The 56015-nt window shown below is 66.4% G+C and carries 53 protein-coding genes (1 of these 53 running past the window's edge); 26 read left to right on the top strand and 27 right to left on the bottom strand.

Features of this window, described 5'->3' with window-relative positions; genetic code table 11:
* The 3 genes in view from ACH6CV_RS08120 to ACH6CV_RS08110 are tightly spaced (each overlapping or abutting the next) and all read left to right on the top strand, a layout consistent with a single transcriptional unit that may run on beyond the window.
* A protein-coding gene (locus ACH6CV_RS08120) for an NAD(P)H-hydrate dehydratase (protein ID WP_456357678.1) crosses the window boundary here: on the top strand, positions 1 to 1397 show its 3' portion. 106 nt of this gene lie to the left of the window's left edge; the window shows 1397 of its 1503 coding nt (coding positions 107–1503); its start codon lies off the left edge, out of view; its stop codon occupies positions 1395 to 1397.
* Positions 1387 to 1833, top strand: coding sequence for a hypothetical protein (locus ACH6CV_RS08115; protein ID WP_456357677.1), 447 nt, complete (start codon positions 1387 to 1389; stop codon positions 1831 to 1833). Before ACH6CV_RS08120 ends, ACH6CV_RS08115 begins: the two co-directional genes overlap by 11 nt.
* Entirely contained in the window at positions 1830 to 2477 is a 648-nt protein-coding gene (locus ACH6CV_RS08110; RefSeq protein ID WP_456357676.1) for an MBL fold metallo-hydrolase, read from the top strand. Before ACH6CV_RS08115 ends, ACH6CV_RS08110 begins: the two co-directional genes overlap by 4 nt.
* 45 nt (positions 2478 to 2522) lie before the next feature.
* Here the strand turns inward: ACH6CV_RS08110 and ACH6CV_RS08105 are convergent, their stop codons facing one another.
* Complete coding sequence (locus ACH6CV_RS08105) at positions 2523 to 2903, bottom strand: hypothetical protein (protein WP_456357675.1); 381 nt, start codon at positions 2901 to 2903, stop codon at positions 2523 to 2525.
* Between ACH6CV_RS08105 and ACH6CV_RS08100 the strand changes: the two genes are divergently transcribed.
* On the top strand, positions 2893 to 3291 hold the full coding sequence (locus ACH6CV_RS08100) for a hypothetical protein (protein WP_456357674.1): 399 nt from the start codon (positions 2893 to 2895) through the stop codon (positions 3289 to 3291). The genes ACH6CV_RS08105 and ACH6CV_RS08100 overlap by 11 nt on opposite strands.
* 287 nt (positions 3292 to 3578) lie before the next feature.
* Here ACH6CV_RS08100 and ACH6CV_RS08095 read toward each other — a convergent pair whose 3' ends face one another.
* The 10 genes from ACH6CV_RS08095 to ACH6CV_RS08050 all read right to left on the bottom strand — a co-directional run bounded on the left by ACH6CV_RS08095 (position 3579) and on the right by ACH6CV_RS08050 (position 15662).
* A complete protein-coding gene (locus ACH6CV_RS08095) occupies positions 3579 to 4643 on the bottom strand; it encodes a S1C family serine protease (protein WP_456357673.1) in 1065 nt (354 codons plus the stop codon).
* Positions 4644 to 4697: 54 nt separating this feature from the next.
* The gene (locus ACH6CV_RS08090; protein WP_456357672.1) at positions 4698 to 6122 is read right to left on the bottom strand and encodes an ATP-binding protein; all 1425 of its coding nucleotides are present in this window, start codon (positions 6120 to 6122) and stop codon (positions 4698 to 4700) included.
* Entirely contained in the window at positions 6119 to 6811 is a 693-nt protein-coding gene (locus tag ACH6CV_RS08085) for a response regulator (protein ID WP_456357671.1), read from the bottom strand. Before ACH6CV_RS08085 ends, ACH6CV_RS08090 begins: the two co-directional genes overlap by 4 nt.
* Complete coding sequence (locus ACH6CV_RS08080) at positions 6808 to 9156, bottom strand: endonuclease MutS2 (RefSeq protein WP_456357670.1); 2349 nt, start codon at positions 9154 to 9156, stop codon at positions 6808 to 6810. Before ACH6CV_RS08080 ends, ACH6CV_RS08085 begins: the two co-directional genes overlap by 4 nt.
* A gap of 6 nt (positions 9157 to 9162) precedes the next feature.
* Positions 9163 to 11295 (bottom strand): peptidase U32 family protein, encoded by a 2133-nt coding sequence (locus ACH6CV_RS08075; protein WP_456357669.1) that lies wholly within the window; start codon positions 11293 to 11295, stop codon positions 9163 to 9165.
* Positions 11295 to 11591, bottom strand: a complete 297-nt coding sequence (locus tag ACH6CV_RS08070; protein ID WP_456357668.1) for a cell division protein ZapA — start codon at positions 11589 to 11591, stop codon at positions 11295 to 11297. The genes ACH6CV_RS08075 and ACH6CV_RS08070 overlap by 1 nt, the downstream gene beginning before the upstream one ends.
* A 231-nt stretch (positions 11592 to 11822) precedes the next feature.
* Positions 11823 to 12824: an ABC transporter ATP-binding protein gene (locus ACH6CV_RS08065; protein WP_456357667.1), complete on the bottom strand. Its 1002-nt coding sequence runs from the start codon at positions 12822 to 12824 to the stop codon at positions 11823 to 11825.
* A gap of 4 nt (positions 12825 to 12828) precedes the next feature.
* The gene (locus tag ACH6CV_RS08060; RefSeq protein WP_456357666.1) at positions 12829 to 13626 is read right to left on the bottom strand and encodes an ABC transporter permease; all 798 of its coding nucleotides are present in this window, start codon (positions 13624 to 13626) and stop codon (positions 12829 to 12831) included.
* Positions 13623 to 14486 (bottom strand): ABC transporter permease, encoded by an 864-nt coding sequence (locus tag ACH6CV_RS08055; RefSeq protein WP_456357665.1) that lies wholly within the window; start codon positions 14484 to 14486, stop codon positions 13623 to 13625. The genes ACH6CV_RS08060 and ACH6CV_RS08055 overlap by 4 nt, the downstream gene beginning before the upstream one ends.
* Positions 14487 to 14564: 78 nt before the next feature.
* Entirely contained in the window at positions 14565 to 15662 is a 1098-nt protein-coding gene (locus ACH6CV_RS08050; RefSeq protein ID WP_456357664.1) for an ABC transporter substrate-binding protein, read from the bottom strand.
* A gap of 198 nt (positions 15663 to 15860) precedes the next feature.
* Between ACH6CV_RS08050 and ACH6CV_RS08045 the strand changes: the two genes are divergently transcribed.
* The 14 genes from ACH6CV_RS08045 to ACH6CV_RS07980 all read left to right on the top strand — a co-directional run bounded on the left by ACH6CV_RS08045 (position 15861) and on the right by ACH6CV_RS07980 (position 27433).
* Entirely contained in the window at positions 15861 to 17255 is a 1395-nt protein-coding gene (locus ACH6CV_RS08045; RefSeq protein WP_456357663.1) for an ethanolamine ammonia-lyase reactivating factor EutA, read from the top strand.
* Between the two features lie 26 nt (positions 17256 to 17281).
* Entirely contained in the window at positions 17282 to 18637 is a 1356-nt protein-coding gene (locus ACH6CV_RS08040) for an ethanolamine ammonia-lyase subunit EutB (RefSeq protein WP_456357662.1), read from the top strand.
* Positions 18638 to 18650: 13 nt separating this feature from the next.
* Positions 18651 to 19523 (top strand): ethanolamine ammonia-lyase subunit EutC, encoded by an 873-nt coding sequence (eutC, locus tag ACH6CV_RS08035; RefSeq protein WP_456357661.1) that lies wholly within the window; start codon positions 18651 to 18653, stop codon positions 19521 to 19523.
* Positions 19520 to 20176, top strand: a complete 657-nt coding sequence (eutL, locus tag ACH6CV_RS08030; RefSeq protein ID WP_456357660.1) for an ethanolamine utilization microcompartment protein EutL — start codon at positions 19520 to 19522, stop codon at positions 20174 to 20176. The genes eutC and eutL overlap by 4 nt, the downstream gene beginning before the upstream one ends.
* Before the next feature lie 2 nt (positions 20177 to 20178).
* Positions 20179 to 20730 (top strand): BMC domain-containing protein, encoded by a 552-nt coding sequence (locus ACH6CV_RS08025; RefSeq protein WP_456357659.1) that lies wholly within the window; start codon positions 20179 to 20181, stop codon positions 20728 to 20730.
* Positions 20731 to 22161, top strand: coding sequence for an acetaldehyde dehydrogenase (acetylating) (locus ACH6CV_RS08020; RefSeq protein ID WP_456357658.1), 1431 nt, complete (start codon positions 20731 to 20733; stop codon positions 22159 to 22161). It begins immediately after the preceding gene.
* 41 nt (positions 22162 to 22202) lie between these two features.
* Entirely contained in the window at positions 22203 to 22490 is a 288-nt protein-coding gene (locus tag ACH6CV_RS08015) for a BMC domain-containing protein (RefSeq protein WP_456357657.1), read from the top strand.
* Positions 22491 to 22505: 15 nt separating this feature from the next.
* Positions 22506 to 23219: a hypothetical protein gene (locus ACH6CV_RS08010; RefSeq protein WP_456357656.1), complete on the top strand. Its 714-nt coding sequence runs from the start codon at positions 22506 to 22508 to the stop codon at positions 23217 to 23219.
* 1 nt (position 23220) lies between these two features.
* Positions 23221 to 24096: a phosphate propanoyltransferase gene (pduL, locus tag ACH6CV_RS08005; protein WP_456357655.1), complete on the top strand. Its 876-nt coding sequence runs from the start codon at positions 23221 to 23223 to the stop codon at positions 24094 to 24096.
* Complete coding sequence (locus tag ACH6CV_RS08000) at positions 24093 to 25412, top strand: 4Fe-4S dicluster domain-containing protein (RefSeq protein ID WP_456357654.1); 1320 nt, start codon at positions 24093 to 24095, stop codon at positions 25410 to 25412. The genes pduL and ACH6CV_RS08000 overlap by 4 nt, the downstream gene beginning before the upstream one ends.
* Positions 25409 to 25954 (top strand): BMC domain-containing protein, encoded by a 546-nt coding sequence (locus tag ACH6CV_RS07995; RefSeq protein ID WP_456357653.1) that lies wholly within the window; start codon positions 25409 to 25411, stop codon positions 25952 to 25954. Before ACH6CV_RS08000 ends, ACH6CV_RS07995 begins: the two co-directional genes overlap by 4 nt.
* A 13-nt stretch (positions 25955 to 25967) precedes the next feature.
* Complete coding sequence (locus ACH6CV_RS07990; protein ID WP_456357652.1) at positions 25968 to 26696, top strand: glycerophosphodiester phosphodiesterase; 729 nt, start codon at positions 25968 to 25970, stop codon at positions 26694 to 26696.
* A 341-nt stretch (positions 26697 to 27037) separates the two neighbouring features.
* Positions 27038 to 27262 carry a helix-turn-helix domain-containing protein gene (locus ACH6CV_RS07985; protein WP_456357651.1) on the top strand — a complete coding sequence of 75 codons (225 nt, stop codon included), beginning with the start codon at positions 27038 to 27040 and terminating at the stop codon, positions 27260 to 27262.
* Positions 27263 to 27433 (top strand): hypothetical protein, encoded by a 171-nt coding sequence (locus tag ACH6CV_RS07980; protein WP_456357650.1) that lies wholly within the window; start codon positions 27263 to 27265, stop codon positions 27431 to 27433.
* A gap of 164 nt (positions 27434 to 27597) precedes the next feature.
* Here the strand turns inward: ACH6CV_RS07980 and ACH6CV_RS07975 are convergent, their stop codons facing one another.
* Both ACH6CV_RS07975 and ACH6CV_RS07970 read right to left on the bottom strand, forming a co-directional pair.
* The gene (locus tag ACH6CV_RS07975; protein ID WP_456357716.1) at positions 27598 to 27750 is read right to left on the bottom strand and encodes a ribbon-helix-helix domain-containing protein; all 153 of its coding nucleotides are present in this window, start codon (positions 27748 to 27750) and stop codon (positions 27598 to 27600) included.
* A gap of 183 nt (positions 27751 to 27933) precedes the next feature.
* Positions 27934 to 28983 (bottom strand): SPFH domain-containing protein, encoded by a 1050-nt coding sequence (locus ACH6CV_RS07970; RefSeq protein WP_456357649.1) that lies wholly within the window; start codon positions 28981 to 28983, stop codon positions 27934 to 27936.
* Between the two features lie 144 nt (positions 28984 to 29127).
* On the opposite strand from ACH6CV_RS07970, the gene ACH6CV_RS07965 reads away from it, so the two are divergent.
* Positions 29128 to 30363, top strand: coding sequence for a DUF6033 family protein (locus ACH6CV_RS07965; RefSeq protein WP_456357648.1), 1236 nt, complete (start codon positions 29128 to 29130; stop codon positions 30361 to 30363).
* Between the two features lie 96 nt (positions 30364 to 30459).
* Here ACH6CV_RS07965 and ACH6CV_RS07960 read toward each other — a convergent pair whose 3' ends face one another.
* Positions 30460 to 31611 (bottom strand): aldo/keto reductase, encoded by a 1152-nt coding sequence (locus ACH6CV_RS07960; protein WP_456357647.1) that lies wholly within the window; start codon positions 31609 to 31611, stop codon positions 30460 to 30462.
* Between the two features lie 303 nt (positions 31612 to 31914).
* Between ACH6CV_RS07960 and ACH6CV_RS07955 the strand changes: the two genes are divergently transcribed.
* On the top strand, positions 31915 to 33678 hold the full coding sequence (locus tag ACH6CV_RS07955) for a RecQ family ATP-dependent DNA helicase (protein ID WP_456357646.1): 1764 nt from the start codon (positions 31915 to 31917) through the stop codon (positions 33676 to 33678).
* Between the two features lie 269 nt (positions 33679 to 33947).
* Here the strand turns inward: ACH6CV_RS07955 and ftsY are convergent, their stop codons facing one another.
* The 8 genes from ftsY to ACH6CV_RS07915 all read right to left on the bottom strand — a co-directional run bounded on the left by ftsY (position 33948) and on the right by ACH6CV_RS07915 (position 46195).
* The gene (gene ftsY, locus ACH6CV_RS07950; protein WP_456357645.1) at positions 33948 to 34862 is read right to left on the bottom strand and encodes a signal recognition particle-docking protein FtsY; all 915 of its coding nucleotides are present in this window, start codon (positions 34860 to 34862) and stop codon (positions 33948 to 33950) included.
* Positions 34863 to 34865: 3 nt separating this feature from the next.
* Positions 34866 to 35618 (bottom strand): 5'/3'-nucleotidase SurE, encoded by a 753-nt coding sequence (gene surE, locus ACH6CV_RS07945; RefSeq protein WP_456357644.1) that lies wholly within the window; start codon positions 35616 to 35618, stop codon positions 34866 to 34868.
* Between the two features lie 106 nt (positions 35619 to 35724).
* Positions 35725 to 39291 (bottom strand): chromosome segregation protein SMC, encoded by a 3567-nt coding sequence (smc, locus tag ACH6CV_RS07940; protein ID WP_456357643.1) that lies wholly within the window; start codon positions 39289 to 39291, stop codon positions 35725 to 35727.
* Positions 39292 to 39570: 279 nt separating this feature from the next.
* Positions 39571 to 40305, bottom strand: coding sequence for a ribonuclease III (rnc, locus tag ACH6CV_RS07935; protein ID WP_456357642.1), 735 nt, complete (start codon positions 40303 to 40305; stop codon positions 39571 to 39573).
* Positions 40302 to 40535: an acyl carrier protein gene (gene acpP / locus ACH6CV_RS07930; RefSeq protein ID WP_456357641.1), complete on the bottom strand. Its 234-nt coding sequence runs from the start codon at positions 40533 to 40535 to the stop codon at positions 40302 to 40304. The genes rnc and acpP overlap by 4 nt, the downstream gene beginning before the upstream one ends.
* Before the next feature lie 13 nt (positions 40536 to 40548).
* Positions 40549 to 41568, bottom strand: coding sequence for a phosphate acyltransferase PlsX (gene plsX / locus ACH6CV_RS07925; protein ID WP_456357640.1), 1020 nt, complete (start codon positions 41566 to 41568; stop codon positions 40549 to 40551).
* Between the two features lie 227 nt (positions 41569 to 41795).
* Positions 41796 to 45182, bottom strand: a complete 3387-nt coding sequence (locus tag ACH6CV_RS07920) for a UvrD-helicase domain-containing protein (RefSeq protein ID WP_456357639.1) — start codon at positions 45180 to 45182, stop codon at positions 41796 to 41798.
* Between the two features lie 2 nt (positions 45183 to 45184).
* The gene (locus ACH6CV_RS07915) at positions 45185 to 46195 is read right to left on the bottom strand and encodes a carbohydrate kinase family protein (protein ID WP_456357638.1); all 1011 of its coding nucleotides are present in this window, start codon (positions 46193 to 46195) and stop codon (positions 45185 to 45187) included.
* Between the two features lie 341 nt (positions 46196 to 46536).
* Between ACH6CV_RS07915 and ACH6CV_RS07910 the strand changes: the two genes are divergently transcribed.
* The 6 genes from ACH6CV_RS07910 to ACH6CV_RS07885 are packed head-to-tail and all read left to right on the top strand — an operon-like array spanning position 46537 to position 50032.
* Positions 46537 to 47418 carry an ABC transporter ATP-binding protein gene (locus ACH6CV_RS07910; protein ID WP_456357637.1) on the top strand — a complete coding sequence of 294 codons (882 nt, stop codon included), beginning with the start codon at positions 46537 to 46539 and terminating at the stop codon, positions 47416 to 47418.
* The gene (locus ACH6CV_RS07905) at positions 47399 to 48178 is read left to right on the top strand and encodes an ABC transporter permease (RefSeq protein WP_456357636.1); all 780 of its coding nucleotides are present in this window, start codon (positions 47399 to 47401) and stop codon (positions 48176 to 48178) included. Before ACH6CV_RS07910 ends, ACH6CV_RS07905 begins: the two co-directional genes overlap by 20 nt.
* Before the next feature lie 14 nt (positions 48179 to 48192).
* Entirely contained in the window at positions 48193 to 48597 is a 405-nt protein-coding gene (locus tag ACH6CV_RS07900) for a hypothetical protein (RefSeq protein ID WP_456357635.1), read from the top strand.
* A gap of 59 nt (positions 48598 to 48656) precedes the next feature.
* Complete coding sequence (locus ACH6CV_RS07895; RefSeq protein ID WP_456357634.1) at positions 48657 to 49205, top strand: RNA polymerase sigma factor; 549 nt, start codon at positions 48657 to 48659, stop codon at positions 49203 to 49205.
* On the top strand, positions 49192 to 49467 hold the full coding sequence (locus ACH6CV_RS07890; protein ID WP_456357633.1) for a hypothetical protein: 276 nt from the start codon (positions 49192 to 49194) through the stop codon (positions 49465 to 49467). Before ACH6CV_RS07895 ends, ACH6CV_RS07890 begins: the two co-directional genes overlap by 14 nt.
* A 1-nt stretch (position 49468) precedes the next feature.
* Entirely contained in the window at positions 49469 to 50032 is a 564-nt protein-coding gene (locus ACH6CV_RS07885; protein ID WP_456357632.1) for a YIP1 family protein, read from the top strand.
* Positions 50033 to 50358: 326 nt separating this feature from the next.
* Here ACH6CV_RS07885 and ACH6CV_RS07880 read toward each other — a convergent pair whose 3' ends face one another.
* The 5 genes from ACH6CV_RS07880 to ACH6CV_RS07860 all read right to left on the bottom strand — a co-directional run bounded on the left by ACH6CV_RS07880 (position 50359) and on the right by ACH6CV_RS07860 (position 55941).
* Positions 50359 to 51777: an ABC transporter permease gene (locus ACH6CV_RS07880; RefSeq protein ID WP_456357631.1), complete on the bottom strand. Its 1419-nt coding sequence runs from the start codon at positions 51775 to 51777 to the stop codon at positions 50359 to 50361.
* Positions 51764 to 53656: a hypothetical protein gene (locus tag ACH6CV_RS07875; protein ID WP_456357630.1), complete on the bottom strand. Its 1893-nt coding sequence runs from the start codon at positions 53654 to 53656 to the stop codon at positions 51764 to 51766. Before ACH6CV_RS07875 ends, ACH6CV_RS07880 begins: the two co-directional genes overlap by 14 nt.
* A gap of 36 nt (positions 53657 to 53692) precedes the next feature.
* A complete protein-coding gene (locus ACH6CV_RS07870) occupies positions 53693 to 54487 on the bottom strand; it encodes an ABC transporter ATP-binding protein (protein WP_456357629.1) in 795 nt (264 codons plus the stop codon).
* A 619-nt stretch (positions 54488 to 55106) separates the two neighbouring features.
* Complete coding sequence (locus ACH6CV_RS07865; RefSeq protein WP_456357628.1) at positions 55107 to 55643, bottom strand: GNAT family N-acetyltransferase; 537 nt, start codon at positions 55641 to 55643, stop codon at positions 55107 to 55109.
* Positions 55644 to 55650: 7 nt separating this feature from the next.
* Complete coding sequence (locus ACH6CV_RS07860; RefSeq protein ID WP_456357627.1) at positions 55651 to 55941, bottom strand: hypothetical protein; 291 nt, start codon at positions 55939 to 55941, stop codon at positions 55651 to 55653.
* Between the last annotated feature and the right edge of the window lie 74 nt (positions 55942 to 56015).

Raw genomic sequence — 56015 nt, 5'->3', positions numbered from 1 at the left:
TCGTGCGCGTGCTGCATGGGATGGAGGGGGCCGCCGAGCGCATCGCCATCTTCGCGTGCGGGCCGGGCGGCAACGGCGGCGACGGCTTCGCCGCGGCGCGGCTGCACGCGCAGCACGGGGGCAAGGCGATCGTCGTGCCGCTGCGCCCGGAGGCAGCGCTGGCCGGCGACGCGCGCACCAATTGCGAGCTGGCGCGCACAACGCCCGGCGTGGCGTTCGCCGGCCTCGAGGATCTCGACCGGCTGCCGCCGCCGGCGGTATGGGTGGACGCCATGTTCGGCATCGGACTTAAGCGTCCGCTCGAGCCCGAATACCTGCCGCTGGTGCGGCGCATGGCCGAGGACGCGGCGCGCGGCGCGCGGGTGCTCGCGGTCGATGTGGCGTCGGGGCTTGACGCCGACACCGGGCGCGCGCTCGGCGAGGCGGTGCGCGCCACCGATACGGTGACCTTCGAGTGCCCCAAGGCCGGCCACCTGATGGAGGACGGGCTCGACCTGACCGGCCATCTGCACGTGGTGCCGATCGGCATCCCGGAGGCATTGCGCCCGCCGGACGCGCTGCTTCATCCTTCGATCGAGGACGTGCGCTCGCGGCTGAAACCGCGCGCGCGCAACAGCCACAAGGGCAGCTACGGCCACCTGCTGATCGTCGCGGGCAGCCGCGGCATGGCCGGCGCGGCGGCGCTGACGGCGCTGGGCGCGCTCAAAAGCGGCGCGGGGCTGGTGACCGTAGCCTGCCCCGAATCGATCGTGTCGGCGGTGCAGGCGGTCGCGCCCTGCGCCATGTGCCTGCCGCTGCCCGAACGGGACGGCGCGATCGGCGCTTTGGCGCTTGAGCCGCTCGAACGGGCGGTCGCGGGTGCGAACGCGCTGGCGGTCGGGCCGGGGCTGACGACGCGCGCCGCGCCGGCGGTGCTGCGATGTCTGCTCGAAAGCGGCCTGCCCGCCGCGGTGGACGCCGACGCGCTGAACCTGATGGCGCGGGATCGGTCGCTGATCGGGCTGCTCATGTCTCACCACGTGCTCACGCCCCACCCGCGCGAGGCCGAGCGGCTGCTGGGCACAAGGCCAAGTGGCCCGATCGAAGGGGCGGCGGCGCTGCGCGCGCTGGGCGCCACCGCGCTGTACAAGGGCGCCTCGTCGGTGATCGCGGGGGACGCGCTCTACATCCGGACCGACGGTACGCCCGGCATGGCAACGGGCGGCACCGGCGACGTACTGACCGGCATAATCGGCGCGCTGCTGGCGCAGGGCTACCCGCCGACCGAGGCGGCCTTCCTGGGCGCGGTGGCGCACGGCGCGGCGGGCGAGCGCGCGGCCGCCCGGCTGGGCGCCATGGCCATGACCGCGCGCGACCTGGCCGATCACCTGTACGAGGCCTGGGGCGATGCGCATTGAGCTGCGCGAACGGGCGAGGCGCTGCCTGATGCCGGAGGCGCTGCTCCGGGCCGACCGGGGCGAGGCGCTGTACGTGACCGACTGCGTCGATGCCGCGAGCGCGCTCGAAGCCGCCGGGTTCCGGACGATGCCGCGGGGCGCGCTGCTGGCGATCAGTCCCGGACGGGCGATGATTGAGGCATTGGAGCGGCAGTATCCGCCCCCGGACGACGCGCTGTACCGCCAGCTCGGGCGCCTGCGGGGGCGACCGGTGAGCGATGCCGAGCTTGCGCTGCTCGCGAGCGCGCTCAAGCGGCTGGAGATCGGCGGGCGCGCGGATCCGGACTTTGAAAGAAAGCTGCGCCAGACGGCGGCCGCTTGCCTGCGGACGGGAAACGGCGGCGCGCTGGCGTTATGCAGAAGCATTCAGATTGTATCCAAGGAGGAACCGATATGATCATTCGCTGGCTTGGGCATTCCTGTTTTCTGATTACTGCGCAAGATGGGCGCACATGGCTCTCTGACCCCTTCGACAGCACGGTGGGCTATCCGGTGCCGTGCGTGTCGGCCGACGTGGTCACCTGCAGCCACAAGCATTCCGACCACCACGCGACCGGCGCTCTGCCCGCGGGGTTCACGCTGGTCGACCAGCCGGGCGTACACCACGCGCGCGGGCTGGTGATCGAGGGGATCGCCAGCTTCCACGACGACCAGCTGGGCACGGTGCGGGGCGGCAACATCATCTATGTAACGGAGGTGGACGCGCTGCGCGTGGCGCACTTGGGCGACCTCGGACATCAACTGAGCAAGTCGCAGTTGGAAAAGCTGGGCGAGGTCGACCTGCTGCTTACGCCGGTGGGCGGATACTACACGATCGACGGCGAGGGCGCGGGGCAGCTTACCCGCGCGCTGAAGCCCCGCGTGGCGGTGCCGATGCACTACATGACGCGCGAATTGGACGCCGAGCGCTTCGCCGGGGTCAGCGATGAGCGGGGCTTTGTGGAGCAATTCGAGCATGCGTATCTGGATGGCGACGAGCTTAAGATCACCCGCGAGACAATCGGCGATTACCCGCAGGTGGTGGTGCTGACGCGCGGGTAGCGGCGCCAGTCCCCGCGGCGGACGCTCAGCGCGCTTTTTCGTATTTCACCGCAGCTTTTTCAGCGCTTCCACGTGCGGCGCGAACTGCTCGTCGAACAGCTTCTGCGCGGAATCCATCGCCTGCTGCGGGTTCTGCGCGCCGCCGCCGATCACGGGGTTGCCGCCCGGCGGCAGCGCGCAGCCGATGCTGTCCGCTACGCGCGAGGCATGGCTGAGCATGCCGGACGCGAAGTTGTAGTAAAGAATGGCCATCGCCACGTCCCCGCGGGCGAACTCGGCGGCGGTGTGCGTCCACCAATTGCAGTACTGGGGATTGGTGAAGCGCTTAAGCTCGGCGATCTGCGCAAGCGCGCGGACGGCGCGCAAGCGGGTGCTGGTCGTCCATCCCGTGGACACCGTGATGGAGATGCTGCGTTTGCAGGGCATCGCGTCCTCGTTCTACGAGTACCGGCCCGCGCTGCCGAGGGATTATCCGGTGCGCGCGCAGGCGCTTGAGGTCGCCCACGCCCCGGACATGCGCTGCTTCGGCTACTTCCTGCATTATCAAAAGGACCGCATTTTCTACAGCGGCGACACCAACCGCCTGCACGATCGCGTGCGGGAGGCACTGCTCGCGGGGGAGCTCGAGCGCGTCTACCACGACGTGGCCAGCCGCGAATCGGCTTCGCACTGCTGCGTACGGCGCATCCTGGACGCGGTGCCCGAACCGCTGCTGGGCCGCATCCACGCCATGCACCTGGACTGCGACTGCGCCGACGAATTCAGAAATATGGGGCTTTCGGTGGTTGAGGTCGATTGGCCCACGAAAGCATAAGCGGTCATGGCAAGAGAAGGGGCTCTCCGCGCGGAGAACCCCTTCTCTTGCCATGATTCGCTATAACCAGGGCGCCGCCGCACAAATCCCTCTGCGTACACGTTCTTTGTGCGGTGCTGCCCTAGTAGGTAACCGCCGATCAAATCCCACGCGCGGTGGCGGTTGCATTTTCGCCAGCTCGGGCCCGCAGAATCCTCGACGTAGCGCTGCTACGCCTTCGGATTTTGCAAGCCCAATCCGGCAAAAATTCCCCTCGCCATCGCACGCGTGCTTTAATCAGTGGTTACCTAGTCCAGCAGCGCCGTTCCCGCGACCAGATCGAGCATTTCGTGCTTGGGCAGCGGCTCGCCGGTCAGGGCGTCGAAGTAGCGGCAGACCTTGAGCAGCAGCGGGTCGCCGGGCTGATGGGCGTCGACGATGGCCGTCAGCTGGTTGATCGTCTTGACGCGCGTGCCGGCGGCTTCGAGGATGATGTCGTACTTGTAAAGGCCGGCAAGCGCGGCCGGGCTGCTCGGCTCCACCTCCATGACCTGCACGCCGGCGGGCGCGTAGTTGCGCAGCGGGCGTTCGGGCCCTTCGAGCGCCATCACGGTCACGCCCAGCCGCGGGCGCACCACCTTGCCGTCTTCGATCAGCTTCGCCGTGACGTCGCGGATCGTGTTGACCGGCACCGCAAAGCCCAGCCCCTCGTACACGCCGGCGGCGTCGAAGGTGAACTTGAGCGTGGGGATGCCGATCAGCTCGGCCTTGGCGTTGAGCAGCGCGCCGCCCGAATTGCCCATGTTGATCGCCGCGTCGGTCTGTATGACCTTGACCGCGCGCGTGAAGTTGCCGGCCGACACGTCCTCGCGGTCGAGCGCCGAGATGATCCCGAGCGTCACGCTGCCGCGCAGCACCGACGCGCCCGCGCCGGGGTTGCCGATTGCGATCACCCATTCGCCGATCTCGAGTTTGTCGGAATCGCCGAGCGGCACCGGCCGGGCGTCGATCTTGCCCTCCACCTTGAGCACGGCGAGGTCGGTGCCGTTATCGCTGCCGACGATCGTGGCCTCAAGTTCGGTGCCGTCGATCAGCACCACGACCACCTCGTCCGCGCCCTCGATCACGTGGTGGTTGGTGATGAAGTAGCCCCGGTCGTCGACGTACACCGCCGAACCCGAACCCTGGTCCCGCTTGACTTCGCCGGTTTCACGCGACCAATCGACCGCCCTGTTCAGCACCTGAACCACCGCGGGGCGCGCCGTGCGCGCCACCTCGACCGGGTTGAAGCCGCTCAGCACATTGGATTCGGCCAGCGTGGGCGCCGCCCACAAAAACAGGGCGAGTATCGCCGCAAGCCACTTCCTGGTCATGGATAATTCCTCATTTCCTTCTGAATTGTATCGAAACCCGCGTGCGCGGGAGAATCATGCCTTCCCTAAATCGAAAAAGAACGTCGTGCCCTCCGGCCCTGACTCCATCCAGATGCGCCGGCCCATCTGGTCGAGGAGCTTCTTCACGATCGCCAGGCCCAGCCCCGTGCCCCCGCCGGCGGTATGGGCCTTGTCGGCCTTGTAGAATCGGTCGAAGATGTGCGCCTGGTCTTCGTGCGCGATTGGCGAACCGTCGTTTAGGACCGACACCCGGCAAGCTTCGCCGGCGTCCCACGCCTTGAGCGCGATCTTGCCGTGCGCGAACTTGACCGCGTTGTCGAGCAGATTGGTCGCGATTTGACGCACCCGGTCGGCGTCGGCCGTCACCCACAGCGCCTCGCCCGGCAGCTCCACCTCGACCTTGAGGCCCCGCGCCTCGACGCGCCCCTCAAATTTGACGAGTTCCTGCCGCAGCAGCTCGCAGAGGTCGAATCGGGTCGGAGTGAGCTTAAACGCGCCCGCCTCGATGCGTGACAGGTCCAGCAGCTCGCTGACCAGCTTGCCCAGCCGCTCGCTCTCGGCAAGCGCCACCTGCAGATACTTCTCGCGCTCGCCAAACTCGATCGTGCCGTCGAGCAGGCCCACGATGTAGCCGCGGATTGAGGTCAGCGGCGAGCGCAGCTCGTGGGACACGTTGGCGACGAAGCTGCGCCGCGAGTCCTCGAGCTGGCTAAGGTCCTCGGCCATGCGGTTGAACGCCCCGGCCAGCTCCATCAGCTCCTCGTCGGCGCGCACCATCACCCGCCGCTCGAGCCTGCCTTCGGAAAAGTCCTTGACGGCCAACCGGATCTGACGGATGGGCTCGGTCTGGCGGCGGGCGATCACAAAGGCCAGCAGCGCGCCCAGCGCCATGGCCACCGCGGCCGCGATTGCCGCGTTGCGGATCAGGTCGCTGTAGTCGACCGACAGCGACTCGGTGGAGATGTGCAACAGCACCGCGCCATCCACCCGCCCCCGCGCGTCGCGCCAGGGCACGCCGATGGTCACCATGTGTCCGCCCAACTCCCGGATCAGCCCCTGCACGCGGATCTCCTCGCCCGAGAGCACCTTGCCGACCTGGCGCACGACTTCTTCATCGCTGAGCGCCTGGTCGTAGGCGTTGCTGCCCAGCACCAGCACGCGCCGGTTGGGCGCGACCAGCCAGACGTCGGCGTCGCCAGTCGAGCGGATCTCGCCGATCTTCCAGCGCAGGATGTCGCTGACCGAGGAATCGCTGGGCCAGAACGAGTTGAGCGTGATGTTGTACTGCTGCATCAGCCGCGCCACGTCGCGCGCCTGGGAGAGCCGCGCGTTCTCCAGCGCGGCGGCGCGCTCGCCGCGCACCATCACCACCATCATCGAAGACAGCACCGAGGCGGTGACCAGCATGACGGCCACAAACGCCCAGAACATCCGTAGGAACAGGCCGCTCCGCTTCATGACGACGGCCTCGCGTTCACGTCGAATTTGTAGCCCACGCCCCACACGGTCTTGATCGCCCAGCCGTATTGCTCGCCGCCCGTCAGCTTCTCGCGCAGGCGCTTGACGTGAACGTCCACCGTGCGCGAGTCGCCGAAGTAGTCGTAGCCCCACACCTGGTTGAGCAGCTGCTCGCGCGTGAACACCGCGCCCGGCCGGCTGGCCAGGAAGTACAAAAGTTCCAGCTCCTTCGGCGGCATGTCGAGCGGGTGGCCCTGAAACGTCACCGCGTACTGCGAGATGTTGACGGTCAAGCCGGGGAAGACCAGCTCCTTGTCGGGGGCCTCGCCGCCCTGATAGCGCCGGATGACCGCCTTGATGCGCGCCACCAACTCCTTGGGTTCGAACGGCTTGACCACGTAGTCGTCCGCGCCGAGCTCCAGGCCCAGCACCTTGTCAAAGGTCTCGTCCTTGGCGGTCAGCATGATGACCGGGATGTTGGACACCTTGCGCACCTCGCGGCACACCTGCCAGCCGTCCATGCCGGGCAGCATGACGTCGAGCAGCACGAGGCTGGGCGCGTGGGCCTTGAACGCCTTCAGCGCCTCATCGCCGCGCGCCGCCTCGATCACCTCGAACCCTTCCTTGGCCAGGTACAGGTTCACGAGCGTGCGGATGTTGGGGTCGTCGTCCACAATCAGGATCGTCATTTCAATGTCACCACCGTTACCCCGTCCTCGCCCTCGCCGTAGCGGCCCAGCCGGTATTCCTTGACGGCCGGGTGGCGCTTCAAATGCTCCTGCACGCCGCCGCGGAGCACTCCGGTGCCCTTGCCGTGGATGATCTGTACGGATTCAAGCGACTGCATGACCGCGCCATCCAGGAACATGTCGACCGACATCAGCGCCTCCTCGAGCGTCAGCCCGCGCACGTCGCACTCAAGCGACACCGGCTTCATCGACACGCCCACGTGCGTGCGCGAGGGTTTCTTGGGTTTTTCGGGCGCGACGCGGCGCATGTCGTGGGTCTTGGCCTTTAACTTCATCGCGCCGGCCTGCACCGTGCATTCTCCCTTGGCGTCGGGCCGGGTGAGTACGGTGGCGCGGGTGTTCAGGCTCAGCAGCTCGACGGTCTCGCCGATCTGCACGTCGGTCGGCGCTTCGCCGGAAGGGGTCGCCTTCCTGATCTCATCCTGCGCGTCGCCCAGCGCGCGGTCGAGCTGCGCGCGCATGAGCGCGATCTCGTGCTCCTTGACGCCGCCGGCGGCCTTGCGCATGCGCTTGAGCTCGGCGACCACCGTTTCGGAATCGTTCTGCGCGCGGCGCACGATGCGGCGCGCCTCTTCCTTGGCCTTGCGGATCAGTTCGGCGCGCTGGTCCTCCAGCTGGCGCTGCAAAAGCTCGGCCTCGTCCCGCAGCCGCTGGGTCTCCCGATGCGCCTGCTCGGCCAGTTCGCGCTCCTTCTCGGCAACTTGGCGATGGTACTCGGCATTGGCGATCACGTCTTCGAACCTGATCTGATCGGTGCTCAGCCGCTCGTTCGCCGCCTCGATCAGGCGGCCCGGCAGGCCCAGGCGGCGGGAAATCTCAAACGCGTTCGACTTGCCCGGTACGCCGATCGACAGCCGGTAGGTGGGCCGAAGCGTCGCCACGTCGAACTCGACCGAGGCGTTCTCGACGCCCTTCGTCGACAGCGCGAACGCCTTGAGCTCGGCGTAGTGGGTGGTGGCCATGACGGTTACGCCGCGTTCGAGCAGCTCGGTCAGGATCGACATCGCCAGCGCCGCGCCCTCGGTGGGGTCGGTACCCGCGCCCAGCTCGTCGAACAGCGTCAGTGAGTCGCCGGTCGAGCGCGCGAGGATCGATACGATGTTGGTCATGTGCGAGGAGAAGGTGGACAGCGATTGCTCGATCGACTGTTCGTCGCCGATATCGGCGAACACATCGTCGAAGATCGCCAGCTCGCTGCCCGGCGCGGCGGGCACCATCATGCCCGACTGCGCCATCAGCGTGAGCAGCCCCACGGTCTTGAGCGTGACCGTCTTGCCGCCGGTGTTGGGGCCGGTCACGATCAGCTGGCGGAACGCCCCGCCCAGGTTCAGGCTGATCGGCACCACCGCTTCGGGGTCGATCAGCGGGTGGCGCGCCTTGATCAGGTTGATCCGGCGCTCGGTGTTCAGCTTGGGGGTCACCGCGCGCATGTCGCGGCCCAGCTGCGCCTTGGCGAAGATTACGTCGAGCTCGGACAGCACCCGGATATTGACCGTCAGCATCTCGGCGTCGGGCGCGATCTTGCCCGACAGCTCGGCGAGGATGCGCTCGATCTCGCGCTGCTCCTTGGCCGCCCACTGCTTGAGCTCGTTGCCGGCCTCGACCACCGCCATCGGCTCGATGTACAGCGTGGAGCCGCTGGCCGACTGGTCGTGTACCAGCCCGGGCACGAACTGGCGGCACTCGGCCTTGACCGGCACCACGTAGCGCCCGCCCCGCATGGTGACGATCGTGTCCTGCAGGTATTTTGCCATCGTGGCGTTCTTCGCCATGCCATTAAGCTTCTCGCGCATCCTGTCGCCGGTCTGGCGGATGTGGCGGCGGATGTCGTACAGCTCGGGGCTGGCGCGGTCGGCGATCTCATCCTCGGACAGGATCGCGTTGAAGATTTCCTCCTCGAGGTTGCGGTTGGTGGTCAGCCGCGCGCCCAGGTCGGTCAAGAGCGGCGTGTCCTCGCGCTCGGTGATCAGCGCGGAGCGCACGCCGCGCGACGCGCGCAGCAGGTCGGCCACGTCGAGCAGCGCCTTCGGCGACAGCGTGCCAGAGGCCGCGGCGATCTTGAGGTGCCCGCCGACGTCGGCGAACGAGGTCATCGGCGAGCCGCCGCGATAGGCGCACACGACGCCCGCCTCCTCGGTCTGATCCTGCGCCCGGCGCACCTCGGCCGGATCGCTCGAGGGCACGAGCGCGCGCGCGAGCGCGCGACCGCTCTCCGACGCGCACAAGGCCGCCAGCAGCTCGAGTATCTTCGGGTATTCCAGCACGCGCAGATTGCGTTCGTTCATGTTCGGTTACTCCACTCCTCGGAAGTAATGGCCGGTGGTGGACGGCTGCGCGTCCAGCAGCGCCCATTCGGGGGTTGTTTTGAAATCCGACCCGTCGAGCGCCGCGCGCGCGGAGCGCACCGCGGCCTCGGCTTCGGCCACATTTTCGCTCGTCAGGATTGCGCGCCAGCGCGCGGCGGCGGGCAGCTTGTTCAGGCGGCGCAACAGCAGCATGGGCCGATCCGACAGCACCCGCACGATGCAGCCTGAAGCCGTCTTCAGCCGCGAAAGCGGGAACCGCGCCCCCTTGCGGTCGATCAATACGTGCGCGTCCAGGCCTTCGCCCGGCTCACACCGGTCGCCCAGGTCGCCCCGGTCGCAGCGCGTGCAGCGCGCGTGGAGGCCGCCGCCCAGCGCTCCGTTCAGCGGGCAGTGCCGCAGCTGCATCAGCTGCACGCGCCCGTAGATCAGCAGTTCCCGTTCGCCCGGCAGCTTGAGAATCTCGGCCGCGGTCAACTCGACCGACGGCATGCAGGGCATGCCGATTGTCTGTACGCTCAGCGGGTTGGCCGCGTTCATCGCGTAGTCGGCGCGCGCCTCGCCCGGCCATTTAAGCGCGAGGTGGGCGACGTTGGCGCACAGCACCCCTTGAATGCGGGGGTTGTCCTGCGCCCATCCGTGCACCCGATTGAGGTCGTCTCCCGACAGCGTGGGCGGCAGTGCCAACGTAAAGGGAAACCCGGGCGCGCGCGCAAGGCCGGCCTCGGTCACGTCGCTTGGCGACCAGATCAGTTCATCCGCGCCCCAGGCCCCGGCGCGCTCGAGCACGGAAGCATCGGACGCCTCGACGCACAAAAGCGGCTTTGCCTCGCGCTGGAACGGCAGCTCGGGCACTTCCAGCGGCCTTACCGCCCGGCCCATGCCGCGAAAGCGCTCCGCCCGCAGCTTGCCCAGCTGCTCGAGCGCCGCGCGCCTGAGCGCGTTGAGCGCCGCGGCGGAGACGAAGGCGTCCTCGTCCGCGTCGATCGTAAGCGCCGCCAGCCGGTAGGGCGTGCCGCCCGTCTTGCCGACCTGCTCGGTCGCGCGCGCATGGTCGATGCCCCGGCGCTCGGCGCGCGCAACGGGTTCGCCCAGCGCCTCGGCCCGGCAGGCCCCGTCCGACAGCGTGAGCGCAAGCCGCGCGCCCACGCGCGCCGTAAGCGTTCCGTTGACTTCGCACAGCCGCTCGCGCGGCGCGGGGATTTCTCCCGCCGTATGGATGACGTGCTGCTCGTTCGGGTCGCTCATCAGCGCCCTGTCGTCCACGCCCGGCCCGTAGCCGGCGGTGTAGCCGCGGTTGAACACGCCGGAAAGCACCCGCGCGTCCACGCGCTCGCCGTCGAGCGCGCGCCGGTAGGCGCTGGTGACCGCGTAGACGTAGTCCGGCCCCTTGAGCCGCCCCTCGAGTTTCAGGCTGCGCGCGCCGGCGCGCTTGAGCTCGTCAAGGTGGGCGAGCGTCATCAGGTCCTTGGGCGACAGCAGGTCGCCCGCCGCCTCGCATAGCGGCCCGCTCAGCCGGTAGGGCAGCCGACAGGGCTGGGCGCATAGCCCGCGGTTGCCGCTGCGTCCGCCAACCATGCTCGAGAACAGGCATTGCCCCGAACAGCCGGTACACAGCGCGCCGTGGGCGAACACCTCGAGCTCCACGCCCTCGCAGGCGCACTGCGCGATCTCGTCAAAGGTCAACTCCCGCGCCAGTACCGCGCGCGAGAACCCCAGGTTCTTGATGTAGCGCACGCCCTGCGGGTTGTGTACGGCCATCTGCGTGCTGGCGTGCAGGGCAAGACGGGGCAGCATCTGCCGAAGCGCCGCCGCCGCGCCCAGATCCTGCACGATCGCGCCGTCGACGCCGGCCGCGGCCAGCCACGAGGCCACCTTTTCGAGCAGCGAAAGCTCGGACGGCTTGACCAGCGTGTTGACGGTGACGTACAGCTTGACCTCGCGCTCGTGGCAGCGCTCGGCGGCGCGCATAAGCGCCGGTTCGTCAAAATTGCCCGCGGTCCGACGCGCGTTGAGCTCGGCGGTGCCGAGGTAGATCGCGTCCGCGCCGCCCTTGAGCGCGGCTTCAAGCGCCGCAGCGTCGCCCGCCGGGGCCAGCAGCTCCATGTGCGATCCGGCCACTAGGCCTGGACTCCTTTGAGCTTGAGTTTGGCCTTCATGCCGTCGACTTGGGCGAGCGCCTGGGCCAGCTCGCGCTTGAGCCGGTTGTTTTCGTCGTGGGCCTTGAGCATATCGTCGGCCACGTTGAGCGCGGTGAGCACGGCCAGCTGCGCGGCGGGCAGCCGGGTCGCCAGCGACAGCTCGTTCATCTTGCGATCGACATAGCCGGCCACGCGCTGCACATAAGCCTCGGGGTCATAGCTGGTCATCGTATATTCCTTGCCCGCGATCTGCACGGTGGTGCGCGTCTTCTCCATGGGCGGTCCCTCCATTTCAGCCTTCATTATAGCATGCCCCGCACACCTGCGCAATCGCCCATTTGGATATGGCATCGGAGCATCCCCCGCGCGAGCGGTGAAGGGATTCTTAGGGGCAAAGCCTTTGAGCGGGGTCTGGGTCGGAATCCCGGCGCACCCAATGTCCTGAAAACAGGGGTGCTGCCGAAGGGCAACACCCCTGTTTTCAGGACGAGTCCGTTCCCCGTCCCGTCACTCCTTCACGCTCACCACGTCCTTGTCCGCCACGTACAGCGTCACCTCGTCGCCCATGTTCAGGCGGGCGAGCTCATGGTTGACGAATTCGGCGGACATCGGGACCCCCTTTACGTCCAGCTGGTAGCGCATGACGCTGCCCAGCATCGACACGCCGGTCACCTTGCCCGAGAGCGCATGACGTCCCTCGCCCGGCTGCTGGCCGATGGCCTCGGGGCGGATCGCCACCACCTTGCAATCGGGGGCGGCAATGCCGGCCTTGCGCGCCTCGTCGGGTGTGAGCACATTGTAGTGGCCGATGAAGCGCGCCACGAACTCGCTGCGCGGGTGTTGGTAGATGTCCTGGGGCGAGCCGGACTGCGCGATCACGCCGTCGTGCATCACAAATACCCGGTCGCTGATCGACATGGCCTCCTCCTGATCGTGGGTGACGAAGATGGCGGTGATGTGCATCTTCAATTGGATATCGCGGATCTGCACGCGCAGGTTCTGGCGGATTTGAGCGTCGAGCGCCGACAGCGGCTCGTCGAGCAGCAGCACCTTGGGGTTCATGACGAGCGCGCGCGCCAGCGCCACGCGTTGCTGCTGCCCGCCCGACAGTTGCGACGGGCGGCGGCGCTCCTTACCGGAAAGGCCAACCAACTCGATCATCTCGGCCACGCGGCGTTTGATTTCATCCTTGGGCCGCTTCTCAATCGTCAGCCCGAACGCGATGTTCTGCTCGGCGTTCATGTTGGGGAACAGCGCGTAGCTCTGAAACACCATGCCCACCTGGCGCCGGCGCGCGTCGATGTCGGTCACGTCCTTGCCGTCGATGAACACGCGCCCCTCGTTGATGTCGTTGAGCCCGGCCACGGCGCGCAGCAGGGTCGATTTGCCGCAGCCCGAGGGCCCGAGCAGCGTGACCATCTCGCCCTGATTGACCGTCAGCGAGATATTCTTGAGCACCGTCACCTCGCCGAAGCGCTTGACCACGTTTTTGATTTCGATATAGCTCATGCCGCTAAGCCCCTTTCTTGCGCTTGCCGCCCGTCAGTGCAATGATGAGCGCGCAGATCACCGTCATGATGAACACGTAGATGACCACGACCGCGCTCGACAGGTGGCCGGTCTGCTTCATAATCAGGTACAGGTAGATTTGCACCGTCTCAAAGCTGCCGCCGATCAGCAGGTTGACCACCACGAATTCGCCGAACAGCGTCGAGAAGCTGAGCAGCGTGGACACCAGGATACCCGGCGCGATGCCCGGCACGATGATGCGCAGGAAGGTGGTGAGCGTCGACGCGCCCAGCGTGCGCGCGGCTTCCGTCACCGACACAATGTCCATGGCGTACATGGCGTTGCTCACGCCCGAATACACCAGCGGCATGATCAGCACGAAGTACGCGCCCGCCAGTACCAGCACCATCGGCATCGCGGTGCCGCCGTAGGCCTGCAAGAGCGCCGCCGCGCTGATGACGCCCGGAATCGCGTAGGGCAGCAGCGTCAGCACCTTCATCGCGCGCTCGAGCTTGGGGGAGAACGCCGCGATTGCGAACACCAGCGGCGTCATTACCGCGATCGCGAGCGCCACGCCCAGGACGCTGATGAACACGCTGCGCCCGACCGCCATCCAGAACCGCGCCGAGGTGAACATCTCGCGGTAGTAGGTGGCGGTGTAGCCCTCGGGCAGCACGGTGTTGCTCCACTTGGAGGCGACCGAGTACAGCCCCGTGATGATGAACGGCGCGAACAGGTATACCATCAGCAAAATGACGATCAGCTTGGGGGTGAATCCGGTCTTCCCGTAACTTTTCTTCACGTCTTCAGCCCCCTTTGGCTGGCCACGCGCGAGGCCCAGTCGTTAATCAGCATCGCCACGATCAGCACCATCGCCAGCGTGACCGCCAGCGCGCTGCCAAGTTCCGGCTTGGTGCGCACGTCGCCCGACATCAGGGCGCTGATACGGATGGGCACGATGTTGTAGCTCGAGCTGACCAGGTAGTAGGCGGTGGCGTAGGCGCCCATGGCATTGGCGAACAGCACCGAGAAGGTGCTGAGCACACTCGGCAGGATCGAGGGCACGCCGATGCGCAGCCAGAACTGGGAGGTTGACGCGCCGAGCACCTTGGCGGCTTCCTTCCAGTCGTCCTTGATGCCCCGATAGATCGGGTAGAGCAGCATCACGCCCAGCGGCACCTGGAAGTAGGTGTAGGCGATCACCAGGCCCTGCACCGAGTAGATCGAAAAGCTCTTTGAAAGATCAATCCCGAATTTTGATAAAAGGATCATGAACATGCCGGTGTTGCCCAGCATCAGCGTGAGCGCGAAGCCCAGCGGCAGCCCGGAGAAGTTGCTGGTCATGTTGACCACCACCAGCAGGTTGCTCTGCGTGCGCTCGCCTGCGAACCGGGTGATGGCGTAGGAGCAGAACAGCGCGATCAGGATGCCGTACACGCTCGACTGGAGCGACAGCAGCACGGAGTTGCCGAAGCTCTGATGGTAGTAGGCGCTGAAGAGGATCTTTTCGTAGTTTTCGAGGCTGAATCCGCCCGTGCCGGGCGCGGACAGCGATGAAGTGACCAGTCGGATCACCGGCAGGCCCATGAACGCGGCCACCAACAGCACAAAGGCCGTCATCGTGACCGCGTAAAACCCGTTAAACCGGCGCTTCTTTCTCAATTCGGGGCACCCCCTCACGATAGGATGTGGGGCTGCACAGTGGCGCAGCCCCACAAATCACAGGTGAATTTCTGACGGCTAGTTCATGTGGATGGCCACGTTCTCGGCCCACAGCTCGGGCAGTTCGGACACGGTCGCATCCCAGGCCGCCCAGTCCTTGATGATGTAGACGTTTGAGTACTGCGCATCGTCGAGGATCGAGGCCTTGGCGGTGTCGGAGAAGTTGACGTCGGTGCGGATCGGGCGGGCATGGCCCAGCGCCAGGAACTCCTGGCCGACGTCGCTCAGCATGACCTCGCGCACCAGCATGGCGGCGTAGGGATTGTTGGCGTACTTATTGATGACGCTGGCGTAGCCGGAGGTCACGGTGCCGTCGGAGGGCACGGTGACGCCGAAGCGGCCGTCTTCCTTGCCGGAGTTCCTATAGATGGTCTCGGCATAGCCCAGCGCGTTGAAGTCCCACACCACGGCCACGCCGACTTCGCCCTTCTCGAGGTTCTCGACGTAGGGGTTGCTGGTAATCAGGCGGCCCTGCTTGGCCAGCTCCGCGAAGAACGCCATCGCGGGCTCGAGGTTGGTTTCGTCTCCGCCCAGCGAGTAGGCGCAGGCCAGTACGCCGGTGTAGGCCTGGGAGGCCTTCTCGATGTCGCCGATCCACACCGGATAATCGCCCTTAAGCAGATCCTGCCAGCTGGTGGGGGCTTCCTTGACGTTCTCAAGGTCGGTGATGAAGGCGGTCGAGCAGGTGTAGGCTTCGATCCATTTGCCGTCGGCATCCTTGGCGTAGTCCGGGATCGAATCCCAGTGGCTGGTCTTGAACGGCAGCAGCAGATCCTGCTCCAGCGCGACGCCGGTCATCGACAGGCCGATGTCGCCGATATCGGCGTCGGCCTTGCCCTGCAACGCGAAGCGGGCCAGCTCCTCGGCGGAGGACATGTCGGTGTCGCTGGTCTCAATGCCCAGGCTGCGCATATGCGCCCACAGATCCTTCCAGTTGGCCCATTCGTCGGGCATACCCACGGAGAACACCTTGCCCTCCTGCTTGGCGGCGGCCAGCAACTCGTCGTAGCTCATGGTTGCGGCCTTGCCCGCGGCCTCCTCGGCGGCGGTGGCAAACGCGGCGGAGGCGGACAACATCATCAGGGCGGCGAGCAGCAGCGCGAATACTTTCTTCATTAAGTGACACGATCCTTTCTGCGTTTTCTCGACCGTTTGCGACGGTCTTGCATAGGTTGATTATACCAAATTGCCAACCGTTGTCAAGACGGCGGCGAAACATTCTTAAAATATCGAGAGCATGCGTTTGACAAATCCCCCGGTGCGGTGATACAATACACGGGCAGATGGACCAGGCGCTGGAATGGAGATGAGGCGATGGAGCGGGAACTGCTCAGCGTCGGCATCGATATCGGCACATCCACCACCCAATGCGTATTTTCGAGCATGCGCCTCGCCAATGCCGCGCCCGCGTTCGCGTTGCCGCGCGTAGAGCTTTCGGACAAGCGTGTGCTCTTCCGTGCTCCGGTTCGGCTGACGCCGCTTCAGGGAAGCGACGCCATCGACGCCGAAGGCGTTGCCGCGCTGATTGCCGAGGACTACCGGGCCGCGGGGATCAGCCCCCAGTCGATCGACGTGGGCGCGGTAATCATCACCGGCGAGACCGCGCACAAGCTGGGCGCGCGCGCGGTGACCGAGGCGCTGTCCGGATTCGCGGGCGACTTCGTGGTCGCGACCGCCGGGCCCGACCTCGAGGCCGTGCTGGCGGGCAAGGGCTCGGGCGCGGCGGCGATATCAGAGGAGCGCCGCTCTCGCGTGCTCAATCTGGACGTGGGCGGCGGCACCAGCAACATCTGCCTGTTCGACGCGGGCGAACCCCTCGCCATGGGCTCGATGAACATCGGCGGGCGGCTGATCCGGCGCGATCCGCACAGCGGCGCGGTGCGCGGGGTATCGGAGCGGCTGCTCCCGCTCGTGCGCGAGCTGGGGCTGACCGTCCGGGTGGGCGAGCGGTTGGACGATAACGACGCGCGCCGGATCGCCGAGCGGATGGCACAGGTGCTCGAGGAGGCCGTGGGGCTTAGGCCGCGTACGCCGTTGCACGACCGGATGGTGACGGAGCACGCGATGGCGGACGATTTGCGGCCCGATATCATCACCTTTTCGGGCGGCGTGGCCGACTGCGTGTACAACGGCTGCGCGCCGAGCGCGATGTTCGACGACATCGGGCCGCTGCTCGGCGAGGCGTTGGCGCACTCGCGGTTCTTCAGCGCCGCGCGCGTGCTCCGGCCGCGCGAGACGCTTCACGCCACCGCGATCGGCGCGGGCAGCTACAGCATGAACGTCAGCGGGAGCACCATTTCCTACGAACGCGCGGCGTTCCCGATTGTGGGGTTGCCGGTCGCGCGGGTGCCGCTGTCGGAGCGCGCGCACATCGAGGGCCTCGCCCAGGCGACCCGGCAGGCGCGCCGCGCGGTGGGCGACCCCTGCGCGATCGGGTTCGAGGGGCTGGCGCAGCCGGGCTTTGACGACATCGAGCGGACGGCGGACGCGCTTGCGCAGGCGCTCGCGGACGCGGACTGCCCGGTGATCGTGATGGCGCGCGACATGGCCAAGGCGCTGGGACAGGCGCTCGCGCGCCGGCGCGGCGGCGAGAGGCCGCTGGTATGCCTCGACGGCGTGTCGCTGTCCTACGGCGACGCGATCGATATCGGCGAGCCGATGCTGGACGGGCGGGTGCTGCCCGTGGTCGTGAAAACACTGGTCTTTTGAAATACGAATGGCGGGGAGGAACGCGCTTGAAGCTGTCGGTCAGGCTGTCGGGCACGCACTACGCGTTTTCATCGGTCAGGGAGGTCATGGGCAAGGCCAACCACGCAAAGTCAGGCGACCGCCTGGCCGGCGTGGCCGCCGAGAACCTGGCCGAGCGGGTCGCGGCGCGCGTGGTGCTCGCCCACCTCACGGTCGGCGACGTGGCGGAGCATCCCGCCGTGCCCTACGAGCAGGACGAAGTGACCCGGATCATCTGGGACGACCTCAACCGTCCGATTTACGAGGGCCTCAAGAACCTGACGCTCGCCGAGCTGCGCGAGCTGATCCTTTCATCCGACGGCGACGCGCTCAAGCGCATCGGTCGGGGGCTGCCGAGCGAGGCGATCGCCGCGGTCACCAAGCTGATGGGCAACCTCGACCTGATCTACGCCGCGTCCAAGATGGTGGTGACCGCCAGCTGCGTTACCACGATCGGCATGCCGGGCACGCTGAGCGCGCGGCTGCAGCCCAACCACCCCACCGACGATGTGACCGGCATCACTTCGTCGGTGCTCGAGGGCCTTTCCTACGGCTCGGGCGACGCGGTGATCGGACTCAACCCGGTCGACGCCAGCCTTTCCTCGGTCGTCGCCATACTGGGCCGCTTCGAGGAAATCAAGCAAAAATACCAAATACCCACGCAGAACTGCGTGCTCGCGCACGTCACCACGCAGATGGAGGCGGTGCACAAGGGCGCGCCCTGCGACCTGATCTTCCAGAGCATCGCGGGCAGCGAGAAGGGCAACCGCGCCTTCGGCATCGACGCGCAGATGCTCGAGGAGGCGCGCTCGCTTGCGCTGACGCGCGGCACCGCGCACGGGCCGAACGTCATGTACTTTGAGACCGGGCAGGGCAGCGAGCTGTCGAGCGACGCCCATTACGGCAACGATCAGCTGGTCATGGAGGCGCGCTGCTATGGGCTCGCGCGCAGGTTCGCGCCGTTTCTCGTCAACACGGTGGTGGGCTTCATCGGCCCGGAATACCTGTACGACAGCCGCGAGGTGGTGCGCGCGGGGCTCGAAGACCACTTCATGGGCAAGCTGCACGGCCTGTCGATGGGCTGCGACTGCTGCTACACCAACCACATGAAGGCCGACCAGAACGACATGGACAACCTCTCGTCGCTGCTGACCGCCGCCGGCTGCAATTACATCATCGGGGTGCCGCACGCCGACGACGTGATGCTCAACTACCAGTCGACCAGCTACCATGACGTCGCCGCGCTGCGCGAGATCCACCAAAAGCAGCCGATCGCGGCGTTCGCGCGGTGGCTTGAGCGCTGGGGCATCTGGGTAAACGGCCGGCCCGGCCCGAACTTCGGCGACGCGTCGGTGTTTCTATGAAGGAGGTGGCGGCATGATCGGCGAAGCGCAAATCAGCGCCGTCGTGGAGCTCGTGCTCCGGCGGCTGGCCGAGCAACGTGCGGAGCAGAGGACGGCCGAAGCCGCGCCGCGCGCGGACGCGGCCGAGGCGATCGCCGACATCGCGGCGGTCGATCTGCGCGAGCAGTACCTGGTCGACCGGCCGCACGACCGCGAGGCGTTCATGGCGCTCAAGCGCGCGACCCCCGCGCGCGTGGGGATCGGACAGGCCGGAGCACGCCACCGGACGCAGACCATGCTCCGCTTCCAGGCCGACCACGCCGCGGCGCAGGACGCGGTGTTCGGCGACGTGGACGACGCGCTGTTGGGTCAACTGGGCCTGCCCAGGTTCCGCACATTGTGCGAAAGCCGCGACGAATTCCTGACCCGGCCCGACAAGGGCCGCGCGTTCGCGCCCGAGACGCTCGACCGGATCGCCGCGCATGTGGGAGGCGGCGCGCAGGTGTTGCTGTACCTCGCCGACGGGCTGTCGCTGACCGCGGTCAAGGCCGCCGCCGCCGACATCCTGCCGGTCATCCGCCGGGGACTCGAGGGATACGGCATCTCCGTCGCGCCGCCGTTCTTTGTCGAGTACGGCCGGGTGGGCACGATGGACGCGCTCGCCGAGCGGTTAAACCCCGAAATTGCCTGCGTGCTGCTCGGCGAACGGCCGGGCCTGGTCACCGCCGAGAGCATGAGCGCCTACATGGCCTACCGCCCCACCCCCGGCATGCCCGAAAGCCGCCGCACCGTGCTCGCCAACATTCACCGCGGCGCGACCCCCGTCGTCGAAGCCGGCGCGCACATCGTGGACTTGATCCGGCTGATGCTTACGAAAAAGGTGAGCGGCGTGGAGTTGCAGCTGTGAAGGGCGACCTGCTCCGCGCCAAGTTGCTCTCGGCGCGCATCATCCCGCGCGCCGACGAGGCGCTGCGCGCTCAGCTCGGCCTCCAAGAGGGCGAACGCTCGCTGGCGCTCATCACCTGCGACAGCGACGACGTGGGCTATACGGCGCTCGACGAGGCGACCAAGGCGGCGTGCGTGCGCGTGTGCTACGCGCAGTCGATGTACGCGGGCGCGGCCAACATGAACACCGCGCTGGCCGGCGAGTTCTTGGGCATATTGGCCGGGCCGACGCCGGCCGAGGCCAGGAGCGCTCTTCAGGCGGCGCGCGCCTGCATCGAGCAAGGCCCGGCGTTCGTGAGCGCCAACGACGGGGATACGGTGGTCTATTACGCGCATACGATCGCGCGTACGGGCAGCTATTTGAGCGCGTTGTGCGGCCTGAGCGAGGGCGCGCCGCTGGCCTACCTGATCGCGCCGCCGCTCGAGTCGATCGTCGGGCTCGACGCGGCGCTCAAGGCCGCAGGTGTGCGCATGGCGCAGTTTTACGGGCCGCCCTCGCCGACCAACTTCGGCGGGGCGCTGCTGACCGGACCTATGGCCGACTGCCTGGCCGCCTGCCGCGCGTTTGCGGAGGCGGTGGAGCGGGTGGCCGCGAGACCGATTGAGGAGGCGTGACGATGGCGGACGCGCTGGGCATGATCGAGACCATCGGGCTGGTGGGGGCGCTCGAGGCCGCCGACGCCGGGCTTAAGGCCGCGGACGTTCAGCTGCTGGGCACCGACTACGTGCGCGGCGGCTGGGTGTGCATCCGGTTCGCGGGCGAGGTGGCGGCGGTGAAGGTCGCCGTGGAGGCGGGCGCGCTGGCCGCCGGCAAGGTGGGTCAGCTGTTTACCAGCCATGTGATCGCGCGCGCGGCGGACGAAGTGGTGCGCATGGCCTGCGGCGCGCAGGGACCCGGCGGCTGCGTGAGCTGCGGCGGCTGCGAGGGCGCGCGGCGGAGCATCCGCGGGCAGGCGCTGGAGCATGCCCCGCCGAATGCGGGGGAAGCGCCATCGGCCATCGACCGGCATACGCCGATCGCGCAGCTCGAGCGGTGGAAGGTGGTAACGCTCAGACAGGCGGCGCGCCGGCTCGAGGGCTTCCCGATGACGCCCAACGAGATACGATACGCGGGCAAGCGCGCGCTGATTGAAACAATCCATGCGTGGCAGATAGGGGAGGACGAATAAATGGAACTCGACCGCGACCTTCGGTCGATACAGCAGGCGCGCGACTTGGTGCGCGAGGCGCGCGAGGCGCAGGCCGCGTTCGCGGCGTTCACCCAGCATAAGGTGGACGAGGTGGTGCGCGCCATGGCCGAGGCCGCCGAGGCGGCGGCCGAGCCGCTGGCGCGCATGGCGGCGGAGGAGACCGGCTTCGGCGTCATCGCCGACAAGGTGGCCAAGAACCGCTTCGCCAGCCGCGCGGTGTACGATTCGATGAAAGACAAGAAGACCATCGGCATCGTCGGCGGCGACCCGGCACAGGGGCTGATCCTGTGCGCGGTGCCGATGGGCGTGGTGTGCGGCATCGTGCCCAGCACCAACCCCACCTCGACCACCATCTTCAAGGCGCTGATCTCGGTCAAGGCGGGCAACGCGCTGGTAATCTCGCCGCACCCGTCGGCGCTTCGTTCAATCGGCGAGGCGGTGCGCGTGCTCGGCGAAGCCGCGCGGTCGGCCGGCGCGCCCAAGGGGCTGCTCGGCCTGATGACCGTGCCCACGCTCGGCGGCACGAACGAGCTGATGAAGCTGTCCGACCTGATCCTCGCGACCGGTGGCAGCGCGATGGTCAAGGCGGCCTACTCGTCGGGCACCCCGGCGCTGGGCGTTGGCGCGGGCAATGTGCCCGCCTTCATCGAGCGCACCGCCGACATCCCGATGGCCGTTCGCCGCATCATGGACAGCAAGACGTTTGACAACGGCACCATCTGCGCGAGCGAGCAGTCGATCGTGACCGAGCGGCCGATCAAGGACGAGGTGATCGCCGAGTTCAAGCGCCAGGGCGGCCACTTCGTGAGCGGCGAGGACCAAGCGAAGCTTGAGCGCATCATCCTGCGCGCGGGCAGCGACACGGTCAACCCGCGCATCGTGGGGCGCGCAGCCGTCGAGATCGCCGAGATGGCGGGCGTGCGCGTGCCGGCGGACACCCGCGTGATCCTGTGCGAGCAGGACGCCGTGGGCGCGCAGCACCCGTTTTCGATCGAGAAGCTGTCGCCGCTCCTGGCGTTCTACGTCGAGGACGACTGGCAGAACGCGTGCAAGCGCTGCCTCGAGCTTCTGCGCTTCGCGGGCGTCGGCCATTCGCTGGCGATACACACCGGAAGCGACCGGCTGGTGCGTACCTTCCTGCAGACGAAGCCGGTATCGCGGCTGCTCGTCAACACCCCGGCCGCGCAGGGCGCGATCGGGTTGACCACGCAGCTCGTCCCGTCGCTGACGCTGGGTTGCGGCGCGGTGGGCGGCTCGGCCACCAGCGACAATGTGACGGTCGAGCACCTGTACCAGCTGCGGCGCGCCGCCTACGGCACGGCGGAGGCGGGGGCGCATGCCCCACAAAAGGCGACCGAGGCGGACATCGAGGCCATCGTTGCGGCCGTGCTGCGCGAACTGCGCGGCTGAGGATATAAAGGCAACACCATATTTTTTAGGAGGAACGGAATATGAATCGCGAGCAGATTGCGCTGGGCATGGTGGAGACCCGTGGTCTCGTGGGTTCGATCGAGGCGGCGGACGCGATGGTCAAGGCGGCCAATGTGTCGCTGATCGGCAAGGTGCATGTGGGCGGCGGCCTGGTGACCGTGATGGTGCGCGGCGACGTGGGCGCGGTCAAGGCCGCGACCGACGCGGGCGCGGCGGCGGCGCAGCGCGTGGGCGAGCTCACGTCGGTGCACGTGATCCCGCGGCCGCACGAGGAGCTGGAGGCCATCCTGCCGAAGCTGGGCGAGTAACGCATATCCGTCCGTATGAGCATGCTCTACATCACCGAAGCCGACCTCCGGGCGCAGTTTGCCGGCGGCGCGCCCGAATCCTATGCGCCGCCGCCGGGCGCGCGGCTGACGCCCGCGGCGCGGCAGTATTTGCAGGACCTCAAACTGTTCTGTTACGCCGAGCCCGACCGTACGGAAGCGCCCCCGGAACCCGCGCGGAGCACGGGCCCGAAACCGGAGCAGCATACGCACCTCAACGCTCATGCGCTGGTGCGCAAGGACGACGCGCGCATCGCGCTGCGCGGCCAGATCGATCTGCTTGAGGCTGAGATATTGGTCACGCAGACCGCCTGCGCGCGGCTGAACCGGCCGGAATTCATACGGCCGCTGCAGGACGCGCTTGAGCTTGCGCGCCGGGTACTGGGCTGCGAGGTGACCGGTGCTCCGTTGGGCGCTTGGACGCTGAACGGCATGAACTCGGCCCAGGTGCGCGCCGCCTCGCACGACCCGCGGCGCTACACCGGCGGCGGCCATGTGCTGCCCGATGCCGCGCAGGGCGAACTGCCCGCGCTGCTCAATCGGCTGCGCGCGTGTGTGCGCCGCGTGGAGGTGCAGGCGGTGGCCACCTTCGGCGGCAAGTCGGATACGCCTGAGCGGTGCGACCGGCTCGACCTGATCGAGGCGCTCAACCGGCTGTCCAGTTATTTCTATGTGCTGCAATTGCAGGCGATTTACGGGGAGGGAACTTAGGATGGATCGGGCGCTGATTGAGCAGACGGTGCGCGCGGTGCTCTCGCGGATGAGCGAGACGCGGGACGATGCTTCGGCTTCGCCGCCGATTGTGGTCGAGGCCTCGGCGCGGCATGTGCATCTGTCCGAGCGAGACTGCACGGCGCTGTTCGGACAGGCGCAGCCCACCGAGGTGCGCGCGATATCCCAGCCCGGCCAGTACCTGTCAAAGGAGCGCGTGCGGCTGGTCGGGCCGCGCGGCGTACTCGACAACGTGGCGGTGCTCGGCCCGGCGCGCTCGGCAACCCAGGTGGAGATATCGATGACCGACGCGCGCGCGCTGGGGGTGGACGCGCCGGTGCGGCTATCGGGTGATCTCGCGGGCGCGGCTCATGTGTTCATCCAGGCGGGCGAAGCGATGATCGAGGCGCAGGCCGCCATCGTGGCCGAGCGGCACTTGCACCTGCCGACCGCCGAGGCGCGCGCGTTGGGTCTCGGCGACCGGGAGATCGTGCGCGTACGGGTGCATGGCGCGCGGCCGCTGGTGCTCGAGGGCGTGGTGGTGCGCGCAACCGATCCGGCGGCGGCACGGCTGCACATCGACACCGACGAGGCCAATGCGGCGGGCGTGGGGCGCGACACCCTGTGCACGATCGAGCGCGGCGCGGGGGCGGCGATTGCGCCGGCCGCACCGGTGCAGATGCCTGAAAAGGCCGCGCCGGCTGTACAGGCGGCCTCGATTGAAGGCAAGCTGATTGCGGAGCACGACGCGCTGGCGCTGGTTCGCGAGGGCGCGAAGAAACTGGTGCTCCGGCCGGGCCAGCTGGTCACGCCGCTGGCGCGCGACGCGCTGCGCGCGGGCGGGGTCGAGCTGACCGATAAGGAGAATAAGGCATGAATGACGCGCTGACATTGCTCAAGCGAGGCGGCGTCGTGGGCGGCGGCGGGGCCGGCTTTCCCACCTGGAAGAAGCTGGAGGGGCAAGTTCCGCGGCTGCTGGTCAACGCGGCCGAGTGCGAGCCGCTGCTGAAAAGCGACCAATACCTGATGCTCACGCAGGCCGACGAGCTGATTCGCGGCGCGAGGCTGCTGCAGGGGATTTGCGGCGCGAACGAGCTTCTCATTGCGCTCAAGGCGCACTATGTGCCTCAAATTGCGGCGCTCGAGGCGGCGATCGCCCGAGCGGGCACGCCGGTCGCGCTCGTCAAGATGCCCACGGTGTACCCGGCGGGCGACGAGCAGGAAGTGGTGTATGCCGCGACCGGCGAAGCGATCCGGCCGCTTTCGCTGCCCAGTTCCGTCGGCTGCGTCGTGGTCAGCGTGTCCACCGCGATCAATGCGGCGCGCGCGCTGGACGGCATTCCGGTCACGCGGCGGCTGGTCACGGTGGCCGGCGAGGTCGCGCGTCCCGGGCTGTACGACGTGCCGGTGGGCATGAGCGTGGCCGCGGTGGTGCGCTCGGCGGGCGGGGCGACCGTGCCGGGCGCGCGGCTGATGCTCGGCGGGCCCATGATGGGCGCGCCGGTTAAGCCGGACGCCGACCCGGTGGTTGCCAAGACCTGCGGCGGCATCCTCGTGCTGGCGCCGGAGCACACGCTGATCCGGCGTGCCGAGCAGCCGCTCCATCAGATGAAGAACCGCGCCAAGGCGGCCTGCATCCAGTGCCGGATGTGTACCGACATGTGCCCGCGCTACCTGCTGGGTCAGCCGCTTGCGCCGCACCGCGTGATGCGCGCGTTCGCGATGGGGCAGCTGGAGCCGGCGGCGCTGCTCTGCGTCGAGTGCGGCATCTGCGAGTGGTACGCCTGCCCGATGGGTCTGTCGCCCAGGCGCGTGCAGGCGCAGATGAAGCCGCAGCTGCGCGAGCAGGGGGCGGCGCCCGATCGGGGCAGTTACCCGGCGCAGCGCGCGATGCACGCCTACCGCCAGGTGCCGAGCGCCCGGCTGATGGCACGGCTCGACGTTCGGCGCTACGACATGCCGGTGCCGGAGCACGTTACCGTGCTCTCGGCGGATGAGGTACGTGTGCCGCTCAAGCAGCACATCGGCGCGCCGTGCGTACCTTGCGTAGGCGTGGGCGACCGGGTGGAGGCGGGCCAGGCGGTCGGCCGGATGGCGGACGGCGCGCTGGGTGCGGACGTACACGCCCCAATCGGCGGCGTGGTGGTGGCGGTGGGCGCGGAGGTCGCGATCCGGGGGAGGGATAAAGCATGATTTCGCTGGGCCTTCTGGAACTGAACAGCATCGCGCAGGGGGTCGCGGCGGGCGACGCCATGCTCAAGGCGGCGGACGTTCAGCTGGTCCGCGCCGGGACGGTCTGCCCGGGCAAGTACACCGCGATCATCACTGGCGAGGTGGCGGCGGTCGCGGCCGCGATGGATGCCGGCCGGGTCCGCGCGGGCGAGGCACTCGTGGACGAGCTGGTCATCGCCAGCCTCGACCCGCAGGTGAAGGGCGCGCTGTCGGGCTGCGTGCCCGTGCCCGAGGCGGCGGCGCTGGGCGTGATGGAGTTCTTCTCAATCGCGGGCGCGGTGGTCGCGGCCGACCGCGCGGCCAAGGCGGCCGACGTGCGGCTGATCGAGGTGCGGCTGGGGCTGGGTATCGGCGGCAAGAGCTTTGTGTCGCTGACCGGCGAGGTGGCGGCGGTCGAGGCGGCGGTCGACGCCGGCATTTCGCCCTCCGCCGAGAAGGGCCTGCTCGTCGGCAGCTGCGTGATCCCCTCGCCGCGCGGGGAAATCTTCAATTCGATGTTATAGGAGAGAGGTACCAATGAAGCAGTTGATCTACGCCCACAGGGGCGCGTCGGGGTACGCGCCGGAGAACACGCTGGAGGCATTCGAACTGGCGGTGCGCCAAGGGGCCGACGGTATCGAGCTGGACGTGCATATGACGCGCGACGGCGAGTTGGTGGTGGCCCACGACGAGACGATCGACCGGGTGGCCGACGGCTCGGGCCTGATCTCCGAGATGACGCTCGCCGAGCTCAAGCGCTATAGCTTTGGCAAGGCCTGGCCGCTGTACAAGGACGCGCGCATCCCCACGCTGCGGGAGGTCTATGAATTGATCGCCCCGACCGCGCTCGCGGTCAACTGCGAGCTCAAGAACAGCTACATCGACTATCCGGGCCTCGAGAAAGCGGCGATCGACTTGGCCGCGCGGATGGGCCTTTCGGATCGGCTGATGTACTCGAGCTTCAACCACCACAGCCTTGTGCGCATCAAGCGGATGGACAAGAGCATCCGCTGCGGCATGCTGTACGAGGCCACGCTGATCGAGCCCTGGCAATACGCCGCGCGCCACGGCATGGACGCGCTGCACCCGCACTTCAGCGAGCTGCTGGTCGAGGGCGAGGCCGACCGGGCGCACGCGCTGGGGCTCGAGGTCAACGTGTGGACGCCGAACACCGAGCCGTTCATCCGGTTCGCGCTCGAGCGCGGCGCCGACACCGTCATCACCAACCACCCCGACCTGGCGCGCCGGGTGCTAAACGCCATGTAATTTGAAAAAACAACCAATGATTGATTGCTTTTTCGGCAAACCTGTGGTATAAGATAGTAGCGGCTTTCGCGACGAGCGGATGCCGGCATATGTTATGAGAGAGGAGGATGGCACATGTTGATGAATCGAATCTGCGGACTGAACTTGGCGTCCGGGGATAACTATGTCCTCAAGCTGGCTGCGTCTGCATTCGCGACCGCAGCGAATGTCTGTGGGACTGTCTGCGCATGCGCCATGCCTCTGCCTTTGAGACGCCTTTAGCGTTGATTCGCTACGGCCATCATAGCGGTGGGGCATCGGCCCCGCCGCTTTTTTCATCCTTTTTGAGAGGAATGATGGCCGTGTCTGCTTCGATTGGACAAAGAATACGCATACTGCGCACGCGGTGCGCGCTGTCGCAACGCGAGCTCGCCGAGAGGATGGGCGTGTCGCCGCAGGCGGTCTCGAAGTGGGAGACCGACCGGGCCTGTCCGGACATCGGCTTTCTGTGGTCGCTGTGCCGCCTGCTGCGCGTCACCACGGATACATTGCTGGCCCCGGAGTTTTCCGGAAAGGAGGGGGTGTAAATGACTGCCATTCAATCGTTTTTCAGGCGGATGCTCGCCGCCATGCGCGCGCGCCGCGCCACGAGGGCGACGGACTACTATAACGCGTACGAGCGGCGGCAAGTCGCCATGAGCCGGGAGCAAAACCTGACCACGGCCGCCATATACTTCAAGTGGAGTACGTTGCAGTAATGAGGAAAAACGGGATGCCGGGGTCGTATGCCCCCGGCATCGGGCGGTTCTGCGCACAGGCACCGCCCCGGCGCTTTGCGCTGCCCCGCCACAGAGGGGAATTGGCCCGTCGGCTTGCCCCTTTCTATTTTCCCTCTGTGCAGGTTTGCCCCGCAGGGAGTCCGCTACTCGTCTTGCCCTTTTTGCGCCTTCTCCCCATAGCGCTTCTTCACGCACTCATGGAGCAGGTATTCGATCTGGCCGTTGACCGAGCGGAACTCGTCCTCGGCCCAGGCGGCCAGCTTTTCGTAGAGCTCGGACGAGAGGCGCAGCGGCACTTGCTTTTTTCTGTCCGTTGGCGGTCTGGCGGCCGCAGCAGCCGCGCAATCCCGCGGATCTTTTTCCGCCCGGCTGCGTCGCTCGTCGCTTGACGCAGCGCTGCTACGTCTGCGCTCCGGCTCCTTGCCGGACGAAAGAACCTCTCGCAATCTTCCGCACCTCCTGTGGTCGTCAGACCATGGTTAATACAGCGATCCGCTGTTGACGACCGGCTGGGCTTCCTTGCTGCCGCACAGCACCACCAGCAGGTTTGATACCATGGCCGCCTTACGCTCGTCGTCGAGCGTCACGATCTCGTTTTCGCAGAGCTTCTGAAGCGCCATGTCCACCATGCCCACCGCACCCTCCACGATCAGCTTGCGCGCGTCGATGATGGCGCTGGCCTGCTGGCGCTGGAGCATGGCCGCGGCGATCTCGGGCGCGTAGGCCAGGTGGGTGATGCGGGTTTCCATGATCTCGAGCCCGGCGTCCATGACCTTCGATTGCAGCTCATCCTTGAGCTTGAGCGCCACCGCCTGGCTGGAACCGCGAAGCGACAGCTCGTCGGCGTCCTCGTCGTCGGACCAGATGTCGTAGGGGTACAGCCGCACGATGTTACGCAGCGAGCTGTCGGCCTGGATCGACAGGAACGAGAGGTAGTTGTCCACGTTGAACACCGCCTTGGCCGGGTTGACCACCCGCCAGATGACCACCACGCCGATCTCGATCGGGTTGCCCAGCTTGTCGTTGATCTTTTGCTTGTTGTTGTCGAGCGTCATCACCTTGAGCGATACCGCCCTGCCCGTGGCGGTGTCGGTGGGATCGGAGCTGTCGGTGCGACCGGTCGGCTTTTTCTGCTGCTCGACCCTGGCCGCGGCGGTCGCCGCCGCCAGCGAAGGCTTGGTGGGGTTGACGGCCGAGACAAACGGGTTCACGAAGTAGAAGCCCGGCCCGTACAGTGTGCCGTAGTACCGGCCGAACAGCGTGAGCACCAGCGCTTCGTTGGGCTTGAGAATCTTCAGCCCCGCGAACAGGAACGGACAGACCATAAAGCCCATCAGCACCGACGCGATAATCAGCAGCACGGCCGGGGCCGCGCCCGTGCCGGCGCTCTCGGCCTGCGCGGCCATGACAATGCCCAGGATAAACAGGGCGATGAAGACCAAGATGGCCGCGGTGTTGAGGGCGAGCACCGGCAAGCCGTTCCTGGCCTTGAGCACCTTCTGCTCGGAGAAGAGCTGCGCGTTGTCCATAAGGCACCTCCGAATATCGATTTGATATCAAAATGATATCAGAATGCCGCGGAAAAGTCAAGCGCCTAATTTTCGCGTGCTCTTCGCCGATATACGAGGTATAGAGTAAGCGGATATGTACCGCTAAGGATCGAGGGCATGACTATGAAGGTACATCTGGGCGATGCCTGGCGAGGCAGTTTCGCGCCTTTCAACATTGCCGGCGTTGATCCGGGCGTCGAGCTTGAGAAGGTAGGCGGCGTGTCCGCGCGCCCGAAAAAGGCCGAGGACGGCGATCGGGTCATAATTTCCTCGCAGGCGAGGTTAGGGGGGCTGCTGGATGGCATGACCAAGCAGAAGCAGCGCATTGCCGACCATAAACGTGCGCTGGTCAGCTGGACGCTCGAAAAAGGCGGCACACTGGATTCCATTCGGATCGAATTGGAAAATTACGACCAAATGGTCAGGGACATCGACGCGCAGATGGCCGATATACTGGCGCAAGGGATCAGGGAGCAGGCCGAAAAGCCGCAGCCAGAGCGTGACGACGAAAAGCCCAAGACCCTGGAAGAGGCGCAAAGCGAACGCCTCGCGGACATCACCACTACGTCCGCCGATTTGCAGCAGGCCGGGACACTCCATGCCCTGAAAAAGGACGCGGAAGGCAAGCTCCGTGTGCTCGCGTCGGAAGCCGCGCTCGATCGGGGACGCGGCGCGTCGGCGGCGGATGCGGCGACGCGGCTCAATGACGCCGAGCAGAAGGTCGAGGACCTGGCCGCCCAGTTGGCGGATAAGCTGGGCGATATAAACGAACGGCTTGAGCCCGGCGACCCCCGACACGCAAAGTCGGTGGACGGGCGGCGCGGGTTGGCGCTTCCGGCGGACGAGGCGGCCGATTCGGACAAAGCGTTGCAGGGATTGAACGAGGCGCATCCGAAGTTGAACGTCATGGCCGGCGGCGTCAACCCCGGCATGCGCTCGGATCGCTATCCCGAGAAGCTCGACGTGATGATCGCGCCGAACGTCTTAAAGAAGATGGCCATGGACCCCGCCGCCGCCGAGCGATACGAAAGGATGCTCTCCGACGCGCCCAAGTATGTGAAGTGGGCAGACGCGATGACCCGGGCCATCACCGGCAATGAGGTGAAGTACCGGCAGGTTTGGATCGACGAAAAGGGCAACATGGGCGCTTTCAATGCGTTCGGCCCGAGCAACCGGCGGCTGCGAACCGACGAGGCGATACGCAAGAAGGACGACGAAGCCTTTCAGGAGAAGATGGAGAAGGCGTGGGAGGAGCGCTTGGAATTTGAAAAGTGGATCCAAGACGAGGACGGCAAATTCTCCGTGGAGAAGATGGGCGAAATGGACATCAACCGGTTGCTGAACCTCACATTGCTGTGAGGGGTGTGGGCAACGACGAGGGGTGCGGGTGATTTTTGTCGACTATAGTCGATAGATCACCCGCACCCCTTGATTGTCCGGTATGGCCGAGCTCGGTTACGCCCCGAACACCGCCCGGGCCCGCCTCATGCGCTCGGCGATCGATACCTCGAACGGGCAGTTGGGCTCGCAGCGGCGGCACTCGATGCAGTCGCCGGCCTTGCGCGTAAGCGACAGATAGTGCTCGCGCACGCTGGCGGGCACCCGCTCGGATTGCTCAGCCAGATCGAGGAAGCGGTTGACGGCCGCGATGTCGATGTGCTTGGGGCAGGGCAGGCAGTGGTTGCAGTACATGCACTTGCCGCGCATCGAGAACTTGGGCGCGGCCTTAAGCGCCGCCGCGTAGTCGCGCTCGGCGTCCGATGCCGTCTCGTAGGCGACCGCCTCGGCGATCTCCTCGGGCGTCTTCGCGCCCAGCAGCACGCTGGCCACGGCCGGCCGCGTGAGCGCATAATGGATCAGCTGCGCGACGCTCATGGCTACGCCGAACGGCGAGCTCTCGGCCTTGAGCAGCGCGCCCGCCGCCAGCGTCTTCATCGATGTGATGCCCACGCCGCGCGTCTCGCACGCGCGGTACAGCGCCTCGCGGTCGGGGTCGAGCGAGAAGGCCTCCTGCCTTGAGTAGGTATCGGCCATGAACAGGTGGTCGAGGTCGGTGTCCGCCGGCGCGACGTCGTAGGCCGGATTGATCGAGAACATCAAGACATCCACCTCGCCCGACTCCACGATCCGGCGCGCGATCAGCGGATCGTGGGAACTGACGCCCACCGCGCGCGCCGCGCCCGAGTGCTTGAGCGCCTGCGCGTAGTCGAACAGCCCGCGCTCGCGCGACAGGCGCAGGTCCTCCTCGGTGTCGACGTAGTGCACCATCGCCACGTCCATATAGTCGGTATTCAATCGCTCAAGCAGGTCCTCATAAAACGCGTGGCACTGATCGATGTCGCGTGTGCGCGCGTATTGCCCGCCGATCCAGCCCGAGCCGATCTGCCCTTGGATGATTATGTCGCCCCTGCGCCCCTTGAGCGCGCGGCCCAAATCGCTTCGCACCTCGGGGTTGGACATAAAGATGTCGAGCACGTTGATGCCGGCGTCGAGCGCCGCGTGCACCGTGGCCTCGACCTGCGCGTAGGGCTTGCCCTCCAGATGCTCGCCGCCGAGCCCGACTTCGCTGACCGACAGGCCGCTGCGGCCCAGATTGCGGTATCGCATGGTTGCGTCCTCCTGCATTGGATTATTTACCAGGATTCTACCACAACCGGTTGGGGCAAGTGGCGGCGCGCAGCTCAGAGCGTGGTTCGTCTCTTTACTGGCAACAGCCGACATGATATAATGAAGGATACAATGGCAAACAGGAAATTGCAGGGTGGCCGCGTGCTGACATGGCAGGGGCTCAACGATGTATTTGCCAGATGGGTTGAAATCCTCAGGTTGAAAAACGATGGGGGATATTCGGCTCGAGCTATACGACGGGCTTAAGGGCCTTGGGTAGATATGATAAGGGGGCGTACGCCGATGACAGAACCCAGGCCCGGCATATACACGCATTTCAAGGGCGGGCGCTACGAGCTGCTCTATATCGCGCAGCACTCGGAGACGCGCGAAAAGGTGGCGGTCTACCGCGCGCTGTACGGCGAGGGCGGCGTGTGGGTGCGGCCGCTTGCGATGTGGGGCGAGACGGTCGTGCGGGACGGTGTGCGCTACCGGCGGTTCGCGCCCGAGGGCGAGGGCAACCGGATCGAGCCCGAAGCGCATGACGCGCCTGATATGGAAGCCGCGCTCGCAAAGCTGCGGGAGGTGTTCGGCTACGACGCGTTCCGCGAGGGGCAGGGGCCTCTCATCGAGGCGATGCTTGCCGGGCGCGACGCGCTGGGCGTGATGCCGACCGGGGCGGGCAAGTCGATCTGCTACCAGCTGCCGGCGCTGATGATGCCGGGCACGGCGCTGATCGTGTCGCCGCTGATCTCGCTGATGCAGGACCAGGTGGCGGCGCTGCTGGAGGCCGGGGTCAGCGCGGCCTACCTCAACAGCGCGCTGACAGCGCGCCAGTTCGAGCTGGCGCTGGATCGCGCGGCCGAGGGCCGGTACAAGGTGCTGTACGTCGCGCCTGAGCGGCTGCAAACCCCGCGCTTCCTGGCGGCGGCGCGGGCGATGGACATTTCGCTGATCGCGGTCGACGAGGCGCACTGCCTGTCTCAGTGGGGGCATGACTTTAGGCCCAGCTACTTGGGCATCCCGGACTTCATCGATCAACTGGGCGCGCGCCCGCCGGTGTGCGCGCTGACCGCCACCGCCACCGCGCGCGTGCGCGAGGACATTCTGCGGCTGCTCAGGCTGCGCGACCCGTTCGCGCTGACAACCGGGTTCAACCGGCCCAACCTGCGCTTCGAGGTGCATCAGCCCAAGCGCAGGGACCGCGCGCTGGCCTCGCTGATCGAGCGCTACGCGGGTAAGAGCGGCATCATCTACTGCGCCACGCGTAAGAACGTGGAAAAGGTGCACGAGCGGCTGGTGGCGATGGGCGTGCCGGCGGTGCGCTACCACGCGGGGCTCGGCGACGACGAGCGCAAGCAGGCCCAGGACGATTTCTCCCGCGACCGCGCGCGGGTGATCGTGGCGACCAACGCGTTCGGCATGGGCATCGACAAGTCGAACGTTTCGTTCGTGATCCACTACAACATGCCCGCGGACATCGAGCACTACTATCAGGAGGCCGGGCGGGCCGGGCGCGACGGCGAGAGCGCCGACTGCGTGCTGCTGTTCTCGCGCGCGGACATCGTGACGCAGCGGCTGCTGATCGACCAGTCGCGCGAGCTCGCCGGTGCGGGCAACGCCGAGGCCGCGGCCGCGCGCTCGGCGGCGCTCGGGCGATTGAACCGGATGGTGGACTATTGCGAGGGCCGGCGCTGTCTGCGCGCGGTCATCCTGGAATATTTCGGGGAAAAGGCGGCATGCGGCAACTGCTCGGTGTGCGCGCCGGGCGAAGCGCTGCAAGAAGCGCCCGCCAAGCGGGCGCGGGCCGGTTCACCCGCGCCGGGCGCGCGGACGGTCGGGGCGGATGACGATCCGATGTTTGAGCAGCTGCGCGCGCTCAGGCTGCGGCTCTCTTCCGTGCGCGGCGTGCCGCCCTACGTGGTCTTCCCCGATTCGACGCTGCGCGCGATGATTCAGCTGCGCCCGCGCACACCCGATGAAATGCTCGCCGTGCCCGGCGTAGGGCAGGCGAAGCTGGCGGCGTACGGGGAGGCGTTTTTGCGGGAGATCAACGGCCCCGCGTGAACGGTGAGGATTCTTAAGCGCGCATTTCTATGGTAACAGGGCAAAGCCCTTGAGCGGGGGTTACGCCAAGGGCTCCTCGCTCAATTCGCAATGGTCGCCCCGGCCCATCCGGGCTGAATGCCCGCTTGCGCATTGGGGTGCTCCGGCCCGTCATCGGCCGCTGGCCGCGCTCCCTACGCACCCCCTGGACCCCGCCAAAGGGCTGCGCCCTCTGAACGCCCATCGCCGCTTACGCGGGGAAATCTGCCCTGTCCTTCCCGCCCCTTCTCCTAAAAAATCGCTTCTACGAACGCCTGTGCGTCGAACGGCTCCAAATCATCCAGTTTCTCGCCCACGCCGATGTAGCGCACCGGCAGACCCATCTCGCTGCGGATCGCGATGGCGATGCCGCCCTTCGCGGTGCCGTCCAGCTTTGTCAGCACGATGCCGTCAAGATCCGCCACTTCCTTGAATACCTGCGCCTGCGCAAGCCCGTTCTGCCCGGTCGTCGCGTCGATCACCAGCAGCGACTTGATCTGGGCCTCCGGATACTCCCGTGCCGCCACGCGCGAAATCTTGCGGAGCTCTTCCATCAGGTGCGCCTTGTTGTGCAGCCGCCCCGCCGTGTCCACGATCAGCACGTCCGCGCCCCGCGCCTTCGCCGCTTGGATGCCGTCGAACACCACCGCCGCCGGGTCCGCCCCTTCCTTCTGCTTGACGATCGACACGCCCGCGCGCTCCGCCCAGATCGTCAGCTGGTCCGCCGCCGCCGCGCGGAAGGTGTCGCCCGCGCACAGTACCACGCGCCGCCCCACCGTCTTCATCCGCATGGCCAGCTTGCCGATCGAGGTGGTCTTGCCCACCCCGTTCACCCCGATCACCAGCAAGATCATCGGCGAAGCCAGCTTCATCGGCTCGCTGCCCATCACCTGCGCGAGAATCGTGCGCAGCGCCGAGCGCGCCTCCTCCGGGTCTCCGATCTTCTCGTCCTGGCATTGGGTGCGCAGCTGAGCGACCACCTTCTCCGTCGTCTTGACGCCCACGTCGGCCATGATTAAGATGTCGGTCAGGTCCTCGTAGAACTCGTCGTCGAGCGGCTTATACGGGCCCTTGGGCGGCTTATGGCTTTCCACCAACTCATCCATCCTGCCCGAGGCGCTGTCGCGCGCCGTGAACAGGTCTTTGAGCTTGTCAAACAGTCCCATCCGTCACCATCCTCCTTCCAGTCCGGTAAGCGCCGCTTCGTCCATCAGCGACCAGGTCAACGGCGTCAGCGCGGCATAGCCCGCCCGGACGAGCGCCTCGTCGCTGCCGGGCACCTCCTCGGCCTCCTCGGGCCAGGAGTTCAGCCAGTAGTGATCGCGCCCGAACGGCGAGGTCAGCTTCTCATAGCCGTTCACATAGCGCTTGCGCGACAGCTGCGCCGGGCGTACGCCCTTGACCTCGTCGAACGGCAGCGCGGGCACGTTCAGATTATACAGATGCGCCCGGTCGAGGCCGCGCGATTCCATATCCGCGATCACCCGACACGCCCACCGGGCCGCGTCGGCCACATATTCCATCTTGCGCTTCGAGCACAGCGATACCGCCAGCGCCGCGTGGTCCAGCACCAGCGCCTCCATTGCCGCCGCCACCGTGCCCGAGTACAGCGTGTCGGTGCCCAGATTCGGGCCGTGGTTGATGCCCGATACCACCAGGTCGATCGGCCCTTCCGCGAGGTTTAGCAGCCCCAGCCGTACGCAGTCGACCGGCGTGCCGCTGATTGCCCAGGCATCGATGTCATCGTAGTCGACGCGCGCGGCGTACAGCGGGTCGCGCATCGTGAGCGCGTGCCCGGATGCGCTTCGCTCGCGGTCGGGCGCGCAGACGGTCACGCGGTGCCCGGCGCTCCTGCAAGCCTCCGCCAGCGCGCGCAGGCCGGCGGCGTGGATGCCGTCGTCGTTTGAGAGTAAGATGTGCATGATGGGGTCCTTTCTATCCTCCCGTGCCGGCGGGGATGCCGGCAGGGGGACGCTGTTTTACGGATCGGGTACGGACTCGGCCCTGCGGGCCATCGGGGCAGGCGCGTCACATCGCCTGCGCCTCGCTCAGGCGCACCGACACCATCCTGGATACGCCCTTTTCCTCCATCGCCACGCCGTAGAGCGCGTCGCAGCGCTCCATGGTGCCCTTGCGGTGGGTGACGATGACGAACTGCGTCTTGCGCGAATACGCCTTCAAAAATTCCGCGTAGTTGTCAATGTTGGCGTCGTCGAGCGCGGCCTCGATTTCATCGAGGAAGCAGAACGGGGTGGGCTTGAGCCGCAGCATCGCGAACAGGATCGCGATCGCGGTCAGCGCGCGCTCGCCGCCCGACAGCAGCGACAGCATCGTAAGCTTCTTGCCCGGCGGCTGCGCCACTACGTCGATGCCGCAGCCCAGCGCGTCCTTGGGATCGGCCAGCCGCAACTCGGCCTGCCCGCCGCCGAACAGCTCGACGAAGGTCTGCTGGAAGTTATCGTTGAGCTTATAGAACTCGGCCTTGAACTGCGCCTCCATCCGTCGGCTCAAATCCTCGATGATGCCGTTCAGATCGAGCTCGGCCTTGATCAGGTCGTCGCGCTGCGTGTTCAGCTCGCCGAACCGCTCGACCGTCTCCCGGTACTCGTCGACCGCGGCCACGTTGACCGAGCCCATCGATTTGATCCGCGCGCGGATCTCCGCGATGCGCTTCTCCGATTCACCCAGCTTGAACCCCTCGTCGCGGAAGGCCGACGCGCCCTCGTAGCTCAGCTCGTAATCCTCCCACACCCGGTCGGTCAGCCCCTTGAGCTCGCCCTCGACCCGGCTCAATTGCAGTTCGCCCCGGTGGCTGCGATCGGTCAGCTCGTCGATGCGCGCGCGCACCCGGTCGAGCCCGTCGCCCGCCTGCTTGAGCGCGGCCTGCGCGCCGGTGCGCTGCTCCTCGATCGCCTGGAACCGGGCGCGGCGCCCGTTAAGCTCCGCCCTGAACTGGGCGAGGCCGCGCTCGTCCTCCTTGAGCTGCGCCTGATCGCGCTTAAACGCCAACCGCGCGGCCTCGAGCGCCTGCTCGCTGTCCATCAGCAGCTGCGCGGTGTCGCTCTTCTGGCGGCTCAGCCGCGCCTGATCGGCCATCTGCGCGTTCAGATCGCGCTCGCAGGCGGTCAGCTTCACCCGCCCGTCGGCGACCGCGCCGGACAGCCCGGCCACATCCGAGCGCAATTGCACGACCATGCGCGACAGCTCGACCGCCTGATCCTTCTGCGAGGCGTTCGCCTGCGATTCGCCCTCGGACCGGCCCTTAAGCGAGGACAGCTGATCCTCGACCGACTGGAGCTGCGCTTCGAGCTGCTCGCGCGCCTCGAGCGAGCGCTGCGCGCGGCCCTCGTGCGCGGAAAGCTCGCCCTGCGCGGCGGCGAGATGCGCCTCCTCGCGTGCGCAGGCGATCTCCTGCTGGTGCAGCCGCTCGAACAGCTCCGCGCGCTCGCGCTTGAGCTCGGCGCGCGCCTCGTCCTGCGCCTGCGCCTCCTCGCGCGTGGTCAGCAGTTCGACCTCGAGCCGCTGAAGTTGCTCGCGGTGTTCGCCGACCTCGCGCTCGCGCGAGAGCAGGCTGGTCACGCGCGACTGCACGCTGCCGCCGGTCATCGAGCCGCCGGGGTTCATCACGTCGCCCTCGAGCGTCACCAGCCGGAACGCGTGCCGGCCGGCGCGCATGATCGCGATGCCGCCCTTGAGGTCCTCGGCGATCACGGTGCGGCCCAGCAGGTTGTCCACCACGCCGCGGTACCTCTCGTCGCAGCCGATCAGCTCCGACGCCAGCCCCAGGCAGCCCGGCATCGTCAGCAGACGCCGCTCCTGGCCGTCGAGCAGCCGCCCGCGGATCGCCGACAGCGGCAGGAAGGTGGCGCGCCCGAGCCTGCCCGCCTTGAGGTATTCGATCAGCCGGGCCGCGTCTTCCTCGCGCTCGACGACGATGTGCTGCAGCGCGCCGCCCAGCGCCACGTCGATCGCGCGCTCGAGTCGCCTGGGCACCTGGATCAGCGAGGCCACGACGCCGTGTACGCCGCTGGACCCTGTGCGCCGCGCCTGCATCAGCACGTTCTTGACCGAGAACTGATAGCCCTCGTAGTCGCGCTGCATCTCCTCGAGCACCTTGAGCCGCGACGCCACATCCTGCCGCGCCCCGGTCAGCTGCGCCAGCCGTTCGTTCAGCTCCTCGCCGCGCTCGGCCAGCGCCTTGACGCGCTCCACCGCGTTCGCCGACAGCTGGTCGAGCTCGTCCTTGGCCGCGCGCTCCTCGGCCAGTCTTTCCTCGGCTTTCAGCACCGCGCGCAGCAGCAGCTCGCCCTGGTCGCCGCCCAGCGCCTCCTCGCGCGCCATCGACTCGATGCGGCTCATCAGCGCGTCGCGCATCGCGTCGAGCCGCGCCTGCTCGCTCTTGACGTCGCTCAACCGGTTCATCGTGTCGATGACCGCGGCCTTGAGCCGCTCGGACTCCTCCTCGCGCAGCGCAAGCGTCTGCTCGCGCGCGCGCAGTTCCTGCTCGGCCTGCGCCTGGGTGAGCTTGAGCGCGGCCAACCGCGCGCGGCCCGCCTCGATCTCGGCGGCCAGCTTGGAAAGCTGCGCCTCGATGCCGCCGCCGCCGCTGCGGGCCGCGGCCAGGTCGCCCTCGATGCGCGCCCGGTCGCGCTCGGTGGCCGCCATGCGCTCGCGGAGCACCGACGCCGCGCCCTCGCGCGCCTCCACCTCGCGGATCAGCCGCTGCACCTGCTCGCGCGCCTCGGCGGCGTCGGCCTCGAAGCCGGACAGCGCCGCCTGCTCGTCGTCGCGCCGCTGTCCCAGCATAAGCTTCTCGGCCTCGGCCTCCTCGAGCGCCGCGCTCGTCGCCTGCTGGGCGCAGGTCAGCTCCTCGATGCGCGCGCCGTAGCGCTCGGTGCGCACGAGGAACGCGTTGAGCTCAAGCCCCTTGAGTTCCTCGCGCAGCGCGAGGTACTCGCGCGCCGTCTCGCTCTGCGCGCGCAGCGGCTCCACGCGCGCTTCGAGCTCGCTCAGGATGTCTTCCACCCGGGTCAGGTTCAGCCGGGTGTTCTCCATGCGCTTCTGCGCCTCGGCGCGGCGCGCCTTGTATTTGACGATGCCGGCCGCCTCCTCGAAGATCTGGCGGCGGTCTTCCGACTTGACCGACAGGATCTCGTCGATGCGGCCCTGGCCGATCAACGAATAGCCCTCCTTGCCGATGCCGGTGTCGCGGAACAGCTCGACCACGTCGCGTAGGCGGCAGGGCGTCTTGTTGATCGCGTACTCGCTCTCGCCGCTGCGGTACACGCGCCGCGACACGCCCACCTCGCCAAAATCCAGCGGCAGCGCGCGGTCTTCGTTGTCAAATATCAGCACGACTTCGCAAAACGACAAGCGGCGGCGCTTTTCGGTACCGCCAAAAATGACATCCTCCATCTTGCCGCCGCGCAACGTCTTGGCGCTTTGTTCGCCGAGCACCCAGCGCACCGCGTCGGAGATGTTGGACTTTCCGCAGCCGTTGGGCCCCACGATGCCGGTGATGCCGTGCTCGAAGGTGATCTCCGTCCGGTCCGCGAACGATTTGAAGCCTTGGATTTCCAGTTTCTTTAACCGCAACGATGGAACCTCGTTCCTGTCCCCGAGGGAGTCTCATACGCAAGCCCCGGGAGGCTTGGAGGGCAGAGGCCCTCCATGTCCAATCATAGGTACCGGCTCTGCCGGTGCCTGTGAATTTTTCCCGGGGGCGCGCTTGCCCGCCCGACGAAAAATCAATCCTGATAGCCAAATTGCGCCCGACTCAATTCGCAATGGTCGCCCCACGCCCTTGGCGTGGCTGCTCGCGTGATACCCTCCGGCATCGCGTACTCATTGCTCTGGCGCCCTCCCGCGGGATTTTCAGCAATCCGGCCCCGGTTCCCCATTCCCCCGCATACGGCCGCAGCCCGATGCGAGGGAGCGCAGCGCGTCAATAGCCGCCTGCTGTTGCGCGGCGCGCTTGCTCTGGCCGCTGCCCTCGCCGATCACCTCGCCCTTAAGCAGCGCGCGCACGCGGAACACCGGCTGGTGCGCGGGGCCGCCCTGCTCGATCAATTCATACTCGGGCGAGGGGTCGCCCCGGTGCTGCAGCACCTCCTGCAGCCGCGACTTGGCGTCCAGCGCGTCGGGGTTGCCCTCGTCGGGCAGGTGCGCCTCCAGCATCCTGCCCACCAGCGCGAAGGCCGCGTCCATGCCGCCGTCCAGGTAGACCGCGGCCAGCACCGCCTCGCACACGTCCGACAAAATGGACGGCTTGTCCGCGCCGCCCGATTTTTCCTCGCCCGCCGACAATCTGATCAACGGCCCGACCGCCCACGCGCGCGCCACCTCGCCGAGCGTCTCCTCACGCACCAGCGCCGACCTCAGCCGCGTCAGATGCCCCTCGCCGAGCGCGGGGTAGCGCTCGTACAAGATACGGCTGGCCGACAGTTCGAGCACCGCGTCGCCCAAGAACTCCAGCCTCTGGTAGCTCGTGACGTTGTGATCGCCGCCGTAGGACGGGTGCGTCAGCGCGGTTTCCAGTAGCGCCCGGTCCCGGAAGGTGTAGCCGAGTTCGGCCTCGAGCGCCGCATAGCGGGACCGCTCGCGCTTCATCGATTGGCGGCGTGCTTCTCGAGGTAGTCCACGACGTCGCCCACCGTCCGGATCGTCGTCAGCGCGTCGTCCTCGACCACGATGTCAAACTCGCTCTCGAGGTCCATAATCAGGATCATGATGTTGGCGGAGTCCGCGCCCAGATCCTCGAGCAGGCGCGATTCGCGCTTTATCTTGTCGGCCTTGACCGGCAATTGGTTGGTGATCAGATTGACGACTTTTTCGTACACGGGTACTTCCTCCTCACAGGTTATCCTGGGTCATCCCTGCGACGCCCTCGGCGATCAGGTTTACCACATCCCCCATGATGATCGTGCGCGCCTGGCGTAAGGCGTTCATCATGGCGGTGGCGCTTGAACTGCCGTGCGCCTTAATCACCGCGCCTTGCAGGCCAAGCAGCGGCGCGCCGCCGTATTCCTCGTAACTCATCTTATCCTTGAAGGCGCGGAGCGTGGGCCCCAGCAGCAGCGCGCCCAGCTTGGCGCGCGCGCTCGACATCATCTCATCCTTGAGCATGCCCATCAGCGCCGACGACAAGCCCTCGGTATACTTGAGCAGCAAGTTGCCGTCGAAGCCGTCGGCCACCACCACGTCGCATGCGCCGAGCGGCACGTCGCGCGCCTCGACGTTGCCGCCGAAGCGGTAGACCTGCTGCGCGGACATCAGCTGATGGGCGTCTTTCGACAGCCGGTTGCCCTTCTCGGTCTCCGTGCCGATGTTGACCAGCCGCACGTCGGGCGATTCGACGCCCATCACGCGATTCATGTAGATCGAGCCCATCAGCCCGAACAGCGCCAGCACGCGCGGCAGGCAGTCGACGTTCGCGCCGCAGTCCAGCAGCAGGAACGGCTTCTTTCTGCCGGGTATGACCACGGCCAGCGCGGGGCGCTCGATGCCCGGGATGCGCCCGACGCGCAGGATGCCCCCCGCCAGCAGCGCGCCGGTCGAGCCGGCCGAAACCACGGCGTCGGCGCGGCCCTCCTTGACGGCCAGCATGGCCTTGACCATCGAAGAATTCACCTTGCGGCGGACCGCGTCGGTCGGCGAATCGTGCATGCCGATGACCTCCGGCGCGTCCACGACCTCGATCCGCTCGGCCACATCGCTTGCCGTCGCCAGCAACTCCTCGATCCGCGATGCGGGGCCGTAGAGCTGTACGCGCAAATCGGGAAAGCGCTTGAGCGCGAGGATCGCGCCCTGAACCGGCGCTTCCGGCGCGTGATCGCCCCCCATCGCGTCCACCGCGACCACGTATTCGGCCATCCGCTTCAGCCTCCTTTAAAAAACCGGCCCGACTGCCGATCAATTGATTATAGCAAAAAAACGCGGCGAAGGCAACAGGCGAACGGCGGTTTTACGGATCGGGGGAGCGGGGCTACGTTGGCGCCCGCCCGGCGGCGCAGGCCGTCGGCATCGGGCGCGCGGCGTTCAGTTTTCCGGCAAACCGCCGCGAAAGCGGGGCAAACGAACCATGAGCCGCTAAGGGCCTCCTAACCTACGGGAAGCTCCCTGCCCGCGCCCAGCAGGCACAGCAGCACTTCCTTAACCGGGATACCGGTGATGCGTTCGAGCGCACGGCGGTAGAGCGTAAGCTGCGCGCCGTAGCGCTTACTCATCGCGTCTTCATCGTCCAGCCGGTCGGTCTTGTAGTCGAGCAGCACCCACGCGCCGTCCTCGAGGAAACAGCAGTCCACCACGCCCTGCACCATCAGCTCGGCGTCGGAATCGACGAGCAGCGCCTCGCGCGCCGCCATCCGCAGGTTGAACGGCCATTCGCGGCGCACGGTCTCGGCCGCGAGCAGCCGCCGGCCAAGTTCCCGCCCGAAGAACCGGGCAATCGGTTCGGGGTCAACCGCCTCCCGCAGCACGCCGCGCTTTTCAAGCGCCTTCAATTGCCCGGTCAATTCGGCGCGTAACAAAGCGCCCTGCCGTGCCGCCAGCGCGCGCAGGTCGAGCGCGCTCATCGCCGCGTGGATCAGCGTGCCGCGCTCAAGCGCCGTGGCGTGCTCGCCGCTCAAAAAGCGCGGACGCCTAACCATCGGCGGCGCTTCGTGCGCGCCCTCGAGCGAACGCGAAAGCCCCGACACCGTCAGTTTGACCGGCAGGAACGCCTCGCCCTCGTGCGGGTAGCGCCACGAAAGCGCGTCGATCGCCGAGCGCACCTCGGCGGGCGTCGGCGGCGATTCCGCCTCATGCGCCCGGGCGGGACCCTCGGGGCGCACGCCCTCATGCCAAGTCACCTGAATCTCGGGCGCTTCGCCCATCTCCGGCAATGCGGGCACGATCATGTCGAGGAAGCTCTGCGGCGCAATCGGCGCGCGCCGGGCAGCCTCCCACCTGCGCCGCGCGGCGCCTAACGCGTCCTGGCTGCCCACCAGGATCAGCCGGTGCTGCGCGCGGGTGAGCAGCACGTACAGAATGCGCTTTTCCTCCTCGAGCGATTCGCGCTCGCCCGCCAGGCGAATCGCCCGCCGCGCGATGGTCTCGCGCCGGGTGGCGAGTGTCGGGTCGTGATGGTACAGCCCCGCGCCCAGCTGCCGGTGGGTCTTCAGCTCGCCCGCGTTCTGCCGGGCGCTGAGCGATCGGCCCAACTGGATTGCCAGCACGATCGGGAACTCGAGTCCCTTCGACTTGTGCGCGGTCATCAGCCGCACCACGTCGTCGCCCGCGCCCAGCGCGTGCGCGGCGGACAGGTCGCCGCCGGTGGCCGCCACCTCGGCCACATAGGACAGAAAGCCGGTCAGTCCGCCGCCCTGCGCCGCCTCGAAGTCGCTGGCATAGGCGCACAGCAGGTCGAGGTTGCCCTGGCGCGCAGCCCCGCCCGGCATGGCCCCGGCGTAGGCGTAGAACCCGGTCTCGCGCAGCAGCAGGTCCACGAACTCGCCGAGCGGCAGCGCACGGCTGAGCGCGCGCCAGCGGTCGAGGTCTTCTTCGAGCGCGCGCAGCTTGGCCGCCGTCTCGTCGCCGCGCGGCAGATACTCGATCATCGCGTCGCGGAACGAACCCTCGGGCCGGGCCGCGCGCACCTGGGCAAGCTCGGTGCTGGTGAGGCCCCCGATCGGCGAGCGCAGTACCGCGAGCAAGGGGTAGTCGCGCCGGCGGTTTTCGATGAGCTCGAGCAGCGAGAGCATGATGCGCACCTCGAGCGCGTCGAAATAGCCGCCGTCCACGTCGGCGTAGGCCGGGATGCCGGCCTCGCGCAGCATGCGCTCGCAGGCGGCGAGCGCCGAGCGGGTACGCGCGATCACCGCGATGTCGCGCGGGCGGACCGGGCGGCGAGCGTCCCCGGCGGGCAGTGTCTCCAGGAGCAGCGCGCGGATGCGCGCCGCGACCAGCGCCCCCTCGCGCTCGGCCTTGGAAAGTTCGGCCCGCTCGCTGTCTTCCTTCGAGTCCGGCGCGATCAGGTGCAGCTCGATCGGCGGCTCCGCGTCCGCGAACGCCGCGCCGGGGCGCAGCCGCGCCGCGTCGTCGTAGGGCGTCTCGGCGTCCGGGCCCGACATGGCGCGCTCGAATACCCGGTTGACCAGCGCGAGGATGCCCGGCCGCGAGCGGAAGTTGTGCGAAAGCGCGATCAGCCGCCCGCCCGCGCCCTTTCCGTAGCGGTGATATTTCTCGATGAACAGCGTGGGCTCGGCCTGACGGAAGCGGTAGATCGACTGCTTGACGTCGCCCACCATGAACAGGTTGCCCTCGCGCGCGACCTTGACGATCAGCGCCTCCTGCAGGTCGCTCACGTCCTGGTACTCGTCGACGAATACGTGGGAGAAGCGCGCGCGGATGGCCTCGCCCACGCCCGGATCGCCCAGCGCGCGCAGCGCGGCGTGCTCCAGATCGCTGAACGACAGCGCGGAGCGGTCGGCCTCGAGCGTTTGAAGCCGCTCGCCGAAGTCCAGCGTCAGCGCGCGCAGCGCCTCGAGCGCGTCGAGGCTGAGCCGCATGTCCTCGAGCGCGGATTCGAGCTCGGGCAGCAGCGCCTGGGCGCGTTCAATCGAGGCCTTGGCGTCCTTGCGCAGCGCCTTGACCTGCTCGCCCAGCGCGCGGCGCGCCTCGGCGTCGGGGTCATCCTCCTTGACGCGCAGCGGCGCGATCCGGGTTTGTTCGTATTCCATAAGCGCCCGGCGCAGCGCCTCGTAGTCAAGGCCGGGCAGCGCGGCGATCGCGCGGAGGTCGTCCTCGAGCGCCGGCGCGTAGACGCGCGGCCCGAGCGGCGACGCGGAAAGCTCAAGCGCGTACCCGATCAGCCCCTCGGCCTCGTCGAGCGCGACGCGCGCGCCCCCCAGCAGTTCATCGGCCCACAGCCGCGCGTCGCCCGCAGGCCAGGCGCGGCAGGCGTCGTCAAGCCACCGCTCCGGGTCGGGGCGCTCCTGGGCGAAGTGATAGAGATGTGCGATCATCGCGCCCAGCTGCTTGATGTCGCGCCCGAAATCGAGCGCGGCCACCAACTCGGGCCGTTCCTCGCAGGCGCGCTCGAGCGTTTCAGACAAGGCGCGCGCCTCGAGCTGGCGGGCCTCGGCGTCGTCGAGCACGCGAAAGCTGGGATCGACGAGCGCCGCCTCGAAGTGGGCGCGCAGCACGTCGATGCAAAATGCGTGGATCGTGGACACGCTGGCGCGCTCCACCCGCTCGAGCTGACGGCGGCAGCACGCGCTCGACGCCGCGCGCTCGTGTAGCGCGCCTGTCAGCCGCGCCTTCATTTCGGCGGCGGCGGCGCGCGAAAAGGTGATAATCAGCATCTGATCGACGTTCGCGCCCTCTTCGATCAGCGCCAGCACGCGCTCGACCAACACGCTGGTCTTGCCCGATCCGGCGGCGGCGGACAGCAGCAGGTTCTCGCCGCGCGCCTTGATCGCCCTTTGCTGGTCCGGCGTCCAGGGCATCGCTAGAACACCTGCTTGGGCATGCGTGCGTACAACGCGCGCACCTCGTCGACCGCCCGCATGGCCTCGGACGCGCCCGCGGCTTGCAGGGAGCAGGCGGCCGCGGCGATGCCGTCCGCGATCGCCTGGCGCAGATTGTCGCCCTTGTAGGCCGCGTGCAGCACGCCCGCGCAGAAGGCGTCGCCCGCGCCCACGGTGCCCACGATGAAGCCGTCGGGCAGGCGGAGGCTGGGCAATGCGACGTAGTCGCCGCGTTCGTCCAGGCCGAAGCCGCCCTCGGGCGCGTGGATGACCGCCCAGCGCTTGACGCCCATGGCCTTGAGGCGGCCCAGCACCTCAGGGACGCGGTCTATGAGCAAATGGTCGTTTTCATCGCGCAACTCGATGCCGACCGTGCGGCCCGACTCAATCTCGTTGACGATGAAGTAATCGGCGTACTTGAGCGCGGGCGGCACGAGCGTGGCGTAGCGGTCGCCGACCTCGCTGACCACATCGACCGAGGTCAAGATGCCGCGCGCCTGCACGTCGTGCAGGAGGCGCGCCATGCGCGTGCCGTATTCGGGATCGGGCGCGTCGAGCGCGTCGAGCAGCAGGATGTAGCCGACGTGGAACAGATCGCAGTCGAGGCGCTCGACGTCGACGTGCTGGCGGTCGAACGTACCATTCGCGCCGGCGTAGAAGAGAAACGAGCGCACGCGTGAGTCCTGCTCGGTGAGCACGTCGGTGAACGAGGTCTGGCCCTGGCGCAGCACCATGGAGGTATCGATGTTTCGGTAAGCGGCGAGTTGGCGGAGCACCTCGTCGCCCTCGCCGTCCTCACCGATCATGCCGATCAGCTTAACCGGCATGTCGGGGTCGAGCGCCGCCAGGTCGCGCCCGGTGTTGTTGACCGCGCCGCCGAGCGCGAAGGATTTTTGCTCGATGCGCACCAGCCCATGCCGTTCCGGAAAGCGGCTGATGATCTTGATGATGTCCAGTACCATATTGCCCGCTACCGCAATGCCCTTGCCCATGGTCTATCTTCCTCCGAATCCATTCATTCGATATGATTTTACAATGTTTTGCCGCTTCGCGCAAGTCCCCTTCCCGCGCGAGCCGTGGTTCGAACTTCAACACGAGCGAGCCGCGCTGATACGAGGTCATGTTGCGCCCCCAGTTGGTTGGCGGTGATCCATAAAAACGCGTCGCCCCGGCGCTCGAACCCCTGCTTCGAAATGGCGAAGGGGGGGTGGCGTCGCCCGAAGAAAGCACTGGGCATCCATTGCAGAGAAATTTTGTAACGCCTCTTGTGCGCGAAGGGATTTCACGCGCTTGTCCGACTACCTCTATGAATTTTCCCAAGGGATGAAAGGAGATGGTCGTATTGAGAGAAGTTCTGGCCGCGCGCCATATTGAGAAGCGCTTTGGCGCGTTTGTGGCGCTCGACGATGTAGATTTTGTTTTGGAGGAAGGGGAGGTTTGCGGCCTGATCGGTGAAAACGGCGCCGGGAAGACGACGCTGTTGCGCGTACTGCTCGGCTTGATGAAGCCGACAACCGGCGCTGTGACGCGCTACACCGCGAAATCATATGTGGGCTACATGCCGCAATGCTGCCGCTTCGATGGACGTCTGAATGTCGAACTGACGATTCGCTTTTTTTCTTGTATTCGGAAGACTTCGCCGGAACAAAGCCTTGCGCTTTGTGGTACACTAGCGCTGGAACGCAGCAAACCGGTCGGGATGTTGTCGCCGGGCCAGCAGAAGAAGCTGCAGATGATCCTGGCGATGATGGGCGATCCGGAGATGTATGTCCTCGACGAGCCGACCGCAGGGCTCGATCCCGGCGCTGCAAGGGAGATGGGCGAGATCATTCGCGATCTGAAGTCCCGTAGAAAGAGCGTTCTCATTTCCTCCCACATCCTGCAGGACATGAACGACACCTGTACGGAAGTGGCAATCCTGAGCCGTGGGAAGCTCCGCTGTCATGAACGGCTTGCGAGCAGTTATTGGATCAAAACCTCGCCGGTTTCTCGGCTGGCGATGTCCGAGCTTGGCGATATGTTTCCGGTAACTGCCAACGAAACAGGCACCGTTTTGCACATGCGATCGGACGATTCAAAGGTTCCGGACCTTGTCCGCGCGCTGGTAGCGCGGGAAGTGGATGTGCTGGAAGTATCCCCGGGCGGCATCCGGAACCTCGTTCAGGATGTACTGGGCTGGGAAGGAGGGGTTCCACATGCGGCAGACGCTGTATAGGCTCACAGTGCGCGAGGTGAAACGGGCGCTGAACGTGCGCTCGATCAGTATCTGGACGATCATGGCGGCTATGTGCGTCTACTTCTTTTTCGCTTCCGCCGGGTGGCACAAGTTGAGCACGGAGAACCGGCTGGACTTCATGTCGCTTTTCATACCGCAGCTGATCTTTGGCGCGTGGGCGGCGCTTACCGTATTCTATGACCTGATGAGCGCGGACCGGGAGCATAACGTGCTGGATATGTTGTTGACCTCCGGCGTGACGAAAAGCGAAGTCTTTATTTCCAAAACTCTAGCCGCGTGTGCCGCCGCGCTGTTCATGACGTTTCTCTATCTTCTGCCCGTCGCCGTGATCGTCGCCGGTATGACCGGAACGCTTGCTCATCTGGGCGCCATCCTCCGGTATGCGCTGCCGCTTTGGGGCTACATCATGGTGCATGCCTCGCTCGGCTTTCTGATCTCTGTGCTGGCGCGCTCGTCGAAAGCGGCGCTTATCTGGAGCATGGCGGCGGGCCTGTTCCTCATGCCGCGGTTCTATGTGATGCTGCTGGAGGCCGTTGGCGGGCTTGTGCATCTGGCGGACCGGACAATCGATGCCCTGAGCCTCCTCTCTCCGGGCGTTCTCATGAACGCGCTGGCGGATCCATCCGATGCGGCGAGGTTTCGTCAGGCGCTGATCGGATTTGCCGCGGGCAGCCTTGGGGCGCTGCTCATCGCTTTCCGATCGTTTCTCCGGCAGGACGAACTGAACTATGGCGGATAAAGGGGTGTTGAATCATGAAGAAATTGATGGCGGTTTCTCTCTTGCTTGTTCTTTCCATTTCGATGCCGCTCCTGCTGACTGGCTGCGAGGACGATACGGTCGCGAAGCACATCATCTCAAACGAGTCCTACGCTACCGCCGATGAGATCGAAACAGCCGTACAGCCGGAAACGCTAAAGGCAGGGAAGACTGTCTATGCAAGCATATCCTTCATCGAATCGCCCATTGGGATGAAGTATGCCGTGGAGTGGCTGCTTGACGGCCAACGGGTCTATGCCGAAGAGAAGGAAATGGTCACCGACAAGCGGGGGATCATCGTATATGAACTGCCGGGCGACAAGGCGGCCGCCGGTCAGCTGACACTGCGGGTTCTCTATAAAGACAAGCTCGTTTTCAGCAAAGAGCTGCCCATCAAGTAACCGCACGATTTGGCCCGGTCCCATGCGCTTCCAAGGACCATGTGATAAAAGAGGTGCCGATGGAAAACAGCGGCGAACGGTTTCTCACAATCTATCAGGCCTATGTGGACGAAATCTACGCATATCTGCTCTCTCGCAGCGGGCTGGAGCCGCAGACGGCGGAGGATTTGACGCAGGAGACATTTGTGGCGGTTTTTCAGGGATTGAACCGCTTTCGCGGGCTGTGTTCCGTGCGCACGTGGGTCTATCGGATTGCGAAAAACAAGCTCACGGACTTCTACCGGGGAAGGTATAAAAAGGCTATGGAATCCATGAGCCTTGACGACGAGCGCGCGGCGGACATTTCGGACGGGCAGGCGGACATGGACAGACTGCTTGCAAACCTTCATGAAAGCCGCCGGGTCGCGGACTCCATGCGCGCGCTCCCGGAGCACTACCGCCTGACGCTGGTGCTGAAGTACGTGGAGGAACTAAGCGTGAGAGAGATTGCGCGCCTTGCGCAAAAGAACGAAAAGAGCGTGGAGAACACGCTGCGGCGGGCGAAGGCCGCGTTCGCCAGGCGCTATCTCGCGCTCGATGAGGAGGACAGAGGGTATGAAGCGGACTGAGGACAGATGGTTCGGGGAAGCCCTGCGCGGTGCGGAGCGGGAGGCGCGGCTTTCCCAAGCGCAAAAGGAAAAGATGCTTGCCCGCGTCGTCAACACCTCCATGCCCGGCAAACCCCTTTGGCGGGAACGCGTGGAGAATCTGGTTGCGGTTTACCCGTGGCGCTTGGCGTTCGGCCTCTCCGCGATCCAGGCGGTGCTGGGGACGCTGATTTGGGGGACCAAGTACACGAGCCTTCTGATCGGCTTCATGATAGGGGGATAGTATGCGCGATTTTCTTGACGCCCTGAACCGTCCGGCCGACGCGTTCCGCAGGCAAAACCGGTCGCTGGCGTGGGGGCTTGTCGCCGCGACCATTCTGGCCATCACAGTTCTCGATCCGCTTCTGGGTTTATGGATCAACGGCTTTCAGAAAGCGGTTCTCAGCGCGGACACGCTCAGGCTCATCGTATCCGGCATCGCGAGCTACGCGGCGATGTGCGCGGGCCTGTACCTCGTCTGCCGGGCGCTGGGCAGCGCGACGCCGTTCAGGGTATTCTTGAACACATGGGGACTGACCTACCTTCCCACGCTTGCCTGCGCCATTGCGGTGGGCTTTGTGGAGAACCTTTTCTTCCTTTTCTGGGGGAACGCGCTGCTTGGCATGGCCGTCAATCATTTGTTCGGCGGGGTTCTGATCTGGAAAACCATACTCTATATCATTTTCCTTCGCGATGTGGCCGGCTTGCGAAAAACGCAATTGTGGGCGGCCTTTATCATGTGCGGCATGTTGGTGCTTATCCTGGCCTTCGCCGATATGGCTGTTGGACTGAAAACGCCCGTACTATAGGGACCGCTCTGCTAATCATGAGCCTGCCCTGCGCCGACTTGAATCACGGTGTCTCTCAATACCCTCGGTAGCTTCACAGCAGCCGAGAGGCTTTCTTTGACCACGCTGCCAGGTAATAACGAGATGGAAAAACCCGCCGAAGCGGGTCAGACCGCTGACAAAGTCAGCGTACTTGGTCGGCTGTGACGGAGTGAATTGAATGAAATAACGCAGCGGGGTGGGACAGGCGGGACGGGGGGAACGTTGGGGTTCCACCCCAAACCCCGCTCAAGGGCCTTGCCCTTGAATCCCATCAGTCGCCACGCGGGAACGGCCCTTCCCCTTCATCAATCCGCGTTCCGTATCGCCGCCAGCGAACTCAACCCCATCGCGCGCTGCGCAGGGTAGAGCCCCGACAGGATCGACACGCCCACGACGCCCGCCCAGGTGCCCAGCGACAGCGTGGGCGGGATCACCGAGGTCGAGCTGCCCTCCGTGAACAGCGCGGTGTTCGACATCACCGACGCCACCATCTGCTGCAGCCACTCCACATTGTTCAGCGCGTACGACAGAGCGTATGACAGCAACAGCCCCAGCCCGCCGCCGAACAGCCCGATGAACGCCGCCTCCGACAAAAACATCATCCGGATGTTGCCGAGCTTGCAGCCCAGCACCTTCATCACGCCGATCTCGCGCGTGCGCTCATAGATCGACATCATCATCGTGTTCGCGATCGACAGCGCCGCCACCGCCATCGATACCGCGCCGATAAAGCCCAGGAACCCCTGCACCGTCGCGATCTGGTCCTGCATCGACTTCACCCACATCAGCGGGTTGTCGGGCTGCACGCCCATCTCGGTCAGCTCCTTGACCACGGCCTCCACGTCGTCCACCGTCTTCGCCAGCACGTGAACCTGCTCATAGGTCTTATAGTCCGGCATGTCCATTTCCTTGAACAGCGCGCGATTGTCGCGCTGAAGCTTGCGCAGCCAGTTCAGATTGACCACCGCGTAGTAGCCAAACGTGTTGAAGTTGGGGTCGCGGTAGTCGGCCTTGATCGTGCCCACCATCTTGGCTTTGTAGTCCTTGGTGTATTTGATCGGGTCGCCCTTCGCGTCGGTCTTTTCGATGTCTTCCCAGCGCAACTGCAACGTGTAAGGCGCTTGCAGCCAGTTGACCTTGGGCAGCGGCAGTTCCTTTCCCTGCTCCATGTACGACCAGATGTCCACCGAGTCCCTGGGCTTCTTGGGGTTCTTGAACTCCATCATCATCGCCTCCGACAGGATGAACTCCATCTTGTCGAGCGAGCCGCTCAGGTGGCGGCCTTCCTTGAGCTTCACGAACTTTGCGAAGTCCTGCGGGCTGACCGCGACCAGCGGCACCGAGACTTCCAGCTTGCCGGTGCCGATCACGAACTCCATGCGCGACCAGACGTAGATCACCGGCGTGACCGCGGCCACCCCCGGAATGTGCCTGAACCGCGACACCACCTGGTCGTTGAGCTTGGTGATCCGGGGCCGCGCCGCGCCGCCGCTGTTGTCTCCTTCCACGTCGCGCCCGCCCCAGTGCGGGAACACCGTGATCTGGCGCAGGTTGGTCATCTCCTCGAGCTGCTTCATCTGCGTGGCCTGCGCGCCATAGCCGAGCGAGATCGTGACCACGATCGCCATCGTGCCGATCACCACGCCCAACATGGTCAGCGCCGAGCGCAGTTTGCGCCGGCGCAGGTTGTTGAGCGACCAGGCCAGGATGTCAATCCATCTCATCGTCTTCCAGTGCGCGCATGCGCTTGCGCCGCGCGCTTACCCCGATCATGATGATGATGAAGGCGACCAGCGCGCCCGCTCCCGCGTAGATCTGCCAGGGCAGCATGCCCAATATGGCCATCGTCGATGGCCTTTCCGGCTCCGGCGTCACCTCGGGGCCGCCGTATGGGTCGCCTTCGAGCTCCATGTCCATGGGGTCGGTCGAACTGGCGGCGAAGGTGATCGACTGCTTGTCCTGCGATTCCTTGCCGTCCACGGTCTCGTAGGTCACCACCAGGTCCACCTTGTACTCGCCCGCCTCGTGCGGGGTCATCTTGAGCTGGGCCACCTTCATGCCGCCCGGCTCCATCTTGCCGATGAAGTAGGACGTGCCGGGCGACAGCTTCGCGGGATCCTCGGGCACCGCGCGCACCGTGACGTTGTGCAGGTCGGTCTTACCCAGGTTGAACACGCCCATCTCCACTTCGTACTCGTCGTCGATTACGACCTCGCCCGTGGGCAACACCGGGGCGTCCAGCTGGATGCGCTGCACCTGCTCGACGTTGACCGTCGCCGACAGCGCCGCGGTCAGCGCGTCGAGCTTTTTGTCCTGGAAATCGACCGCCACGTCCAGCTTGACCGCGCTCATCTCCAGGTCGGGCTTGGCCTTGACGTGCAGCCGCACCGGGTAGTCGGCGCCGGCGTCGATGCGGTCGATGTATTCGATGTTCGCGCCCGACACCGGCTGCAGCGCGTCCTCCGCGCTGGTGTAGGTCAGCTGAAGGTTGCGCAGGTACATCTGCTCCGAGGTATTGGCCAGCGTCAGCACGATGTCGAACGCCTCGCCCGCCTTGGGCAGGGCCGGCTCGGTGTGCACCGCCTTAAGGATCAGCCGCGCCACCGGCAGTTGCTTGCCGCCGCCGCCGCCACCACCGCCGCCGCCGCCACCGCCCGACATCCGGGCCGCCTTGACCGGCAGCAGCGCGGTCAGCGTCTCGGCGCTCGGGTACAGCGCCTTGAGCGCGGGGACCTTGGACAGCGGCATCTGCAGGAAGTAGCTGCCCTTGGCGACGCCGCTCGCCACCGTGTGCGAGCCCAGCGCGAATACCAGCGTGCCGTCCTCGGCCTTGGTCAGAGCGCTCGCGGCCACCACGCCCGACTGGGTGAAGAACTTGCCTTCCTTCCGCTTCGCGTTCAGCGCTTGGCCCAGCAGGTCGAGCGTCATGCCCCCCTTGAGGTCGGACGCGGCGGCCGACAGCGTGTCCGCGTACTCCGACAGCGCGCTGGGCACATTGCCCGCGAGGATGGCGTCGAGATTTGTATTGACAAGGCTGTGGATGCGGCCGAAGTAGCCGTCGCCGAGCGCGTGGTGATCCAGGATCAGCGCGGTGATTAGCTGCGCCGCGGTGACCGACACCTCGGACGCCTGGCCCGCGTACAGCGTCTCGCCCTCGGACTTGGGCAGCGGGATCGTGCGGTGCCGCGGTTCGGGCGTGGGCTCGGGCGCGGGCGTGGGCTCGGGCAGCTCGGCGATCAGGTCGGAGGTCTTAAAATAGCCGGTCCGGCCGTCGTAGACGGCCTTCGACCACTTCTTGCCCGGATCGATCACCTCGACCATCTCGTGCTTGGGCACCTTGACCGCGCCCTTCGAGCTGGCCTTCTTGCCCTTGTACAGATAGGTATTCTTCTTGGTGTACATGGTCTTGCCCTCGACGGGCGGGGGCGTGGGCGTGGGCTCTTCCTGTTCCTTCGGGGTCGGCTCGGCATTTTCGACCGGCTCGGCCTGGGAGGCGGCCTCTGCTTGGGGGGCGGCCTCTGCCCATGCGAGGTGCGCGCTCAACGCGCCGATTGTGACCAGCGCGCACAGCACGAGCGCGAGGAATAACTTTTGTCTCTTCATAATCGCGAGGAACCTCCGGCAGTTTTTCAAATATCCCTATCGCCTGGCGTATGCCTCGGCCATCTCATCATCGGTCAATTCCACCACGCTGCCATCCTCGAGTGTGCGCACCAACGCGATCTCTTTCGGGTGTTCGTTGACCGAATCTTCGAGCACGCGCCCGTCGAGCAGCTTGATTACGCGGTCGGCGTACTGCGCCATTTCGGGGTCGTGCGTGACCATAATCAGCGTGGTCGAGCGCTCGCGGCAGATTAAGCGGATCAGCCGCAGCACCTCGCGCGAGGTCTTGAGGTCGAGGTTGCCCGTGGGCTCGTCGGCGAACAGGATCTTGGGCGCGGTCACGAGCGCGCGCGCAATGCCCACCCGCTGCTGCTGGCCGCCCGACATCTGGCTGGGTTTGTGGTTCATGTGTGATTTTAGACCCACCGCGCCCAGCATCTGGCGCGCCTTCTTCTGGCGGACCGGCCGCGAGATGCCCTTGTACATCAGCGGCATGGCCACGTTGTCGAGCGCCGTGTGCATGGCGAACAGGTTGAACGACTGGAACACGAAGCCCACGTTGCGCAGCCGGAAATCGACTAGCTCGCCCTCGCTCAGCCGCTCGATCTGCTTTCCCGCCACCCGGATACGGCCCTTGGTGGGCCGCTCGAGCCCGGCGATCATGTTGAGCAGCGTGCTCTTGCCCGAGCCCGATCGCCCGATGATGCAGCAAAACTCGCCCGGCTTGATCGAAAGCGACACGCCGTCGAGCGCCCGCAGTTTCGTCGAGCCGATGGCGTACACCTTGCTCACGTCGCTGAGTGCGATGACGCTCTCCAATGCCTCGGGCAAGTCGATCCCCCCTCATGACAGCTAACAACTCGGGATTGCATGAAAGTATACCATAATTTCGGCCCCATGCCAATTGTTTGACGCCTGAGGGAAAATAATGGTTGCACGCGGGGCGAGCGTTTAACCCACGCCAAACGGAACCGCGGCTGTGTGACCCGCGGGGGCCACCACCCCGCCTGCGGGCACCCCTCCCAGGAGGGGAATAGGCAGGTGACCATTCCCCTCCCAGGAGGGGTGGCGCGGAGCGACGGGGTGGTGAGCCTGTCGGCAGAACTCGAGAAAGCGGGTACGAGGACCTGGGTTGCGCCCCGCGGGGGCCACCACCCCGCCCGCGGGCACCCCTCCCAGGAGGGGTGGCGCGGAGCGACGGGGTGGTGAGCCTGTCGGCAGAACTCGAGAAAGCGGGTACGAAGACTTGGGCTACGCCCCGCGGGGGCCACCACCCCGCCTGCGGGCACCCCTCCCAGGAGGGGAATGGAGAGGGCCGCCCTGTTTGCCGCGTGCCCGCCCTCCAGCGGGAGGGAATGGGGAGGGTCGCAACCCTCCCCTCGCGATGCGCCCGCCCGACTCAATTCGCGATCGTCACCCCGGTCCTCCGGGGTCGGATGCGCGTGACCGGCTAGGCCCACTCGCGCCTGAGTACGCCCATCACCAGCAGGTCCTCGTACTTCCCGTCCCGGTACAGCGCCTCGCGCAGCCGGCCCTCGTGCCGAAGGCCCAGTTTCTCGTACATCCGGATCGCGCGCAGGTTGTCGGCGTGTACGTTGAGCCACAAGCGGTTGAGGTTCATCTGATTGAACGCGAAGCCGATCAGCAATTTCCCGGCCTCATAGCCGTAACCCTTGCCGATGTGCTCTTTTTTGAGCACGAACGCAAGCTCGGCCTTGCGCGCGACCGTGTCCACCATCATCAGGTTGCACTGGCCGAGGTAGGCAAGCGTATCGCGCTCGGCGATCACGAAGTTCGCGCCCGAGCCGCCGTCCAGGATGTTTTTCAAATACTGTTCGGTCTGCTCCATGGTATGCGGCTTCATGAACGTGCCGCTCAGGTGGCGCGTGATGTCCGCATCGCACACCCAACTGCGGATGTCCGTAAGATCTTCCCACCTAAACTCGCGCAGCGTCACGCGCTCGCCGATCACCCTGCCCATCTTCATACCTCCATCAGAATTGATTGCGCACATCCGCGCTCTTGCGCTTCTTGCCGCTGTCGTCCAGGTATTCGATCTCCAGCCGCTCAAAGTCGACCGCCTCGACGAAGTGCTCGGGCAAAAACGCCGTGCGCCGGAAGTCCCGCCACTCGCGCTCGTGCTTGTTCAGCCACATTGGCACGGGCAAATCGAGCACACCCAGCGCCCCCTCGAGCGCTTTGTGCGCCTCGCCCCACGCGCTGGGCACCGCCTCCTGCAGGTCAATCCTCTGCCGCCGAATCACGCGAACCCATAATCTGGCCATGCGGTCGCTCCTTTTTCTTGTCATTATAACACCGACCCGCGCGTGCGTCAAAACAAAGCCGGGCGCCGGGGATA

Origin of the sequence: Anaerozeibacter quisquiliarum (genome assembly GCF_051162045.1) — a bacterium.
GTDB classification, from domain to species: domain Bacteria; phylum Bacillota; class Clostridia; order Christensenellales; family Aristaeellaceae; genus Anaerozeibacter; species Anaerozeibacter quisquiliarum.
The sequence above is the reverse complement of the archived record's forward strand: the minus strand, read 5'-3'. Positions and strand labels throughout refer to the sequence as shown.

Coding starts and splice junctions, on each gene's coding strand:
- ACH6CV_RS08115 (WP_456357677.1), top strand. CDS start 1,387: ATGCGCATTGAGCTGCGCGAACGGGCGAGGCGCTGCCTGATGCCGGAG.
- ACH6CV_RS08110 (WP_456357676.1), top strand. CDS start 1,830: ATGATCATTCGCTGGCTTGGGCATTCCTGTTTTCTGATTACTGCGCAA.
- ACH6CV_RS08105 (WP_456357675.1), bottom strand. CDS start 2,903: ATGCCCTGCAAACGCAGCATCTCCATCACGGTGTCCACGGGATGGACG.
- ACH6CV_RS08095 (WP_456357673.1), bottom strand. CDS start 4,643: ATGACCAGGAAGTGGCTTGCGGCGATACTCGCCCTGTTTTTGTGGGCG.
- ACH6CV_RS08090 (WP_456357672.1), bottom strand. CDS start 6,122: ATGAAGCGGAGCGGCCTGTTCCTACGGATGTTCTGGGCGTTTGTGGCC.
- ACH6CV_RS08085 (WP_456357671.1), bottom strand. CDS start 6,811: ATGACGATCCTGATTGTGGACGACGACCCCAACATCCGCACGCTCGTG.
- ACH6CV_RS08080 (WP_456357670.1), bottom strand. CDS start 9,156: ATGAACGAACGCAATCTGCGCGTGCTGGAATACCCGAAGATACTCGAG.
- ACH6CV_RS08070 (WP_456357668.1), bottom strand. CDS start 11,591: ATGGAGAAGACGCGCACCACCGTGCAGATCGCGGGCAAGGAATATACG.
- ACH6CV_RS08065 (WP_456357667.1), bottom strand. CDS start 12,824: ATGAGCTATATCGAAATCAAAAACGTGGTCAAGCGCTTCGGCGAGGTG.
- ACH6CV_RS08050 (WP_456357664.1), bottom strand. CDS start 15,662: ATGAAGAAAGTATTCGCGCTGCTGCTCGCCGCCCTGATGATGTTGTCC.
- ACH6CV_RS08045 (WP_456357663.1), top strand. CDS start 15,861: ATGGAGCGGGAACTGCTCAGCGTCGGCATCGATATCGGCACATCCACC.
- eutC (WP_456357661.1), top strand. CDS start 18,651: ATGATCGGCGAAGCGCAAATCAGCGCCGTCGTGGAGCTCGTGCTCCGG.
- ACH6CV_RS08025 (WP_456357659.1), top strand. CDS start 20,179: ATGGCGGACGCGCTGGGCATGATCGAGACCATCGGGCTGGTGGGGGCG.
- ACH6CV_RS08020 (WP_456357658.1), top strand. CDS start 20,731: ATGGAACTCGACCGCGACCTTCGGTCGATACAGCAGGCGCGCGACTTG.
- ACH6CV_RS08015 (WP_456357657.1), top strand. CDS start 22,203: ATGAATCGCGAGCAGATTGCGCTGGGCATGGTGGAGACCCGTGGTCTC.
- ACH6CV_RS08010 (WP_456357656.1), top strand. CDS start 22,506: ATGAGCATGCTCTACATCACCGAAGCCGACCTCCGGGCGCAGTTTGCC.
- pduL (WP_456357655.1), top strand. CDS start 23,221: ATGGATCGGGCGCTGATTGAGCAGACGGTGCGCGCGGTGCTCTCGCGG.
- ACH6CV_RS08000 (WP_456357654.1), top strand. CDS start 24,093: ATGAATGACGCGCTGACATTGCTCAAGCGAGGCGGCGTCGTGGGCGGC.
- ACH6CV_RS07995 (WP_456357653.1), top strand. CDS start 25,409: ATGATTTCGCTGGGCCTTCTGGAACTGAACAGCATCGCGCAGGGGGTC.
- ACH6CV_RS07990 (WP_456357652.1), top strand. CDS start 25,968: ATGAAGCAGTTGATCTACGCCCACAGGGGCGCGTCGGGGTACGCGCCG.
- ACH6CV_RS07980 (WP_456357650.1), top strand. CDS start 27,263: ATGACTGCCATTCAATCGTTTTTCAGGCGGATGCTCGCCGCCATGCGC.
- ACH6CV_RS07970 (WP_456357649.1), bottom strand. CDS start 28,983: ATGGACAACGCGCAGCTCTTCTCCGAGCAGAAGGTGCTCAAGGCCAGG.
- ACH6CV_RS07965 (WP_456357648.1), top strand. CDS start 29,128: ATGAAGGTACATCTGGGCGATGCCTGGCGAGGCAGTTTCGCGCCTTTC.
- ACH6CV_RS07960 (WP_456357647.1), bottom strand. CDS start 31,611: ATGCGATACCGCAATCTGGGCCGCAGCGGCCTGTCGGTCAGCGAAGTC.
- ACH6CV_RS07955 (WP_456357646.1), top strand. CDS start 31,915: ATGACAGAACCCAGGCCCGGCATATACACGCATTTCAAGGGCGGGCGC.
- ftsY (WP_456357645.1), bottom strand. CDS start 34,862: ATGGGACTGTTTGACAAGCTCAAAGACCTGTTCACGGCGCGCGACAGC.
- surE (WP_456357644.1), bottom strand. CDS start 35,618: ATGCACATCTTACTCTCAAACGACGACGGCATCCACGCCGCCGGCCTG.
- rnc (WP_456357642.1), bottom strand. CDS start 40,305: ATGAAGCGCGAGCGGTCCCGCTATGCGGCGCTCGAGGCCGAACTCGGC.
- plsX (WP_456357640.1), bottom strand. CDS start 41,568: ATGGCCGAATACGTGGTCGCGGTGGACGCGATGGGGGGCGATCACGCG.
- ACH6CV_RS07920 (WP_456357639.1), bottom strand. CDS start 45,182: ATGCCCTGGACGCCGGACCAGCAAAGGGCGATCAAGGCGCGCGGCGAG.
- ACH6CV_RS07915 (WP_456357638.1), bottom strand. CDS start 46,195: ATGGGCAAGGGCATTGCGGTAGCGGGCAATATGGTACTGGACATCATC.
- ACH6CV_RS07910 (WP_456357637.1), top strand. CDS start 46,537: ATGGTCGTATTGAGAGAAGTTCTGGCCGCGCGCCATATTGAGAAGCGC.
- ACH6CV_RS07905 (WP_456357636.1), top strand. CDS start 47,399: ATGCGGCAGACGCTGTATAGGCTCACAGTGCGCGAGGTGAAACGGGCG.
- ACH6CV_RS07900 (WP_456357635.1), top strand. CDS start 48,193: ATGAAGAAATTGATGGCGGTTTCTCTCTTGCTTGTTCTTTCCATTTCG.
- ACH6CV_RS07895 (WP_456357634.1), top strand. CDS start 48,657: ATGGAAAACAGCGGCGAACGGTTTCTCACAATCTATCAGGCCTATGTG.
- ACH6CV_RS07890 (WP_456357633.1), top strand. CDS start 49,192: ATGAAGCGGACTGAGGACAGATGGTTCGGGGAAGCCCTGCGCGGTGCG.
- ACH6CV_RS07885 (WP_456357632.1), top strand. CDS start 49,469: ATGCGCGATTTTCTTGACGCCCTGAACCGTCCGGCCGACGCGTTCCGC.
- ACH6CV_RS07880 (WP_456357631.1), bottom strand. CDS start 51,777: ATGAGATGGATTGACATCCTGGCCTGGTCGCTCAACAACCTGCGCCGG.
- ACH6CV_RS07875 (WP_456357630.1), bottom strand. CDS start 53,656: ATGAAGAGACAAAAGTTATTCCTCGCGCTCGTGCTGTGCGCGCTGGTC.
- ACH6CV_RS07865 (WP_456357628.1), bottom strand. CDS start 55,643: ATGAAGATGGGCAGGGTGATCGGCGAGCGCGTGACGCTGCGCGAGTTT.
- ACH6CV_RS07860 (WP_456357627.1), bottom strand. CDS start 55,941: ATGGCCAGATTATGGGTTCGCGTGATTCGGCGGCAGAGGATTGACCTG.